The 54,860-nt window shown below is 64.2% G+C and carries 55 protein-coding genes and 1 tRNA gene; 23 read left to right on the top strand and 33 right to left on the bottom strand.

Going from position 1 to position 54,860, the window contains the following annotated elements; translation table 11 throughout:
• Nucleotides 1–202 precede the first annotated feature (202 nt).
• Nucleotides 203–847, top strand: coding sequence for a phosphatase PAP2 family protein (locus tag AC58D2_RS18550; protein ID WP_497392570.1), 645 nt, complete (start codon nt 203–205; stop codon nt 845–847).
• Here the strand turns inward: AC58D2_RS18550 and AC58D2_RS18545 are convergent.
• Nucleotides 793–1,263, bottom strand: coding sequence for a GFA family protein (locus AC58D2_RS18545; RefSeq protein WP_497392569.1), 471 nt, complete (start codon nt 1,261–1,263; stop codon nt 793–795). The two genes, AC58D2_RS18550 and AC58D2_RS18545, sit on opposite strands and share 55 nt — an antisense overlap.
• Nucleotides 1,264–1,400: 137 nt before the next feature.
• Between AC58D2_RS18545 and AC58D2_RS18540 the strand changes: the two genes are divergently transcribed.
• A complete protein-coding gene (locus AC58D2_RS18540) occupies nt 1,401–2,723 on the top strand; it encodes a Xaa-Pro dipeptidase (protein ID WP_497392568.1) in 1,323 nt (440 codons plus the stop codon).
• A 153-nt stretch (nt 2,724–2,876) separates the two neighbouring features.
• On the opposite strand, the gene AC58D2_RS18535 is transcribed toward AC58D2_RS18540, so the two are convergent.
• Complete coding sequence (locus AC58D2_RS18535; protein WP_497392567.1) at nt 2,877–3,656, bottom strand: tyrosine-protein phosphatase; 780 nt, start codon at nt 3,654–3,656, stop codon at nt 2,877–2,879.
• 2 nt (nt 3,657–3,658) lie between these two features.
• Nucleotides 3,659–4,462, bottom strand: coding sequence for a crotonase/enoyl-CoA hydratase family protein (locus tag AC58D2_RS18530; protein WP_497392566.1), 804 nt, complete (start codon nt 4,460–4,462; stop codon nt 3,659–3,661).
• Nucleotides 4,463–4,514: 52 nt separating this feature from the next.
• On the opposite strand from AC58D2_RS18530, the gene AC58D2_RS18525 reads away from it, so the two are divergent.
• Nucleotides 4,515–5,654 (top strand): acyl-CoA dehydrogenase family protein, encoded by a 1,140-nt coding sequence (locus AC58D2_RS18525; protein ID WP_497392565.1) that lies wholly within the window; start codon nt 4,515–4,517, stop codon nt 5,652–5,654.
• Nucleotides 5,651–6,370, top strand: coding sequence for an acyl-CoA dehydrogenase family protein (locus AC58D2_RS18520; RefSeq protein ID WP_497392564.1), 720 nt, complete (start codon nt 5,651–5,653; stop codon nt 6,368–6,370). Before AC58D2_RS18525 ends, AC58D2_RS18520 begins: the two co-directional genes overlap by 4 nt.
• 4 nt (nt 6,371–6,374) lie before the next feature.
• Here AC58D2_RS18520 and AC58D2_RS18515 read toward each other — a convergent pair whose 3' ends face one another.
• Nucleotides 6,375–7,505 carry a CaiB/BaiF CoA transferase family protein gene (locus AC58D2_RS18515; RefSeq protein WP_497392563.1) on the bottom strand — a complete coding sequence of 377 codons (1,131 nt, stop codon included), beginning with the start codon at nt 7,503–7,505 and terminating at the stop codon, nt 6,375–6,377.
• A 95-nt stretch (nt 7,506–7,600) separates the two neighbouring features.
• Here AC58D2_RS18515 and AC58D2_RS18510 point away from each other — a divergent pair, with 95 nt between their 5' ends.
• Nucleotides 7,601–9,010, top strand: coding sequence for an alkaline phosphatase PhoX (locus AC58D2_RS18510; RefSeq protein ID WP_497392562.1), 1,410 nt, complete (start codon nt 7,601–7,603; stop codon nt 9,008–9,010).
• A gap of 112 nt (nt 9,011–9,122) precedes the next feature.
• Here AC58D2_RS18510 and AC58D2_RS18505 read toward each other — a convergent pair whose 3' ends face one another.
• From AC58D2_RS18505 to AC58D2_RS18485, 5 genes are all read right to left on the bottom strand, one after another.
• Complete coding sequence (locus tag AC58D2_RS18505; RefSeq protein WP_497392561.1) at nt 9,123–10,373, bottom strand: acetyl-CoA C-acetyltransferase; 1,251 nt, start codon at nt 10,371–10,373, stop codon at nt 9,123–9,125.
• A 91-nt stretch (nt 10,374–10,464) separates the two neighbouring features.
• Nucleotides 10,465–11,247, bottom strand: a complete 783-nt coding sequence (locus AC58D2_RS18500) for an SDR family NAD(P)-dependent oxidoreductase (RefSeq protein WP_497392560.1) — start codon at nt 11,245–11,247, stop codon at nt 10,465–10,467.
• 11 nt (nt 11,248–11,258) lie between these two features.
• Nucleotides 11,259–12,464 (bottom strand): acyl-CoA dehydrogenase family protein, encoded by a 1,206-nt coding sequence (locus AC58D2_RS18495; RefSeq protein ID WP_497392559.1) that lies wholly within the window; start codon nt 12,462–12,464, stop codon nt 11,259–11,261.
• The gene (locus AC58D2_RS18490) at nt 12,461–13,555 is read right to left on the bottom strand and encodes an acyl-CoA dehydrogenase family protein (RefSeq protein WP_497392558.1); all 1,095 of its coding nucleotides are present in this window, start codon (nt 13,553–13,555) and stop codon (nt 12,461–12,463) included. Before AC58D2_RS18490 ends, AC58D2_RS18495 begins: the two co-directional genes overlap by 4 nt.
• Nucleotides 13,556–13,652: 97 nt before the next feature.
• A complete protein-coding gene (locus AC58D2_RS18485; RefSeq protein ID WP_497392557.1) occupies nt 13,653–14,837 on the bottom strand; it encodes an acyl-CoA dehydrogenase family protein in 1,185 nt (394 codons plus the stop codon).
• A gap of 123 nt (nt 14,838–14,960) precedes the next feature.
• On the opposite strand from AC58D2_RS18485, the gene AC58D2_RS18480 reads away from it, so the two are divergent.
• Nucleotides 14,961–15,941, top strand: a complete 981-nt coding sequence (locus AC58D2_RS18480; RefSeq protein ID WP_497392556.1) for an NAD(P)H-dependent flavin oxidoreductase — start codon at nt 14,961–14,963, stop codon at nt 15,939–15,941.
• Nucleotides 15,942–16,149: 208 nt separating this feature from the next.
• On the opposite strand, the gene AC58D2_RS18475 is transcribed toward AC58D2_RS18480, so the two are convergent.
• A complete protein-coding gene (locus AC58D2_RS18475; protein WP_497392555.1) occupies nt 16,150–16,848 on the bottom strand; it encodes a hypothetical protein in 699 nt (232 codons plus the stop codon).
• 570 nt (nt 16,849–17,418) lie between these two features.
• Here AC58D2_RS18475 and AC58D2_RS18470 point away from each other — a divergent pair.
• Nucleotides 17,419–18,645, top strand: a complete 1,227-nt coding sequence (locus AC58D2_RS18470; protein ID WP_497392554.1) for an alpha/beta fold hydrolase — start codon at nt 17,419–17,421, stop codon at nt 18,643–18,645.
• 16 nt (nt 18,646–18,661) lie between these two features.
• Here AC58D2_RS18470 and AC58D2_RS18465 read toward each other — a convergent pair whose 3' ends face one another.
• Genes AC58D2_RS18465 through AC58D2_RS18450 form a run of 4 tightly spaced genes read right to left on the bottom strand, consistent with a single transcriptional unit; the run spans nt 18,662 to nt 22,441 of the window.
• On the bottom strand, nt 18,662–19,534 hold the full coding sequence (locus AC58D2_RS18465; RefSeq protein ID WP_497392553.1) for a Rossmann-like and DUF2520 domain-containing protein: 873 nt from the start codon (nt 19,532–19,534) through the stop codon (nt 18,662–18,664).
• 37 nt (nt 19,535–19,571) lie between these two features.
• Nucleotides 19,572–19,682 carry a cytochrome bd-I oxidase subunit CydX gene (gene cydX / locus AC58D2_RS18460; protein ID WP_497392552.1) on the bottom strand — a complete coding sequence of 37 codons (111 nt, stop codon included), beginning with the start codon at nt 19,680–19,682 and terminating at the stop codon, nt 19,572–19,574.
• 14 nt (nt 19,683–19,696) lie between these two features.
• Nucleotides 19,697–20,845, bottom strand: coding sequence for a cytochrome d ubiquinol oxidase subunit II (gene cydB / locus AC58D2_RS18455; protein ID WP_497392551.1), 1,149 nt, complete (start codon nt 20,843–20,845; stop codon nt 19,697–19,699).
• A 12-nt stretch (nt 20,846–20,857) separates the two neighbouring features.
• Nucleotides 20,858–22,441: a cytochrome ubiquinol oxidase subunit I gene (locus tag AC58D2_RS18450; RefSeq protein WP_497392550.1), complete on the bottom strand. Its 1,584-nt coding sequence runs from the start codon at nt 22,439–22,441 to the stop codon at nt 20,858–20,860.
• Between the two features lie 90 nt (nt 22,442–22,531).
• Here AC58D2_RS18450 and AC58D2_RS18445 point away from each other — a divergent pair, with 90 nt between their 5' ends.
• Together AC58D2_RS18445 and AC58D2_RS18440 are read left to right on the top strand one after the other, a co-directional pair.
• Nucleotides 22,532–24,151, top strand: a complete 1,620-nt coding sequence (locus tag AC58D2_RS18445; RefSeq protein ID WP_497392549.1) for an ATP-binding cassette domain-containing protein — start codon at nt 22,532–22,534, stop codon at nt 24,149–24,151.
• Entirely contained in the window at nt 24,148–25,728 is a 1,581-nt protein-coding gene (locus AC58D2_RS18440; protein ID WP_497392548.1) for an ATP-binding cassette domain-containing protein, read from the top strand. The genes AC58D2_RS18445 and AC58D2_RS18440 overlap by 4 nt, the downstream gene beginning before the upstream one ends.
• On the opposite strand, the gene AC58D2_RS18435 is transcribed toward AC58D2_RS18440, so the two are convergent.
• From AC58D2_RS18435 to AC58D2_RS18405, 7 genes are all read right to left on the bottom strand, one after another.
• A complete protein-coding gene (locus AC58D2_RS18435) occupies nt 25,725–26,075 on the bottom strand; it encodes a metalloregulator ArsR/SmtB family transcription factor (protein ID WP_497392547.1) in 351 nt (116 codons plus the stop codon). The genes AC58D2_RS18440 and AC58D2_RS18435 overlap by 4 nt on opposite strands.
• Nucleotides 26,072–26,740, bottom strand: coding sequence for a peroxiredoxin (locus AC58D2_RS18430; RefSeq protein WP_497392546.1), 669 nt, complete (start codon nt 26,738–26,740; stop codon nt 26,072–26,074). Before AC58D2_RS18430 ends, AC58D2_RS18435 begins: the two co-directional genes overlap by 4 nt.
• 61 nt (nt 26,741–26,801) lie before the next feature.
• Nucleotides 26,802–27,602: a sulfite exporter TauE/SafE family protein gene (locus AC58D2_RS18425; protein WP_497392545.1), complete on the bottom strand. Its 801-nt coding sequence runs from the start codon at nt 27,600–27,602 to the stop codon at nt 26,802–26,804.
• 14 nt (nt 27,603–27,616) lie between these two features.
• Entirely contained in the window at nt 27,617–28,540 is a 924-nt protein-coding gene (locus AC58D2_RS18420; RefSeq protein WP_497392544.1) for an MBL fold metallo-hydrolase, read from the bottom strand.
• Between the two features lie 87 nt (nt 28,541–28,627).
• Nucleotides 28,628–29,890 carry a TolC family protein gene (locus tag AC58D2_RS18415; RefSeq protein WP_497392543.1) on the bottom strand — a complete coding sequence of 421 codons (1,263 nt, stop codon included), beginning with the start codon at nt 29,888–29,890 and terminating at the stop codon, nt 28,628–28,630.
• The gene (locus AC58D2_RS18410) at nt 29,887–30,090 is read right to left on the bottom strand and encodes a YgaP family membrane protein (protein WP_497392542.1); all 204 of its coding nucleotides are present in this window, start codon (nt 30,088–30,090) and stop codon (nt 29,887–29,889) included. Before AC58D2_RS18410 ends, AC58D2_RS18415 begins: the two co-directional genes overlap by 4 nt.
• Before the next feature lie 14 nt (nt 30,091–30,104).
• Nucleotides 30,105–31,382 carry an NAD(P)/FAD-dependent oxidoreductase gene (locus AC58D2_RS18405; protein WP_497392541.1) on the bottom strand — a complete coding sequence of 426 codons (1,278 nt, stop codon included), beginning with the start codon at nt 31,380–31,382 and terminating at the stop codon, nt 30,105–30,107.
• 143 nt (nt 31,383–31,525) lie between these two features.
• On the opposite strand from AC58D2_RS18405, the gene AC58D2_RS18400 reads away from it, so the two are divergent.
• From AC58D2_RS18400 to AC58D2_RS18375, 6 genes are all read left to right on the top strand, one after another.
• The gene (locus tag AC58D2_RS18400) at nt 31,526–31,861 is read left to right on the top strand and encodes a rhodanese-like domain-containing protein (RefSeq protein WP_497392540.1); all 336 of its coding nucleotides are present in this window, start codon (nt 31,526–31,528) and stop codon (nt 31,859–31,861) included.
• Nucleotides 31,862–31,866: 5 nt separating this feature from the next.
• Nucleotides 31,867–32,916 carry an efflux RND transporter periplasmic adaptor subunit gene (locus AC58D2_RS18395; RefSeq protein ID WP_497392539.1) on the top strand — a complete coding sequence of 350 codons (1,050 nt, stop codon included), beginning with the start codon at nt 31,867–31,869 and terminating at the stop codon, nt 32,914–32,916.
• Nucleotides 32,913–36,131 (top strand): efflux RND transporter permease subunit, encoded by a 3,219-nt coding sequence (locus tag AC58D2_RS18390; protein WP_497392538.1) that lies wholly within the window; start codon nt 32,913–32,915, stop codon nt 36,129–36,131. Before AC58D2_RS18395 ends, AC58D2_RS18390 begins: the two co-directional genes overlap by 4 nt.
• Nucleotides 36,128–36,433, top strand: a complete 306-nt coding sequence (locus AC58D2_RS18385) for an ArsR/SmtB family transcription factor (protein ID WP_497392537.1) — start codon at nt 36,128–36,130, stop codon at nt 36,431–36,433. The genes AC58D2_RS18390 and AC58D2_RS18385 overlap by 4 nt, the downstream gene beginning before the upstream one ends.
• Before the next feature lie 240 nt (nt 36,434–36,673).
• A complete protein-coding gene (locus tag AC58D2_RS18380; RefSeq protein ID WP_497392536.1) occupies nt 36,674–37,912 on the top strand; it encodes a tyrosine-type recombinase/integrase in 1,239 nt (412 codons plus the stop codon).
• A 106-nt stretch (nt 37,913–38,018) separates the two neighbouring features.
• On the top strand, nt 38,019–38,672 hold the full coding sequence (locus AC58D2_RS18375; RefSeq protein WP_497392535.1) for a hypothetical protein: 654 nt from the start codon (nt 38,019–38,021) through the stop codon (nt 38,670–38,672).
• Between the two features lie 102 nt (nt 38,673–38,774).
• Here AC58D2_RS18375 and AC58D2_RS18370 read toward each other — a convergent pair whose 3' ends face one another.
• The 7 genes from AC58D2_RS18370 to AC58D2_RS18340 all read right to left on the bottom strand — a co-directional run bounded on the left by AC58D2_RS18370 (nt 38,775) and on the right by AC58D2_RS18340 (nt 42,047).
• Complete coding sequence (locus AC58D2_RS18370) at nt 38,775–38,987, bottom strand: hypothetical protein (RefSeq protein ID WP_497392534.1); 213 nt, start codon at nt 38,985–38,987, stop codon at nt 38,775–38,777.
• Nucleotides 38,984–39,256 carry a hypothetical protein gene (locus AC58D2_RS18365; protein WP_497392533.1) on the bottom strand — a complete coding sequence of 91 codons (273 nt, stop codon included), beginning with the start codon at nt 39,254–39,256 and terminating at the stop codon, nt 38,984–38,986. Before AC58D2_RS18365 ends, AC58D2_RS18370 begins: the two co-directional genes overlap by 4 nt.
• Nucleotides 39,249–39,518 carry a hypothetical protein gene (locus AC58D2_RS18360; protein WP_497392532.1) on the bottom strand — a complete coding sequence of 90 codons (270 nt, stop codon included), beginning with the start codon at nt 39,516–39,518 and terminating at the stop codon, nt 39,249–39,251. Before AC58D2_RS18360 ends, AC58D2_RS18365 begins: the two co-directional genes overlap by 8 nt.
• 11 nt (nt 39,519–39,529) lie before the next feature.
• Nucleotides 39,530–40,243: a hypothetical protein gene (locus AC58D2_RS18355; RefSeq protein WP_497392531.1), complete on the bottom strand. Its 714-nt coding sequence runs from the start codon at nt 40,241–40,243 to the stop codon at nt 39,530–39,532.
• Nucleotides 40,244–40,249: 6 nt separating this feature from the next.
• Nucleotides 40,250–40,573: a hypothetical protein gene (locus AC58D2_RS18350; protein WP_497392530.1), complete on the bottom strand. Its 324-nt coding sequence runs from the start codon at nt 40,571–40,573 to the stop codon at nt 40,250–40,252.
• A gap of 46 nt (nt 40,574–40,619) precedes the next feature.
• The gene (locus AC58D2_RS18345) at nt 40,620–40,820 is read right to left on the bottom strand and encodes a hypothetical protein (RefSeq protein ID WP_497392529.1); all 201 of its coding nucleotides are present in this window, start codon (nt 40,818–40,820) and stop codon (nt 40,620–40,622) included.
• 135 nt (nt 40,821–40,955) lie between these two features.
• Nucleotides 40,956–42,047 carry a hypothetical protein gene (locus AC58D2_RS18340; protein WP_497392528.1) on the bottom strand — a complete coding sequence of 364 codons (1,092 nt, stop codon included), beginning with the start codon at nt 42,045–42,047 and terminating at the stop codon, nt 40,956–40,958.
• A gap of 431 nt (nt 42,048–42,478) precedes the next feature.
• Here AC58D2_RS18340 and AC58D2_RS18335 point away from each other — a divergent pair, with 431 nt between their 5' ends.
• The gene (locus AC58D2_RS18335; RefSeq protein WP_497392613.1) at nt 42,479–42,682 is read left to right on the top strand and encodes a helix-turn-helix domain-containing protein; all 204 of its coding nucleotides are present in this window, start codon (nt 42,479–42,481) and stop codon (nt 42,680–42,682) included.
• A 94-nt stretch (nt 42,683–42,776) separates the two neighbouring features.
• Here AC58D2_RS18335 and AC58D2_RS18330 read toward each other — a convergent pair whose 3' ends face one another.
• A complete protein-coding gene (locus AC58D2_RS18330; protein ID WP_497392527.1) occupies nt 42,777–43,715 on the bottom strand; it encodes a hypothetical protein in 939 nt (312 codons plus the stop codon).
• 725 nt (nt 43,716–44,440) lie between these two features.
• On the opposite strand from AC58D2_RS18330, the gene AC58D2_RS18325 reads away from it, so the two are divergent.
• Nucleotides 44,441–45,013, top strand: coding sequence for a hypothetical protein (locus tag AC58D2_RS18325; RefSeq protein ID WP_497392526.1), 573 nt, complete (start codon nt 44,441–44,443; stop codon nt 45,011–45,013).
• A gap of 117 nt (nt 45,014–45,130) precedes the next feature.
• Here AC58D2_RS18325 and AC58D2_RS18320 read toward each other — a convergent pair.
• Nucleotides 45,131–45,206 (bottom strand) — tRNA-Lys (locus AC58D2_RS18320).
• 45 nt (nt 45,207–45,251) lie between these two features.
• Entirely contained in the window at nt 45,252–45,773 is a 522-nt protein-coding gene (folK, locus tag AC58D2_RS18315) for a 2-amino-4-hydroxy-6-hydroxymethyldihydropteridine diphosphokinase (protein ID WP_497392525.1), read from the bottom strand.
• Nucleotides 45,774–45,796: 23 nt separating this feature from the next.
• Here folK and AC58D2_RS18310 point away from each other — a divergent pair, with 23 nt between their 5' ends.
• Nucleotides 45,797–46,486: a uracil-DNA glycosylase gene (locus AC58D2_RS18310; RefSeq protein ID WP_497392524.1), complete on the top strand. Its 690-nt coding sequence runs from the start codon at nt 45,797–45,799 to the stop codon at nt 46,484–46,486.
• Here AC58D2_RS18310 and AC58D2_RS18305 read toward each other — a convergent pair.
• Together AC58D2_RS18305 and AC58D2_RS18300 are read right to left on the bottom strand one after the other, a co-directional pair.
• A complete protein-coding gene (locus tag AC58D2_RS18305) occupies nt 46,447–46,923 on the bottom strand; it encodes an RNA pyrophosphohydrolase (RefSeq protein WP_497392523.1) in 477 nt (158 codons plus the stop codon). The two genes, AC58D2_RS18310 and AC58D2_RS18305, sit on opposite strands and share 40 nt — an antisense overlap.
• Nucleotides 46,920–47,861 carry an alpha/beta hydrolase gene (locus AC58D2_RS18300; protein WP_497392522.1) on the bottom strand — a complete coding sequence of 314 codons (942 nt, stop codon included), beginning with the start codon at nt 47,859–47,861 and terminating at the stop codon, nt 46,920–46,922. Before AC58D2_RS18300 ends, AC58D2_RS18305 begins: the two co-directional genes overlap by 4 nt.
• Nucleotides 47,862–48,060: 199 nt before the next feature.
• Between AC58D2_RS18300 and AC58D2_RS18295 the strand changes: the two genes are divergently transcribed.
• From AC58D2_RS18295 to AC58D2_RS18275, 5 genes are read left to right on the top strand one after another with little or no spacing between them, the layout of a single operon-like run.
• A complete protein-coding gene (locus tag AC58D2_RS18295) occupies nt 48,061–49,923 on the top strand; it encodes a 2-oxoacid:acceptor oxidoreductase subunit alpha (protein WP_497392521.1) in 1,863 nt (620 codons plus the stop codon).
• Nucleotides 49,920–50,954, top strand: coding sequence for a 2-oxoacid:ferredoxin oxidoreductase subunit beta (locus tag AC58D2_RS18290; RefSeq protein WP_497392520.1), 1,035 nt, complete (start codon nt 49,920–49,922; stop codon nt 50,952–50,954). The genes AC58D2_RS18295 and AC58D2_RS18290 overlap by 4 nt, the downstream gene beginning before the upstream one ends.
• A 40-nt stretch (nt 50,955–50,994) precedes the next feature.
• A complete protein-coding gene (locus tag AC58D2_RS18285; protein ID WP_497392519.1) occupies nt 50,995–51,945 on the top strand; it encodes a metal-dependent hydrolase in 951 nt (316 codons plus the stop codon).
• Nucleotides 51,942–53,327, top strand: coding sequence for a cryptochrome/photolyase family protein (locus AC58D2_RS18280; protein WP_497392518.1), 1,386 nt, complete (start codon nt 51,942–51,944; stop codon nt 53,325–53,327). Before AC58D2_RS18285 ends, AC58D2_RS18280 begins: the two co-directional genes overlap by 4 nt.
• A 36-nt stretch (nt 53,328–53,363) precedes the next feature.
• Complete coding sequence (locus AC58D2_RS18275; RefSeq protein WP_497392517.1) at nt 53,364–54,644, top strand: class I SAM-dependent methyltransferase; 1,281 nt, start codon at nt 53,364–53,366, stop codon at nt 54,642–54,644.
• The last annotated feature ends 216 nt before the right edge of the window (nt 54,645–54,860 follow it).

Here is a 54,860-nt window from a genome sequence, read left to right as displayed (position 1 = left end):
ATATCGGTTCGCACAAAGGCACGAAGCCTCAAAGAAAGGAAACCCTGACCCGTTCGTGCTGAGCTTGTCGAAGCACTGTCCTTTCTTATGCCGTCAAAAGGAAGAACGGCCCTTCGACAAGCTCGGGGCGAACGGTTTGGATGCGTCTTCGTGGCCTCGTGTCTTTGTTCGAACCCCATATCCCGATCGGAGGATTCGGCCCATGACCTGTCGCACACGCCTTGTCGCCGCTGCCCTCCTCGTCCTCGCCTCGCTCTGGCTCGGTTTCGGCGTCCGCGCGGGGTTCGCGTCGGATGCCGATACGAACCTGTCGCTCCTGCTCGCCTTGCGGTCCGGCGAAACCGGCAAGGCGCTGATCGTCTTCATGCAGGGGATCAGCTGGCTCGGCGGCGGGGTTCCGCGGTGGGCGCTCGCCTTGGTCCTCGCCGCGTGGCTCTGGCGCGCCGCCGGGCGGCGGCCCGCGCTGCTGCTCGTCGGCACGGCGGTTGTCGCCAACCTCGCGTCCAGCCTGCTCAAGACCGTCTTTGACCGCCCGCGCCCTAACCTGATCCCGCATCTCGACCATGTATCGAGCTGGTCCTATCCCAGCGGCCATGCGACCAGCGTCGCCGCGATCGCGCTGGGATTCGCCCTGTTGGCGCCACCGGCCTGGCGCCGCGCGGCGGGATGGGCGGCGGCGGCCGCGATTCTACTGACCGCCCTGTCGCGGGTGATGCTCGGCGTCCACTGGCCGAGCGACGTGCTCGGTGGTATCCTGCTCGGCGCGGGCACGGCGCTGGCGATCGCCGGATGTCAGCGGCGCGGCCGTGCGCCCCGCTCGGCGAATTCGGCGATCAGCGAACCATAATCTTCCATGGCCGGGAATTCGGCAAAACCATGCCTGGCGCCGGTTTTCGCCCACGGCAGCGCTTCGCTCGTATAGCTTTCGATATAGGGTTCGAACCAGTCGAAGTCGTCCAGCATCGACGGGCGGACGTTGACGAAGCCCAGGGCGGGCTCGATCTCGGTGAAGACCCAGCTCTTGCAGCGGTCGCAATGGCGATGATGGATCTGTTCGCCGTGCAGCCCGCCGGTGACCGGCTCGCCCTTCGTCACGCGAAAGCCGTCCTCGGGGATTGCCATCGACAGCGAAAAGGCGCTCGCGCTCATTTTCTGACAGCCGGTACAATGACACGCCATCGTGATCATCGGGGGCTTGTCTATTTCGAATCGCAGCGCGCCGCAGCGACACCCGCCTGTCCACGGGAGGTTCCAGTCATCCATCGGCCATTCTCCTCCAGACTCACGTCGCCTGCCTTGTAGCGCGCCGCACCCCGTGACGAAACCGGCCGTGTTTTCGCTGTCCTGCGCCTCCGGAATTTGCCATCAGGTCGAAGGGCAATCGAAAGGGGGCGCGCGTCATGCAATCCAGAGAAAAGTTCGGTAGTTTTCTGCGCGGAATCGCAATCGGCACAGCGGCACTTCTGGCCGCCGGAGCAGCGTCGGCAGACGAGCCTGCCGCAGCGCAGACGACGGTGATCACGGCCGCGCATATGCTCGATGTGCAGAGCGGCAAGACGGTCGACTATCCGGCGATCTTCGTTGGAGCCGACGGCCGCATCACCGGCATTGCCGACGCGCGCACGGTGCGCTGGGGCGCCGATGTTCATCATGTCGACCTTGGCGATCGGACCTTGCTTCCCGGATTGATCGACATGCACGTCCACCTGACCTCGCTCGCCGAAGTCGGCGGGTATCAGGCGCTTCGCTATACCGACAGTTTCTGGACCGTCGTCGGCGTCGCCAACGCCCGGAAGACTCTCGACGCGGGCTTCACCACCGTTCGCAACGTCGGATCGGCCGATTTCGAGGATGTCGGGCTCAAGCAGGCGATCGAGGGCGGCTATGTGCCGGGGCCGCGGATCATCCCCGCGGGCTGGGCGATCGGCGCAACCGGCGGACATTGCGACAATGGCGGTCTGCCGCCGTCGATGGACCGCAAGGAGCCGTCGGTGATCGACAGCCCCGAAGAGGCACGGGCGAAGGTGCGCTGGTTGCACAAATATGGCGCGCGGGTGATCAAGATCTGCGCGACCGGCGGGGTTTTCTCACTCGGCGACAGCGTCGGTGCCCAGCAATTGACGCTCGATGAGATGAAGGCGATCGCGGACGAGGCGCATATGCTGGGGCTCAAGGTCGCGGCGCACGCGCACGGCGACGACGGCATCAGGACCGCGATCCTCGCCGGGATCGACACGATCGAGCATTGCAGCCTCGCGAGCGATGCGGCGATCAAGCTCGCGGTCGAACACGGGACCTGGTTCGACATGGATATCTACAATGACGATTATATCCTCGCGACGGGGACCGCGAACGGCACCGAGCAGGAAAGCCTCGACAAGGAAAAGGCGATCGGCCTCGCGCAGCGCCAGACCTTTCGGCGCGCCGTAAAGGCGGGGGTCAAGCTGCTGTTCGGGACCGACGCCGGCGTCTACCCGCACGGCGACAATGGCAAGCAGTTCGCCAAGATGGTCGAATGGGGCATGACCCCGCTCCAGGCGATCCGTGCCGCGACGGTCAGCGGCGCCGAGGCGCTCGACATGACCGGCGACATCGGCGCAATCGCGGTGGGGCGCTACGCCGACATCATCGCCGTCGACGGCGACCCGCTGGCCGACGTGACCCGGCTTCAGCATGTCACCGCGGTGGTGAAGGGCGGGGTGCTGGTGAAGGACGCGAACTAGGGTCGGGCTCTGGCGCCTGATCGTCTTCGATGGCGCGCCTGTGAAGGTCGGTGTGTCCCCGCGAAGGCGGGGACCCATCTCCTACCGATGCAAGACGGAACCGTCGGACGATGGGCTCCGGCTTTCGCGGGACCACACGGGATCATTCAGTTTCTAGACCACCAACCGGTCGATCAGCGCCTCGTGCATCGCGGGCGTGAAATTCAGAACCGCCTCGGCATAGCCGGCTATGTCGCCGTGGTCGCGGCGTACCGTGGCCAGCGCGGCGTCGAGATAGATCGGGTTCACCGACATCAGCGCGCGAATCGCGTCGTCCTTGATCTCGGCGCCATAGCGGCCGCGGATATGGGCGGCGCCCTGTTCGATGCGTTTCTCGATCTTGCCCGCGGTGTTGGTGAGCAGATAATCGTGCATCAGGTCATCCTCGTGGACGCCTAGCAGGCGGTGGACGATCGCGACGGCAAAACCGGTGCGGTCCTTGCCCGCGACGCAGTGGACCAGGCTGGGCGCGTCATATTCGGCAAGCGCCGCCAGATAGAGCCGCAGCGTTGCGACCAGCGCCGGGCGATAGGGCATGCCCGCATAGGTATCGACCATCCGCGCCCGCGCGGTTTCGACATCGATCGCGCCGCCCGCGGCCTGCAGGTGCGGAGCCAGCCCCGCGGTAATTCCGCCTGCGAACAAGACCCGTCCGGCAAAATTCTCGCTCCTGCGGCACGGATGGATTTCGCGCTCATCGTCGCCGCGCAGGTCGATGATCGTCTCGATCCCCAGCGCGTCGATCGCGGCGAGATCGTCGTCGGCCGCCTCGACATGGTGCGCCGACCGCCACAACATGCCGTCGCGCAGCCGCCCGCCGCCTTCCACCGCATATCCGCCATAGTCGCGGAAATTATGGACGCCCGACAGGGGCAGGACACGATCGGCGGCCATCGTCATTCTCCCGTAAAGACCGGCGGACGCTTTTCGACGAAGGCATTGATCGCCTCGCGGTTGTCCGCGGTTTCGTGAACGATCGCCTGATAGGCGGCGCTGAGTTCCAGGATGTCGCTCATCCGGCTGTGCTGCGCCTCGCGCAGCAGCCGCTTGGTCAGGCGCAGCGCGCGCGGCGGGTTGCATGTGATGCGTTCGGCGATGGCGATCGCGCGGTCGAGGAGTTGATCGTCGGGAACGACCTCGGTGACAAGGCCATAATCCTTCGCCGTCTGCGCATCGAAGCGGTCGCCGGTCAGGAACAGTTCGGCGGCGCGGGGATAGCCGAGCACGCGCTGCAGAAGCCAGGCGCCCCCGTCGCCGGGAACGATCCCGACCTTGATGAAACTGCACGCGAATTTGGCGCTTTCGGCCGCAATGCGAATATCGCAGGTGCAGGCGAGGTCGCAGCCGAGCCCGATCGCATGGCCGTTGACCGCGGCGATCATCGGAATCTCGCAGTCCATCAGCGCCCGGATCACCGCCTGAACGCCGCGGCGATAATTGGCGCGGGTCGAATCGGGCTGGTCGAGCACGCCGATACCCTTGCGCTCCTGCATCGATTTCAGATTGCCCCCGGCGCTGAATGCCTTGCCGCTGCCGGTCAGGATGATCGCGCTGACGCCGCGGTCCTCGCCAAGCGTGCGCAGCGTATCGATGACGTCGTCGCAGTCGGCATGGGTACCGATCGCATTCATGCTCTCGGGCTTCGCCATCGTCAGGATCGCGATCTTGTCCCGCCGCTCGACACTCAGAAAGTCACCCATCGTCCAAATCATCCTTTTCAGTTTCGAAAAGCTATTGCATGGCTGGCGCGACATGCAAGGCTTTGCACTCTATCCCTTCGACCCGCCGGGCGATATCCCGGCGCTGCGCGACGATCTGCGCCGTTGGCTGTCCGATTACCAGCCGCAAGGCGACATCGTCCGCCGTGCCAATTGCTGGGCCAGTTTCGACGCCGATTTCAGCCGTGCGCTGGGGCAGGCCGGCTATATCGGTATGACGCTGCCGGCGCGCTATGGCGGCGGCGACCGGCATCCGCTCGAACGCTATGTCGTGATCGAGGAACTGCTCGCGGCGGGCGCGCCCGTCGGGGCGCACTGGATCGCCGACCGGCAGACCGGACCGCTGATCCTGCGCTATGGCAGCGAGGCGCAGCGCGAACGCTATCTGCCGGGTATCGCGCGCGGCGAGCTGTACGCCTGCATCGGCCTGTCCGAACCCGGCGCGGGGTCCGATCTCGCCGCGGTGCGAACCACCGCGCGCGAAACGCCCGACGGTTGGCGGATCAATGGCCAGAAGATATGGACCACGGGCGCGCATCTGTCGCACATCATGCTGGCGCTGGTCCGGACCGAAGAGGGGAGCGAGCGAAACGCGGGGCTCAGCCAGCTTCTGATCGATCTCGATACGCCTGGGGTCACGGTCCGCCCGATCATCGACATGGCGGGGCACCATGATTTCAACGAAGTGTTCTTTGACGATGTGCTCGTCCCGCACGGTGCCCTCGTCGGCGAGCGCGGGCAGGGGTGGAGGCAGGTGACGGCCGAACTGGGGCTCGAACGCTCGGGCCCCGAACGCTATCTGTCGAGCCATGCGCTTCTGGTCGCCCTGGTCGATGCGGCTGGCCCCGACCCCGATCCGGCGGTCGCGGAGCTGATCGGCGAACTCACGTCCGAGATGTGGACACTGCGCCAGCTGTCGATGTCGACCGCGGCAAAGCTCGCTGCGGGGGAGGATCCGATGGTCGAGGCGTCGGTGGTGAAGGAACTCGGCAATGGATTCGAACAGGATATGCCGCGCCGCGTTCAGGCGATCGTGGCATGCGGGTGGGACGACGATAACGACCTCGCGCGTTTGCTCCGCGCGCTGCTTATCGCCTCGCCCAGTTTTTCGCTGCGCGGCGGGACGCGCGAAGTGATCCGGGGCATCATCGCCCGGGGGCTGGGTCTGCGATGAGCGGTGCGCGCGAAATGCTGTGCGATACGGCGCGCGCCGTGTTTGCCGAGGCGGCCGAGACGGCGATGGCACCGGTCGAGGCGGCGGGGTTCGACCTGCTGCTGGTCGGCGAAGCGAACGGCGGCTTTGGCGGCGATTGGGGCGACGTCAACGCGGTGCTTCGCATCGCGGGCGTGATGGTGCCCGACCTGCCCGTCGCCGCGCATATCCTGTCGGGTCTGGGCGGAGCGCCCGAAGCGTTGCACGCCGCGGCGACGGTCGGACTGATGGCGGGCGCGATGGGGCGGGCGCTTGCGCTGTCGATCGATCATGTGAACACGCGCCAGCAGTTCGGCCGCCCGCTCGGCAAGTTCCAGGCCGTCCAGCAGTCGTTGGCGGTGCTGGCGTGCGAGGTTGCGGCGGTCGACGCGGCGGCGGCGGCGATGGCGGCTCGGCTCGATGCCACCGGGATCGATGCCGAAGCCGCCGACTTCGAAATTGCGGCCGCGAAGCTGCGCGCCAATCGCGCCGTGGGCGTCGTGACGGCGCTGGCGCACCAGGTGCACGGCGCGATCGGCTTCACCGCCGAATATGATCTCCACCGCGCGACGGTGCCGTTGATGCGCTGGCGATCGGAGCACGGCAACGACAGCTTTTGGGCGGCGAAGCTGGGCCGCCAGGTTGCCGGCGCGGGCGGTCGCGGCCTGTGGGAAAGCCTGACCGCCCGCGCCGTCTGACCGGTCAGCGCACCGCGCCGCCGTCGCGCAGTGCCGCTAGCTTCGCCGCGTCGTAGCCAAGGCCTGCCAGAATCGTCTCGGCGTCGGCGCCGACCGCGGGAGGCTGCCGCGGGGTGTCGTTGACCGTCGCCGAATAGCGCGGAGCCGGGGCGGGCTGGACCGCCCCGCCGACTTCGACGAAGGTCTGGCGCTCGACATTATGCGGATGCTGCGGCGCCTCCGCGAGCGAGAGCACCGGCGCGAAGCAGACGTCGGTCATTTCCATGAGCGCGCACCATTCGTCGCGGGTCTTCGTCGCGAACAATGTCGTGAGCTTGTCCTTGAGCGGCCCCCATTGCGCCGGATCGAGCTGTGCGTCGAAATCCGGGTCGGCGTCGAGGCCGGTCTTTTCGCGCAGCAGCGCATAGAATTGCGGTTCGATCGACCCGATCGAGATGAACTTGCCGTCGGCGCAGGCATAGGTGTCATAGAAATGTGCGCCGCCATCGAGCATGTTGACCCCGGCCTCGTCCTTCAGCCGGCCCATCGCCCGGAACCCCCAGGTCATGCCGGCAAGCAGCGCCGAGCCGTCGGTCATCGCGCAGTCGATCACCTGACCCTCGCCGCTCCTGGCTGCGTGGAGCAGCGCGCTGGCCATTCCAAAGGCGAGCATCATCCCGCCGCCGCCGAAATCGCCGACATAATTGACCGGCGGAACCGGCTTTTCCCCCGCACGTCCGATGCCGTGCAGCACGCCCGACAGCGAGATATAATTGATGTCGTGCCCGGCGGCCTGTGCATAGGGGCCGAACTGGCCCCAGCCGGTCATGCGGCCATAGACGAGCCGGGGATTGTCGGCGAGCAGCACGTCGGGACCGAGCCCGAGCCGCTCCATCACGCCGGGACGATAGCCCTCGATGATCCCGTCGGCGCTCTTGCACAGGTCGCGCGCGACCTGCACCGCATCGGGATTCTTCATGTCGAGCGCGATCGAGGTGCGGCCGCGCGAGAGCGGGTCGCGCGGGTCCATGAACCCGCCGGGGCGATCGATGCGGATCACCTCGGCGCCGTGGTCGGCGAGCATCATGCCGCAGAACGGGCCGGGGCCGATCCCGGCGAATTCGATGATCCTGATGCCCTTGAGCGGTCCCGTCATATCCTGTCTCCCTTGCTGGCCGTGCGGCCCGGTGAATGTTGCACTTTCGTGCCGGTGAACTTCAAAATGCCTTCGAACTGTCAAACTGCCGCAGCGTGACTGTCACCCGGCGGCTCTATGCGCGCGGCAGGCAATCGCTGCCCGGAGCCCGCCCGCCGATGACCCATGCGATCGACCGCCGCCGCTTTGCACAGGGCCTGGTTGCGAGCGCCTTCGCCGGGCTCGCGCTGCACAGTCGCGAGGTGTCGGCGCATATGCTCGCCGAAGAGAGCCGCTACGGCGCGGTGCTGGCCGATCCCGCCGAGCTGCTCGACCTGCCGCCGGGTTTTTCCTACCGCATCCTGTCGCAGTTCGGCGAGACGATGGACGACGGGTACCGCGTTCCCAACAGCGCCGACGGCATGGGTTGCACCATGCTTCCCGACGGCCGGCTGTGCCTGATGCGCAACCATGAACTCGATCCCGACGCCGGCGAAGACGGACCTTTCGGCAGCGACGACGCCTGTCCCGACGCGTTCGACCGCTGTCGGAACGCGGCGCTGCCCGGCGGCGTATCGGCGTTGATCCTCGACCCCGACACGCTGGCGCTCGAGGCCCAATATCTCGCGCTTGCCGGCACGATCCGCAACTGTTCGGGCGGGATGACCCCGTGGGGCAGCTGGCTGAGCTGCGAGGAAGATGTCTCGCGCGGCGGAGGAAAGCTCGAACAGGATCATGGCTGGGTGTTCGAGGTGCCGGTCGCGTCCGGCGGGCTCGTTCAGGCCGAGCCGCTGCGTGCGATGGGGCGCTTCAACCATGAAGCCGCGGTGTGCGACCCGCGTTCGGGTGCGATCTACATGACCGAGGATCGGCACGAGAGCCTGTTCTATCGCTTCCTGCCGACCGAACCGGGTGCGCTTCGCAAGGGCGGGCGGTTGCAGGCACTGGCCTTTGCCTCGGGGCTCGACGACACGCGCAACTGGTCGCGGCCCAAGCTGGCGGCGGGGGACTGGCACGCGGTGCGCTGGATCGACCTTGACGAGGTCGAGAGCCCGCGCGACGACCTTCGCAAGCGCGGCGCGCGCGCCGGCGCCGCCGTGTTCGCGCGCGGCGAAGGGATCCACGGCGGCGACAGCGAGATCTATTTCACCTGCACGTCGGGCGGGCCCGCGCGGCGCGGACAGATCATGCGCTATCGTCCCTCGCCGGCCGAAGGGCGGGAGGGTGAGACCGTCGCGCCCGGTCGCTTGCAGCTCTTCCTCGAATCGACCGACCCCGACCATTTCAGCTTCGGCGACAATCTGACCGTTGCGCCGAACGGCGATTTGATCGTGTGCGAGGATCGTCGCGGGTCGCGTCCCGACAACTGGCTGCGCGGCGTCACGCCGGACGGCAGCGTCTATCCCTTCGCCCGCGTGGCGGCGCAGACCAAATGCGCCGGGGTTTGCTTCGCGCCGGACGGCAAGACGTTGTTTCTCAACCTCTACAGCCCGGCGCGAACGATCGCGATCCGCGGTCCCTTTTAACCAGTTCCCCCTCCCGTTTGCGGGAGGGGTTTGGGGAGGGCATGTCGGTTGAAGCGCGCGCCGAACAGGCCCACCCCCGACCCCTCCCGCCGGCGGGAGGGGAGAATATGAATCAGACACGCTCGATGATGATCGCCGGCGCCATGCCGCCCGCGGCGCACATGGTGACGAGGCCGTAGCGGCCGCCCGAACGCTCGAGCTCGTCGAGCGCGGTGCCGATCAGGATCGAGCCGGTCGCGCCGATCGGGTGGCCGAGCGCCATCGCACCGCCGTTGATGTTGACCTTGTCGCGGGGCAGGTCGAGGTCGCGGATGAACTTCTCGGCGACGACCGAAAAGGCTTCGTTGATTTCCCAGACGTCGATATCGTCCTTGGTCAGCCCGGCCTTTTCGAGCACCTTCTTCGCCGCCGGCACCGGGGCGTTGAGCATCAGGGTCGGATCGTCGCCGATATTGGCATAGGCAACGACGCGCGCGCGGGGTTTCAGGCCATGCTTGTCGGCATAATCCTTCGACGTCAGCAGCACCGCGGCGGCGCCGTCGACCACCCCCGATGAATTGCCGGCATGGTGGAAATGCTGGATCTCGAGGTCGGGATAGCGGCGGTTGATCTGCTTCCTGAAGGTGAAGCCGTCGCCCATGTCGAAATCGGCGAGGCCGGCAAAGCTGGGCTTCAGCGCGGCGAGGCCCTCGGCAGTGGTTTCGGGACGCGGAAATTCCTCGCGGTCGAGCGCGACGCTGCCGTCGGGGTTGAGGACCGGGACGACCGATTTGTCGAAGCGGCCTTCCTTGATCGCCCGGTCGGCGCGCTGCTGGCTGACGAGCGCGAGCGCGTCGAGCGCCTCGCGGCTGATGCCTTCGATTGTCGCGATCGCGTCGCCGCAGATGCCCTGGTGCGATTGCGGGTGCAGTTCGTCGAGCGCTTCGTGGCCCGATCCCATCAGGCGCGGCGGCAGCCCGGCGTTCGCCTGCTCGGCGGCATAGGCGCTCGTGTAGCTCATCATCTCGGTCCCGCCGGCGATGACGCAGTCTTCCATGCCGCTCATCACGCTCGCTGCGGCGAAATTGACCGAGCTGATGCCGCCGCCGCAGAAGCGGTCGAGCGTCGTTCCCGACGCCTTGGTGTCATAGCCCGCCGACAGCGCCGCCATGCGGCCGAGGTCGCCGCCCTGCTTGCCGTTCTGCGATGAGGTCGACCAGACGATGTCGTCGACCGTCGCGGTGTCGAGATGATTGCGGTCGCGGATCGCGGCCAGCACCGTCGCGGCGAGATGCTGCGGGTGGAGGTGCGACAGCGCACCCTTGCCGGGCTTGCCGATCCCGCGGGGCGTACGGACGGCGTCGATGATATAGGCTTCGGCCATGATGGGTTCCTTTTCAGAAAGAAGAAATGACGGATTTTAGGGGTTTTGAACTTTGCTCCGCCCACGAACGGCGGAGCGGGAGGGCCATGATCTAACGGGGCGCCATGCGGATCGCGCCGTCGAGGCGGACGGCCTGGCCGTTGAAATAGGTATTGCGGACCATCTCCATCGCGAGGCTCGCATATTCTTCGGCCTTGCCGAGCCGCTTGGGGAAGGGGACCGAGGCCTCCAGGCTTTCCTTGACCTTCGGGTTCATATTGCCGAGCAGCGGCGTGCCGAAGACGCCCGGCATGATCGAATTGACGCGGATGCCGAGGTCCATCAGGTCGCGCGCCATCGGCAGCACGAGCCCGTTCACGCCGGCTTTCGCCGAGCCATAGATGACCTGGCCGATCTGGGCGTCCTGCGCCGCGACCGAGGCGGTGAAGACGATCGCGCCGCGCTCGCCATCTTCCATCTCGGGAAGCGTCGCCATGCCTTCGGCGGCGATCGAGCCGATGCGGTAGCTCGCGGTCAATATGCCCGCGACGCCATATTCATAATCTTCGGTCGGGGTGCGGCGGTATTTGCCGGTTTCCTTGTCGAAGGCGAGCGTCTTGCCGCGGCGCGAGGTCATCGCGCAATGGACCGCGATCCGTTCCTGACCATGCGCCGCGCGCGCCTTGGCAAAGCCGTCCACGACCGATTGTTCGTCGGTGATATCGACATGGACGAACAGTCCGCCGATCGACTTCGCCACCTCTTCGCCGAGGGCGTCGTTGATGTCGAAAATGGCGACCTTCACCCCGGCGGCGGCGAGTGCTTCGGCGGTCGCGCGGCCGAGGCCGGAAGCGCCGCCGGTCACGACGGCGGCGGTGGTGGAATCGATCTTCATGGGGAAGCTCCTCAGGCGGGAATCTGGTTGAAGGGGATGCCCTTGTCGGGGCGGTGATCCTGCGGCAGGCCGAGGATGCGTTCGGCGATGGTGTTGAGCAGCGTTTCGTCCGATCCGCCCGCGATGCGGCCCGTCGGCGCATTGATCCAGCTCGACGCCCAGTCATCCTTTGGCGAGGCATGTTCGTCGAAGGCGAAGGCGGCATTGCCCTGAAGGTCGAGCGCGAGCTCGGACAGCTTCTGGCGCGAGCGCACCGCGACGAGCTTGTTGAGCGAACCCTCCGCCCCCGGCGTCATGCCTGCCTGCATCATCAGCCGCGCGCGCCGATTGATCGAGTCGAGACCGGCGCGCATCGCGTGGTTGCGCGCGATCTGCTGGCGGATACGACCGTCCTCGATCGCCGGCTTGCCATTGAGTTGCACGTCCTTGGCCAGTTCGATGAACAGGTCGAGGTGCGGGCCGAAGCCGGCGCTGTCGGTCGCGACATAGCGTTCGATCATCAATGTTGCGATCGCGACCCCGAAGCCGCCGCCGACCGGCGACATGCGATGGTCGTCACTGATCTTGACATCGTCGAAGAAGACCTCGTTAACGTGGCTGTCGCCGCCGGCGAGCTTGATCGGGCGGACGGTGACTCCCGGCGCCTTCATGTCGACCCAGAAATAGGTCAGGCCCTTGTGCTTCGCGACCGTCGGGTCGGTGCGCACGACGATGACGCCGTAGTCGGAATATTGCGCCCAGCTCGTCCAGACTTTCTGCCCGTTGATCTTCCAGCCGTTGCCGTCGGTCTCGGCGCGCGTGCGCAGCCCGGCAAGGTCGGTGCCGCCCGAGGGTTCGGAAAAGAGCTGGCACCAGATTTCCTCGCCCTGCAACGCCTTGAGCACGCGCTCGCGCACGAATTCGCGGTCGCTGCCGAACTGCATCAGCACCGGGATCGGCATGCCGAGCGAGATGCCGAAATAGACGTTCGGAAAGCCGTGCTTCATCTCCTCGCCCTCGAAGGTGATCTTTTCGAGGTGGCCGAGGCCCTGGCCGCCGAGGTCGGTCGGCCAGTTGATGCCGGCATATCCCGCATCGAACTTGGCCTTCTGATAGCGGCGGCCGAGCGCAAGATCGTCTTCGACCGACAGGCCCTTGCGCGCGGCCTTGCCGAACGTGGGCACCATCGATTCGCACCAGGCGGCGGCTTTCGCGCGATAGGCTTCCAGATCGGTCATGCGGCTTCTCCTGACAGGCGGTCGACGAGGACATCTTCCCAGAACAGGCTGCTGCCCTGTTCGATCGCGAGACTGCGCGCGCGCCGCATATGGAGGTGCAGGCCGATCTCCCACGTCACGCCGATGCCGCCGTGGATCTGGACGCAGTCACGCGCCGCCGTGTCATAGGCGTCGGTCGCCGACAGGCGGGCGGCGGCGGCGGCGGTGATGAAGTCGCTCTGACCTTCGCGCGCCGCCGCGTGGATACAGTTCGCGCGTGCCAGCTCGACGAGGCCATAGAGTTCGGCGATGCGGTGCTTGATCGACTGAAAGGCGCCGATCGGCTGGCCGAACGCCTTGCGCGTCACCGCATAATCGCGCGCGATCTCCATCAGCGCCTCGGCGCCGCCGGTCTGTTCGTGCGCCGTGACGACCGCCTGCAGCGCGATGATGTGCAGCGCCGCCTCGCGGGCTGCGCTGCCGACGACCAGCGTCTCGGCGGGGGTGCCGTCGAAATGCAGGTCGGCGATGCAGCGGCTGTTGTCAAAACTCGGCACTGCGACCCGTTCGACCTTGTCGAGCTCGACGATGGCAAGGGCCGGCATGCCCGGTCCGTTGGCGAGTACCACCGCGACGTCGGCGGCCAGGCCCCCCGTGACGCCGATCTTCCGCCCGTCCAGACGATCGCCGGTCAGCGTCACGCCGGGATGCTGCGGCAGGGCGTCGGCGCCGCAGGCGAACGCGACCGCGCCGATCGTCTCACCGCTTGCCAGCCCGGGCAGCCACCGGCTCCTTTGCGCATCGGTGCCATAGAGTTCGATCGCCTTCGCGGCACCAAAGCCCGACGTCAGAAAAGGCGCACCGCTCAGCGTGCGGCCCGCCTGATGCGCGATCAGGCCCAGTTCGACCAGGCCAAGCGCAAGCCCGCCATAGGCTTCGGGAAGGGCGAGGGCGGTCCAGCCCTGTTCCTTGGCCGTGGTCCAGAATCCGTGATGATATTCGCCGGTCGCCTCGAGCAACGGAAGCAGATCATCCTTGTCCATCCGCGCCTCCAGGACGCGCCGCGACTCGGTCGCGATCGCCTCCTGGCCTTCGTCGTACAAAATCGACATGCGATTCCTCACCCTTGATAATTTCGCTCCATCATCCCGACGTTAACGTAAACGTCAAGTGACTTTGACGCTACGGATCGAGCGAGCGGATCGCGGCTCAGGCCTGCGCACCCTTCCAGTCGCGCTTGATCTTCTTGGCGAGGCTCCATTTATGGACCTCGGTCGGGCCGTCGTAGATGCGGAAGGCACGAACTTCGCGGAACACCTGTTCGACGATCGTCTTGTCGGTGACGCCGGTGCCGCCCATCACCTGGACGCAGCGGTCGGCGATGCGCATCAGCGCTTCGGACACCGCGACCTTCGCCATCGAGCTTTCGGCGGTGCCGAGCGATCCGGTGTCGAGCACGCCCGCGCACCAGTCGATCATCAGCTCGGCCTGTTTGATGTCGATCAGATTGTCGGCCAGCATGAACCCGACGCCTTCGTGATCGACCAGCGGCTTGCCGAACGCATGGCGGCGGTTCGCATAGTCGGTCGCGATCTCGTTCGCGCGGATGCATGCCCCCAGCCAGCGCATGCAGTGCGACAGGCGGGCGGGGGACAGGCGGACCTGCGCATATTTGAAGCCTTCGCCGGCTTCGCCGAGCATCTGGTCGGCGGGAACGCGAAGGTTATCGATCACTACGGTCGCATGGCCGCCCGGCATCGAACTGTCGATCGTGTTCGGGACATGCTCGATGCGGATCGCAGGGTTGGGCAGGTCGACCAGAAACATGCACGCGCCGCCGCCCTGGGCGACGTCCTCGGCCTTGGCCATGACGATGCCGACGCCGGCCCCTTCGGCGCCGGTGATGAAGCATTTGCGGCCGTTGACGACCCAGTGGTTGCCGTCGAGGTGGCAGGTCGTCCGCATCATCGACGGGTCCGATCCCGCGCCGCCGTCTTCGGCGGGTTCGGTCATGAAAAAGGCCGATCGCGTCCGGCCCGCGACCAGCGGATCGAGGAAGCGCGCCTTGAGGTCGGCGCTCCCGACCTTGCCGAGCAGGTACATATTGCCCTCGTCGGGCGCCATCGTGTTGCATGCCAGCGGACCGAGCGGGGAGAGGCCGCTCGCGATCAGGACGATCGCCGTCTCGCGCTGGTTGAGGTGGCTGCCGTCGTCCAGGATATGCGGGGTCAGCACCCCGGCAGCCCGCGCGCGCTCGCGCATCTCCATCACCAGTTCGTCGGTCGGCGCGCCATGATGGTCGCGGCGCGCGTCGCTTTCATAGGGAACGACCTGTTCGCGGACGAAAGCCTCGACCCGGTCGGCGATGGAACGGGCGCGGTCGGAGATGGTCATGCGATTCCCTTCGTTACCTAACTATCGCACCGACTCAACCCGACGTTGACGTAAGCGTCAAGTTAATTCATGGGCAATGGCGACGCTGCCGTAAGGGCAAGGATAGCAGGGAAGGGACCGAGCATGGCATTCAGGACGCGGATCACACAGATGCTGGAGATCGAGCATCCGATCGTGCAGGGCGGGATGCAGAGCGTGGGCTATGCCGAGCTGGCGAGCGCGGTGTCGAACGCGGGCGGTCTCGGCATATTGACCGCGCTGACCCAGCCGAGCCCCGAGGCGCTGCGCGACGAGATCGAGCGCTGCCGCGGCATGACCGGCAAGCCCTTCGGCGTGAACATGACCGTCTTCCCGACGATCAACGCCCCCGATTACAAGGCTTATGCGCAGGCGATCATCGACGGCGGGGTGAAGATCGTCGAGACCGCGGGGACGCAGGCGGTGCGCGAGATCTGGGAGATGTTGAAGCCCCACGGCGTCACCATCCTGCACAAATGCACCGCGGTGCGCCACGCGCTCTCGGCCGAGCGCGCGGGCTGCGACATCATCTCGATCGACGGCTTCGAATGCGCGGGCCATCCGGGCGAGGACGACATTCCGGGACTGATCCTGATCCCCGCCGCGGCCGACAAGGTGAAGATCCCGATGCTCGCGAGCGGCGGCTTCGGCGACGGGCGCGGCCTCGTCGCGGCGCTCTCCCTCGGCGCGGAGGGGATCAACATGGGCACGCGCTTTTGCGCCACGCAGGAAGCGCCGATCCACGACAATGTGAAACAGGCCTATATCGACAATGACGAGCGCGGCAGCTTCCTGATCTTCCGCAATTTCAAGAACACCGCACGCGTCGGCAGGAGCGCGGTCAGCGAAGAAGTGGTGCGCCGCCTGTCGCAGCCCGATGCAAAGTTCGAGGATGTCCAGCCGCTCGTCGCGGGTGCCGCGGGGCGCGAACTGCTCGAAACGGGCGATCTGTCGAAGGGCGTCTTCTGGGCCGGTATGGTCCAGGGCCTGATCCACGACATCCCCACCTGCGGGCAACTCATCGACCGCATCATCGCCGACGCCGAAGCGATCATCGACGAGCGCCTCGCCGGGATGCGGGCGTAAGAGACAGGCGATACCATCCTTTGCGAGATGGCCGATTGTGACCGGACGTGGACCTTTACCTCATCGTCATCCCGGCGCAGGGCACCAATTTCCATTGCTCTCTACAGTACGATATCGCTTCTTATGTTACGCCGCCACGCCTCTCCCCAACGTGTATAGGGCAGCTTAGGGGTGGGAGGCGGACGGCAGATAACGATTGAAACGCGGTTCAGTATGGTTCCTCGAATGTCCGGCCCGAGAGAGCCAGTGCAAAATCGCCAAACTCCCGGACGGGCCCTTCTTGAGGTGACCAGCGATTAACAAAATGGTAGCCGTTGCGATCGACGCCTTCTACGATCCATCGGCTACCGTCGAGCCCGCCATTGCAATCGGTAGCTCGCTGTTCGAGGACTTTTGTCGCGGATAAAATAGCGTCGAGCTTTGCTATTTCGATAGCCGAAAGCGGGCGCGTCGCTTCCCGTTCGACGATGCCGGGCTCATAACCACCCGCGCCGGACAGTTGTTTGGCAACCAATTGAGCCTCTTGGCCGGAACGTTCTATGCGAACGATCACCGGATGATGAAAACTAGGCAACCAGGTAAAGCGCAGAGTCGACGTTCCGGACGTGGCGGGAGCACGAGATCGCTCGTACAGCGAAGGCTCACCAGCGGCGTCCCAATGGCGGGGGTACCAGTCGTTTTCGACTTTACTGATCGTGGCGAAGCACTCCGGATAGCCTTTGAAGTCGCAGACCTGTGCCGGCTTTCCGAAGGAGTCGGGGAAATACCTCTTGCCTGCCCCCGAAAGTTTGATTGCCACATTATTGCCCGGCAGTACGACACAGCGGCGATCAATTGCTGGCGTCGCGTCATTTCCGGAACCGCAGCTTGCCAAGACGAATGCGAGGACGATCGAAGCTGCTCTCATGCTTCGATTTCTATAGATGAAAAATCCCGCTTCAAGCTCTATTGCGGGAGAGAGAAGCGAACGCCCGCTTCCCACCCCAAAGCGGACATCCGCCGCAAAAACCGCTGTCCTACATGGCTCCGCTGTGCCAGCCTTCGTTTCGGCTCTCTCGGCAGGGGGATAAAGGCGATCACGATTTACGGATACGAACGCGACCCATCGGCGGCTCCACAAGGCTGAACTTTACTGAACTTTGCAACGCCGCCGCCGTCCCGGCTCGCGATAACCGAAGACGGCAAGGACAACAGGCACCCCAAAGCCGCCTTGCCCGTCGAACGCCATGATTACTGAAAGAAATGCCCCGCCGGTTTCCCGGCGGGGCAGTAGGGGGAGGTGGTGTCGGGGACCGGCCCGTTGCGGGCTGGACCGATCCCGATGCAGGCCAACCACCGAAAGACCTGCTGACATTGCGATAGGCGGCGTCCGCCACATCGGCGTTGATTTGAATCAACGATCCGAAAAATTGGCGCGCGGGGTGGAACTCGGCGGCAAAGCGCGGCATGGACTTGGGTCTATGAAGGGCAGCAACGCATGAGCATCGTCGAATATCGCGGATTCGCGGGCGCTCGCCTCGAAGCCGAGGTCGTCGGTTCCGAAAATGACCCGGCGGTGCTGCTCGTGCACGGTGCGGGCCAGACCCGCGGCGTCTGGGCCGGGGTCGCCAACGCGCTCGAACAGGCCGGGCGGCGCGTGATCAGCCTGGATCTGCGCGGTCATGGCGGCAGCGAATGGCCCGACGACGGGCGCTATGATTTTGACGCGATGGTCGAGGATCTGCGCGCGGTGCTTGCACAGATGGGCACCCGCCCCGTCGTCGTCGCCGCGACGCTGGGGGGCTGGATTGCGAGCGCCGCGCTCGAGCGCGATGCCGCGTTGCTGGCGTCGGGGCTGGTCCTCGTCGACGTTCCGCTCGATCTCGATCCCGCCGCGTCCCGCGGTATCGGTGCGCGGCTACGCGAGGCGGCGGCGCTCGCACCGGGGCAGGCCGAATGGGATACGCGCTTGCTCGATGCCTTCGACCGCGGCGCGATGGCCGATCGGCTCGCCGGCACGCCCGCCCCGATCGCGCTGCCGACGCTCTATGTTCGCGGGGCCCGGTCGGACCTCGTTTCGGGTGACCGGGCGGCCGCATTCGTCGCCGGGCTTCCCGATGGCGAACTGGCGGAGGTCGAGGACATGTCGCTCGTCGTCACCGACGATCGCAGCGACGCGCTCGGCGGCTGGCTGATCGATTTCCTCGAACGCCGCGCCCCGCGCGAGTCGCCCGAATATCGCGAAGGTTCGGATGCGCGCACCTTCCGCGACGCGCTTGGCTGCTTTGCGACCGGAGTCACGGTCGTTACCGCGATGTGCCCCGACGGCACCCCGATCGGGCTCACCGCGAACAGCTTTACCTCGGTCTCGCTCGACCCGCCGCTGTTGCTCGTCTGCATCGCGAACGGCGCCGGCAGCGCGCCGATTCTGCGCGATGCCGATCGTTTCGCGGTCAACGTCCTCCAGATCGGCCAGCAACCCACCTCGAACCGTTTTGCCGGCAAGGGCGAGGATCGGTTCGCCGCGACGCCCTGGGCGGTCGGAGAATTCGGGACCCCGGTGCTCACCGGCTCGCTTTCGAGCTTCGAATGCGCGCGCGAGGCGCTTCACGATGGCGGCGACCACTTCATCCTCGTCGGGCGGGTGCTGAAGGCGATCTTCGAGCCTCGCCGCGATCCTCTGCTCTATTTTCGCGGCAAATACCGCAAACTCCACTTCGCCTGATCGCGTACCGACGCAATCATCGTTCGCCGTCGCGGACCAGCGCGGAAAGCGCGGGCGGCGGGTGCCGGCCCGATCGATCGAGCCCATCCAGCGTCGCCTGCGCCATGGCGCGATAGGCTGGAGCGCGGTCGGGACAAAAATCGTGCAGCCCCGCAAGGTGCGCGCGGACCGTATCGATATCGCCGCGAAGCAGCGGCCCCGACAGCGCCTCGAATCCGTTGGCCAGGCTGTTTTCCAGTGCGGCCCGAACCAGCGGAGCGACCAGCGCCCGCGATTCGTCGACCTGCGCGGCGTCCAGCATGGCGAACGCGTCGGCGAGCAGGGTGACCAGATGGTTCGAAGCGTGGCACAGCGCCGCGTGATAGAGCGGGCGATGCGCCTCGGCGATTTCGGTCGCGCGACCGCCGACAAGGCGCACGATGCCGTGTGCCTGCTCGGTCGCTTCGGCGCTCGATCCGGTGATCGCGAACCAGGCGTCACGCATCCGCGCGGCCTCGCGCGCCGGATCGCCGGTAAAGGTCATCGCCGGGTGGATGGCGGCGGTCCGGGCCCCGATCGTGCGAAGCGGAGCGAGGATTTCGGCGCCGCTGCGTCCGCTGACATGCGCGACGAAGGCCGGTCCGCCGCTCTCGATGCCGCAGGCCAGGTCGTGCGCGACGCGCGCGATCGCGTCGTCGGAGACGGCGAGGAGCACAAGGTCGCAGCCGGCGCCAATCGCCGCCATCGTCTCGACGCGTCGGGCCTTGCCGATCGCGGCGACGGCCGCATCGGCGCGCTCTGCCGACCGGCCCCACACCGACAGCGGCTCCTGCGAATGGGGCGCGAGGGCCAGTCCAAGCGCCTTCGCGGCCCGTCCCGACCCCAGAATTCCGATGCGTCGATACGTCATGGCACCGCCGGCGCCCGGCCAATTTTGCGCGCCGGGATCAGAGCGTCGCGTCCTCGTCGGGGGGCGAGTGGAATTCGTGCCACAGGCCGTTCAATATGCCGACGCCGACGGCAAGGCCAAGGCCCAGAACCCAGGTAAAATACCACATGGCGATACCTCCGGTCAGTAAAAGTCGGGGTTGGTTCGCACGTCGTCCATGGTGACGCGGCCGAACAGCACCTTGATCACCCACGCCGTGTAGGCGAGAACGATGGGCAGGAAAATCAGTGTCACGACAAGCATGATCCACAGCGTCAGATGGCTCGACGAGGCGTTCCACACGGTCAGGCTCGAATGCGGGTCGATCGAGCTCGGCAGGATGAACGGAAACATCGACAGGCCGACCGTCGCGATGATGCCGAACACCGCCAGCCCCGACCCGGCGAACAGCAGCGCCTGCTTGCGCCCGGCAATCGCGACATAGGCCAGGATGGGGCCGATGAAGCCGAGTAGCGGCGCCAGCAGCATCCAGGGATGGCGACCGTAATTGTCCAGCCAGGCACCGGCGGCGGGGACGCTTGTTGCCCAGCGCGGGTTCGACGGACCCGCGGGATCGAGCGCGCCCTCGATCCGGTAGCCGAGCGCGGTCGTCGCGACCATCACGCCGCCCAGCGCGAATAACAGGATCACGGCGATCGCGGCATAACGGCCCCAACGGCGCGCCCGATCCATCACCGGTCCCTCCTCTACCTTGAGAGCGAGCCAGCCCGCGCCGTGTAGCGCGATCATCGCGACCGAAAGCAGGCCGGTGAGCAGGGTGAAGGGGGTGAAGAGCCCGAGCAGCGACCCTTCGTAAAAGGCACGCAAGTCCCCGTCGAGGCGGAACGGTGCGCCCGCCAGCACGTTGCCGACCGCGACGCCGAAAACCAGGGCGGGCACGAAACCGCCGACGAACAACGCCCAGTCCCAGCGGGTCCGCCAGGCGGCATCGTCGCGCTTCGACCGATATTTGAAACCCACCGGCCGCAATATCAGCGCGGCGAGAACCAGGAATATCGCAAGGTAAAAGCCCGAAAAGCTGATTGCATAGACGAATGGCCACGCGGCAAAGATCGCGCCGCCGCCCAGGATCAGCCAGACCTGATGCCCCTCCCATGTCGGTGCGATACTGTTGATCACCAGCCGCCGCTCGGCATCGTCCTTGGCGATAAAGGGCAGCAGCGCAGCGACGCCGAGGTCGTAGCCGTCGGTGAGGGCAAAGCCGATCAGGAGCACGCCAAGCAGCAGCCACCAGATCAGGCGGAGCGTTTCATAATCGAAGGGAATCGCCATGACCTGTCCTCCTTATTCGGCCGGCAGCGGGGCATAGCCCGCGCCGGGATGGGGCTCGACGCCCGACGCGAGGTCGCGGCCCCGCTTCGATTCGGGGCCCTTGCGTATCGCGGCGAGCATCAGTCGCACTTCGATGACCGCCAGCCCGCCATAGAGCAGCGTGAAGGCCGCGATCGTGGTCCAGAGTTGGGGTACGGTCAGGCTCGACGCGCCCAGGAAGGTCGGCAGGACCCCTTCGATCGCCCACGGTTGGCGGCCATATTCGGCCAGCGCCCAGCCCATTTCGGCGGCAAGCCACGGCAGGGGGATGATCAGCACGGCGGCGCGCAGGAACCATTTGACGTCGAACCGCCTGACCGTGGCGAAATAGAAGGCGAGCGCGAAGAAGCCGATGAAGAAGAAGCCGAGCCCCGCCATCAGGCGGAACAGCCAGAAGGTGACGGGTACGTTGGGCACCGTATCCCAGGCGGCCTTCATCACCTGTTCCTCGCTGGCGGTGCGCGGATCGGCGACATAGCGTTTCAGCAGCATCGCATAGCCCAGGTCGGCACGATGTTCCTCGAACGTCGCACGCGCCGCCGCGTCGGTGCGATCGGCCTTCAGCTCTTCCAGCGCGCCATAGGCGCGCTTGCCGCTCTCGATCCGCTCCTGTGCGTGGAGGACGAGCTCGTTGATACCCTGAACCTGGCCGGTCAGGCTGCGCGTCGAAATAAGCCCCAGGACATAGGGGATCTTGATCTCGTACCGGGTGGTGCGATCCTTGACCGACGGAAACCCGATCAGCGTCAGGCCGGCCGGCGCCTTTTCGGTGTGCCACATGGCCTCGATCGCGGCGAGCTTCATCTTCTGGTTGTCGGTGAGCGCATAGCCCGATTCATCGCCCAGCACGACGACCGACAGCGACGAGGCGAGCCCGAAGGCGGCGGCGACGGTCAGCGACCGCCGGGCGAGCGCGGTGAAGCGCCCGCGGAGCAGGTACCAGGCCGATATGCCGAGCACAAAGACCGACGCGGTGACATAGCCCGCGCTGACGGTGTGGACGAATTTCGCCTGTGCGACGGGGTTGAACAACACCGAATAGAAATCGGCGACCTCCATCCGCATCGTTTCGGGGTTGAACCGCGATCCCACCGGATTCTGCATCCAGCCGTTCGCGATCAGGATCCACAGCGCCGACAGGTTCGACCCGAGCGCGACGAGAAAGGTGACCAGCAGGTGCGCCTGCTTCGACAGCTTGTCCCACCCAAAGAACATCAGCCCGACGAAGGTCGCCTCCAGGAAAAAGGCCATCAGCCCCTCAATGGCCAGCGGGGCGCCGAATATGTCGCCGACATAGTGCGAATAATAGGACCAGTTCATCCCGAATTCGAACTCCATCGTCAGGCCGGTCGCGACCCCCAGCACGAAGTTGATTCCGAACAATCGGCCCCAGAAGCGCGTGATCGTGCGCCAGATCTCGCGCCCGGTGATGACATAGATGCTCTCCATGATGACAAGCAGGAAAGAGAGCCCCAGGGTGAGCGGGACGAAGAGGAAATGATACATCGCCGTCAGGGCGAATTGCAGGCGGGAAAGCTCGACGACGGCGAGGTCCATGGCGTCACTCCTGAACGGCGACTCGGGTGGCGGTTCCGCGCTTGCGGAGCCGTCAATTAATGAATATGAGAATGTGTGAATATAACAAAAATGTCAACTGGTCAGAATGTCCCATCCGAACACCCGACGTTCGATCGCGGCGCACTTGCCGCATGGCTGGGCGACACGGTTGCGGCGGTGCTTTTCGCCTTCGCGTTGACGCGCTTGCTGGCGCCGCTCGTCGCCGGTGAGGTCGCGCGCACCGGTGCGATAGGCTGGGCGCTGCTGCTTGTCGTGGCGGCCGTGTCGCGCGGCGCGGCGCAGGGCGGCGCGATGATTGCCGGGATACGGCGCGGGATCGCGGTCGCCGGCGCGATGCGGGCGCGCATCGCGCCGACCTTGATGGTCGCCGCCACTGGACGCGGCCGGCTCGTCGGCGAAGACGCCGAACTTGCGGTCGGGGGCATCGACCGGATCGAGCCCTATGTGGCCCGATATCTGCCGCTGCGCCGAGCGGCCATGCTGTCGCCGATGCTGATCGCGCTCGCGGCGCTCCCGGCCAGTTGGGTTGCGGCGACGATCCTCGTCGCGACGCTTGTCCCGTTTGCACTCGGAATGGCCCTGGCGGGCGGGGCCGCGCGCACCGCGAGCGACGCGCAGCTCGGCGCCCTGTCGCGGCTCGGCGGGCTGTTCGTCGATCGCGTCCGCGCGCTCCCGCTCGTCCTTTCCTATGGCGCCGAGGACCGCGTGATCCGCCACATCGGCGCGGCGGCTCAGGATCTCGCGGCGCGGACGCTGGGGGTGTTGCGCATCGCCTTCGTGTCGAGCGCGATCCTCGAATTTTTCAGCGCGCTCGCGGTCGCGCTGGTCGCGGTCTATTGCGGGTTCGCCTTGCTGGGCCTGCTGCCCTTCGATCCGCCCGAACAGCTCGATTTCGCGCGCGCCTTTTTCGTTCTCGCGCTCGCACCGGAATTTTACGTCGGAATGCGCCGCCTCGCGGCCGCCTATCACGACAAGCAGCAGGGCGAGGCGGCGATCGCCGCGCTGGCGGTTGCCGACGGGATCGCAGCGCCGGCGACGCCGCTCCCCGTCGCGCCGCGCCGCCTCGACTCGCTCGCGCTCGTCGACCTCGTCGTCCGGCATCCGCAGGGTGCCGCGATCGGGCCGGTGACCGCCAGCTGGCCGGGCGCCGGGCTTCAGGTCGTGACCGGACCGAGCGGATCGGGGAAGAGCAGCCTGCTGCGCGCGCTGATCGGCCAGGTGCCGGTTGCGGCGGGCACGCTGCGCGTCGATGGTCGAGCCGCCGGGCCGTCCGCGCTCGCGGGGCGCTGCGGCTGGGCGGGGCAGCGGCCGCTGTTGCTGCCCGGCACGCTGCGCGCCAATCTGCTCGCCGAACGCTGGGGCGTTGGCGAGGACGAGATGCTCGCGCTGCTCGATGCGCTGGGGCTGCGACGGCTGTTGTCGGCGCACGGCGGCGGGCTCGACTGGGCGGTCGACGAACGCGGTAGCGGGCTGTCGGGTGGCGAACGGCGGCGTATCGGCCTCGTCCGCGCCCTGCTCGCGCCGCGCCCGCTTCTGCTGCTCGACGAACCGACCGCCGACCTCGACGCCGAGAGTGCGGAGGCGGTCGCCGCAAGGCTGCGCGCCGCCGCCGCGACGCGCTTGCTGATCGTCGCGACCCACGACCCGCGGCTGGTGGCTGTGGCCGACAGCGTGACGGACCTCGCATGATTGACGCGCTTCTGCACGCCGCGCGCAGCGGACAGCGCCGCGCGGTCGCTCTCGGCATGGCGTCTGCGGCGCTCGCGGCGCTCGCGGCGGTGGCGCTGCTCGCGGTCTCGGGCTGGTTCCTGACCGGGGCGGCGCTCGCCGGGCTTGGCGGCGCGGCGGCGGTCAAGGCGTTCAACTACCTGATTCCCAGCGCAGCGATTCGCGGCCTGGCGATCGTGCGCACCCTGGCGCGCTACGGCGAACGGCTGTTCAGCCACCAGGCGATGCTGTTTGCGCTCGCCGACGTGCGGACGCGCCTGTTCGCGCGGCTCATCGCCACCCCGCCGTCGGCAGCCCTGCGCCGCGAGCGGGGCGACGTCGCGGCACGCCTCGGCGAGGATGTGCAGACGCTCGAAGAGGCGCTGCTGCGGACGACCCTGATCCCCTCGGGCGCCGCGACCGCGCTCGGCGCCGCCGGTCTCGCCGCGCTCGCCGGCCCGGGCGCAGCCCTTGCGCTGCTCGCCGCCGCCGCCGCGAGCTGGAGCGCCGCGCGCACGATCGGCGCGCGGCGCGTCGCCCCCGCGCTCGCCGAAGAAAGCCAGGCGCTCGGCGCGCTCAAGGAGCGCTATGTCGAACTCGCGGCGGGGGGAGACGACCTGCTCGTCTATGGCCTCGCCGACGATGTCCGCGCGGCGCTTGCCGCGGCCGAGGCTCCCCTGCATCGTGCGCGCACCCGCCTCGTTCGGGCCGACGCCGTGATCGGGATCGTGCATTGGGGCCTCAGCGGCCTCGCGGTCGCCGCGATTGTGCTGCTGTCGTCGGCCAGTGCGCCGCGGATCGCGCTCGCCGCGCTCGCCGCAGCGGCGGCGATGGAGAGCGTCGGCGCGCTCGTCCGCCTTGATCTCCAGCATTGGAAAAGTCGCGGGGCGCGCGCCCGGCTCGACGCGATGCTCCCCGACCAGGCCGCACCGACCGGCGCTGCGACACCCGCCGGCGAGGCAATCGAGGTCGTGTTGCGCGGCGAGCGCCATCGCCTTGATCCCGGTGCGCGCGTGGTGCTGGTCGGGCCGTCGGGATGCGGAAAGACGCGGCTGCTCGAAACGCTCGCCGGCCTGCGGGACGACGCGCCCGAACCGCTTGTCGTCGGGGGAGCCGCCGCCGCCGGCATTCCGCTTGCTGCACGCCGCGAACTGTTCGCGCTCGCGGCGCAGGATGCGGCAATGATGGCGGGGAGCGTCGTTGACAATCTGGCGCTTGCGCGTCCCGGAATCGACCGCGCGGCGATGCAGGCGGCACTCGCGATCGCGTGCGTCGACGATGTCGTGGCGGCGCTGCCGGAGGGGCTGGATTGCTGGCTCGGCGATGACGGCGCGCGCCTCTCGGGCGGGCAGCGCAAACGGCTGTCGATTGCGCGCGCGCTCCTCGCCAGGCGCCCGTGGCTGCTCCTCGACGAGCCGAGCGAGGGGCTGGATGCCGCGACCGAAGCGCGGCTGGTCGCTTCGCTCGACCGGTGGTTGCTGGCAACGGGCACCGGGCTGATCCTCGTCAGCCATCGCCCGGCGATGCGTCGCCTCGCGACGCGGAGGCTGGACCTCTAGCGCAAGATGCGCGCGAAATGCGCTGCGCTGGCGCTCCCGCCGCCCACAGGGCCCGACGGCGGGTGGTCGCCCAGGCGGTCGGCAAGCGCCCGGATCGGCATCAGCGCCTCGGGACGCAAGCGATAGAATATCTGCTTTGCCTCGCGCCGCGTTTCGACGACTCCGGCCTTGCGCAGCACACCGAGTTGCTGACTGAGCAGCGGCTGGCCGACCCCGGTGACGCTTTCGATGTGCCCGACGGCCAATTCCTGTTCGCGGATCGCGAAAACGAGCTTCAGCCGCACCGGATGGGCCAGGACCCGGAGCAGCGCGACGAGCCCGTCGTCGGTGTCGGCATCCGCGCTCATGGCGACTCGTCCCCGGCCGCCGCATCGGTCGCAAGGCGGTAGAACCAGCCGGCTCCGCCCGTCGCCGCCAACGCGTCGTCGGCGACCATTGCCGGCGGCAACAGGATATCGTCGCCGGGGGTCCAGTCGGCGGGGGTCATTGCTGATCCGTCGTGGGTGCGCTGGAGCGCCGCAACCGTGCGCAGCAATTCCGATACCGACCGCCCGACCGACAGCGGATAGACGCTCGTCGCGCGGATCACGCCATCGGGGTCGATGAAAAAGGCGGCGCGCACCGACGCCGCGCTGCGCGATGCGGCGTCGACCATGCCAAAGGCGCGCGCGATTTCGAGCGAGCTGTCCTCGACGAGCGGAAAGGGGATTGCGATGCCGAGTTCGTCTTGGATCGCGCGGAGCCAGCCGAGATGCGAAAACAGGCTGTCGACCGAATGGGCGAGCAGGTCGCATCCGATCGCCGCGAAACGTCCGGCCGCGCGCGCGATCGCGATGAATTCGCTCGTGCACACCGGAGTAAAGTCGCCAGGGTGCGAAAAGAAGAGGAGCCAGCGTCCGCGATAGTCGCTCAGTCGAACCTCGCCCGCGGTGCTGCGCGCGATGAAATCGGGCGCGACGTCGCCTATGCGAAGCGGGCGGGGATCGGGTCGGGGGATGTCGCTGTCGGGCATGGGCGTCCTTTGCCCATCAATTATATATAATTCATTATATCGTGTAAATGATGGGGTGCGCTCAGCCGATCGCCGCTCCGGCGCTCTGGAACAGCATATAGGCGGCGACCGCGAGCACGAGCAGCGCGAACAGCGTGTTGAGCCGTCCCGTGCGGGTCGACAACCGCTGCGCACCTTTCAGGCCGAGCCAGCTGCCCAGCGCGCCCCCCGCGATAAACAGTCCGGCGAGCTGCCAGTCGACCAGCCCGGACCACGCATAGTTGGCGGCGGTGGTCAGCCCGAACGCGGTGACTGCGACGAGCGAGGTGCCCACCGCGTTGATCATCGGCATCCCGGTCGCCGCGACGATTCCGGGGACGATCAGGAAGCCGCCGCCAATACCGAAAAAACCGCTGAAAGCCCCGCTTCCGAGCCCAAAGGCGATCAGGCGCGGCGCATTTTCGCGGCTGATCCTTACCGCGGGATCGCCCGTTTGCCCACGTCGTCGCAACATGATGATCGCGATCGCGACCATCAGCAGGGCAAAAAGGAACAGCAGCTTGTCGCCATCGAAATTCTTGCCGAGCGTCGACCCCGCCAGTGCTCCGGCGATGCCGGCGCCCGCGAAGGTCAGTCCGCACGGCCACCGGACATGTCCGGCGCGCGCATGGTTGGTAAGGCCGACCGCGGCGTTGGCGGCAACCGCGAGCGCCGCGGTCCCGATCGCGACATACGGCTGCGGTACGCCGACCAGATAGACGATCAGCGGCACCGCAAGAATCGATCCGCCGCCGCCGACCAGGCCCAGCGTGAAACCGACGACGACCCCCGACAGCGCGCCGAGGATCATCTGTGCCAAGTCGAGGATGGCGGGATCGGGCATCGCGATCTCGCCGTCTACAGGATGTCGAGCGGCAGTTTCAGGTAGCGTGTGCCGTTGCTTTCGGGCTCGGGCAGTCGGCCGCCGCGCATATTGACCTGGATCGACGGCAGGATCAGCCTCGGCATCGACAGCGTCCCGTCGCGCGCTTCGCGCATCGCGACGAACGAGTCCTCGTCGACGCCGTCGTGGACATGGACGTTTGCCGTGCGCTCGGCGGCGACGGTCGTTTCCCAGGCATAGGTATCGCGGCCCGACGCCTTGTAATCGTGGCACAGGAAAACGCGCGTCTCTCCGGGAAGCGACAGCAGCCGCCGGATCGATCGATAGAGGGTCCGCGCATCGCCGCCGGGAAAATCGGCGCGGGCCGTGCCGTAATCGGGCATGAACAGTGTGTCGCCGGTGAACAGCGCATCGCCGATGATCCAGACCATACAGGCCGGGGTGTGGCCCGGCGTGTGAAGCACGATGCCGTCGATCTCGCCCAGCCGAAAGGTTTCGCCGTCCGCCATCAGGCGGTCGAACTGCGATCCGTCGCGGGCGAAACGGTCGTCTTCGTTGAAAATGTCGCCGAAAACGCGCTGCACGGTAACGATGTGGCGTCCAATGACGATCTGGCCGCCCAGCCGCTCTTGCAGATAGGGCGCGGCCGACAGATGGTCCGCATGGGCATGGGTTTCGATCTGCCATTCGACGGTCAGGTCTTCGCGGGTGACATATTCGACGATCGCGTCGGCCGAGGCATGGCTCGTGCGGCCGGACGGCTGATCGAAATCGAGCACCGAATCGATAATAGCCGCGCGGCGCGTCGCGGGATCGTGGACGACGTGGGTCGCGGTAAACGTCGCTTCGTCGAAAAAGGTCCGCACGATGGGGCGCTTGCCGGTCGCGCGCGCCGTCTCGATCATCGTCGCGGCGGTGTCGCGGGAAAGATCGGTCATGGCAGTCGCTCCTTTCATAGTATTAGTAATGTCTAATATAGGATGATGTCCGGCGATTTCCAGCGGCCGTCGGGGGCGGTCCGTCCGTCAGTCGAGCCCGCACAGCATGCGCAGTCGCCACGCGGCGACCTGTACCGCGGAGCGCGCGCCGGCCAGCCGGGCGGTCGCGGCGATCGCGTCGCGTTCTGCATCGAGTTCGGCGAGCGGCGGCTTGGCACCCGATCGGACCTCGAGCCGGGTGCCGCGCAGCGCTTCGCGCGCCGCCGTATCGCCATCTGTCGCGGCGTCGAACCCCCGCCTGGCGGTTTCCAGCCCGCTCCACGCCTCGATCACTGCTTGCGTTACATCGTCGCGGGCCTGCCGCTGTCGCGCTTCGCTCGCCGCCAGCGTTGCGCGCGCCTCGCGGACGCGCGCGCTCCCCGCGCCGCTGTCGAAAAAGGTCCAGCGGCCGCGCAGGCCGACCGTGACGCTGTCGGCGCGATAATCGGGAAAGAACTGGTCGCGGACGCGGGCGCCTTCGGCGAAGACGCCGACGGTCGGGCGGTTGGAGGCCTTGGCGGCGCGCACGCCCGCCCGGGCGCCGTCGACACCGGCCTTCGCCTGCGCCAACGATATGTTCACCGCCACCGCGCTTTCGATCGCGTCGCCCAGCGACGCGGGTACGGCGGGCGGCGGCGGCAGCGGGGCAAGCGGCCCCGGCGCCTTTCCGGTCAGCCGCTCGAAGCGCGCTTCGGCCGCCGCCAGCCGTCCCTCGGCCTCGACCAGTCCCGCCTGTCCCTCGGCGCGGCGCGCCTGCGCCTGCGCGATGTCGCTGCTCGTGGCATCGCCGACATCGAACCGCAGCCTGGCATGCCGCACGATTTCGTCGAGCGACGCGACCAGCGTCCGGTAACTCGCAACCATGTCGCGCGCGGCGAGCAGGTCGGCATAGGTCGATACGGTAGCCAGCGTCAGGTTCTGGCGCGTCATCGCGGTGCCCAGTTTCGCCGCGCGATCCCCCGCGGCTGCCTGGTCGATCGCTGATGCGATCCGGCCGCCGGCATAGAGCGGATATTCGCCGACGACCTGTAGCGCGCTTGGCGTCACGTCGTCTGCGGTCAGGCCGAAATAGCCGCCGGGATCGAGCCGGCCATAGCCGATGCTCCCCTCGACGCGCGCCGTCGGTCCGGCCGCGGCGCGCGCCTGCGCGAGCCGTGCATCGGCGGCGTCGGCTTCGGCCTCCGCGGCGACGAGTGTCGGCGAATGCGCACGGGCATCGGCGATCGCGGTCGCCAGATCCTGCGCCGCGGTGCCGACGGGACACGCGATCGCCGAAAGCCCGGCGACGATCAGGAACGTGGCGCGCGTCACCGAAAGGCGCTGCCTTCTCGTACGCCCAGACGTTTGAAGATCGTCGCGGCGGGGCAGAATCCGGTGAAGCTCGCCTGGATCATGTTGACCCCGGCAAAGGCGGCAAGCGCGATCCACCAGGGGTGGACCAACCAGGCGAGCGCGATCCCCAGCAGCACGACGAAGCCGGCAAAGCGCAATACGGCACGATCGAGGTTCATGGCTTATCCTTTCGTCAGAAACGCAGCTTCTTGATCCCCAGCGCGTGCATCGCGAGCTTTTCGTAAAAGGGCTCGCTCTCGCCCTTGCGGACCTTGCGCAGGAAATATTTCTCGAACCCCACCTTGGCCAGGTGGACCCACTTGCCCGACGACGACCAGTTCAGGTTGCGTGGGGGGATTTGCGGCTGCGCCACGAAGGCGACGCCGCCATCGCCGAAGTCGGCCAGGCACACCGCATTCCACGTCGCTTCGTGCCGCGGAGGCTGGCCCGCGAGTTCCAGCTTCAGATTCTGAGCGATCGCGGTGACCATCGATTCGATCATGAATCCCGTCTTGGGAACGCCGACGGGTACCGGGGTCGGCCCGACGGGCGGGATCGCTACGCAAACGCCGAGCGAATAGACGTTGGGAAAGGCCGGATTGCGCTGATGCTTGTCGGCCAGGATGAAGCCGCGCGGATTGGCGAGCCCCTCTATCCCATGGACCGCCGCAACGCCACGAAAGGCGGGAAGCAGCATCGAATAGCCGAAGGGCAGGTCGTACTTGGCCTTGACGCTGCCGTCCTCGGCGACCTCTTCGACATGCGCCATGCCGGCCTCGAAGCTGGTGACGCGCGCGTTGGTGATCCATTTGATGTGGCGGTTGCGCAGCTCGCTTTCGAGCAGGCTCTTGGTGTCGCCGACCCCGTCGAGGCCCAGATGGCCGATATAGGGCTCTGCGGTGACGAAGGTCATCGGTACCCTGTCGCGGATCTTTCGCCGTTTCAGCTCGGTGTCGAGGATCAGGGCGAATTCATAGGCGGGACCATAGCAGGAGGCACCTTGCGCCGCGCCGACGACGATCGGGCCCGGGTCGTCGCAAAAGCGGTCGAACGCATCGGCGGCGGCGGCGGCGTGCGGGGTCGAACAGATCGACACCGTGTTCGCTTCGGGCCCGAAGCCCTCGATCTCGTCGAACGCCAGGTCGGGGCCGGTGGCAATGACCAGATAGGCGTAATCCACGAACGATCCGTCGTTCAGTTCGACCCGGTTCGCCTCGGGATGGACGCGCTTCGCGCCGACCGCGGTGAAGGCGATGCCCTTGCGCTTCATCACGGGCGGCAGGTGGACGCTGATCGCTTCGGGTTCGCGCCAGCGCACGGCGACCCAGGGGTTCGACGGAACGAACCAGTAATTTTCCTGGTCCGATATCACCATGACGTCCGCCTTGTCCCTGACCGCTTCGCGAATCTCATAGGCGGCGATCGTGCCGCCGAGGCCGGCTCCCAAAACGACGATCCGCGGTAATGACATGCTCTCTCTCCTTGCTCCGGGGCGCGGGTCGGCACGCCCGGCACGATTCCCGTTGACCGTAATATTAGATATACGTAATATTAGCAATATCTGATTTTATCGGATTCCGCCATCAAGGGCGGGACCAACCGAGGAGTGTCGTCATGCTGAGCCTGTTTCGCGGTCCCCGATATAAGGAATTGTCCGCACCCGCCCTAGCCGACCTCCTCGCCGCGGGTGGCGCAATCGTGGTCGATGTGCGCGAAGTTGATGAATTTCGCAGCGGCCACATCGCCGACGCGATCTCGATGCCGCTCTCGCGTTTCCAGCCGAGCCAATTGCCCGCCGACCGCAAGCAGGTGATCCTCACTTGCGCCGCCGGCCGCCGCTCGGCGCTGGCGCTGGCGAAGGCGGCGGCGGCGCGTCCCGATATCGATACGCATCTCTGCGGCGGGATGAGTGCGTGGCGGGCGGCGGGCTTTCCGGTCGTCGTCGGGTGAGCGCGATGACGTCCCGGTCGGCATTCGCCGCGGTGCTCGCGATTGTGTCGTTGACGTTGTCGGCATGCGGAAGCGATGTCCCCACCACCGAACGCACCGTCCGCGAGCCGTCCGGCGAGATGCTCCTCCTGCGGCCGTCGACCGTGACCGACTGGAAGGATGTTGCCGCGACGATCACGAGCGTCGACATGGCCGATGCCCGGGCACGCATTCCCGGCATCCTCGAGAGTCTGAGCGTGCGCGAAGGCGACATCGTCCGCAAAGGGCAGATTGTGGGGCGAGTCGTCGATAGTCGGCTCGGTTACGAGGGCGCCGCCTATGGAGCCCAAGCCGCGGCGGCGCAGGCGCAAGCGGCCCAGGCCAAAGCCGACCTCGCCCGCGTCGAGTATCTCTTCGCCAACGGCGTCTATTCCCAGGCCAGGCTCGACCAGGCGAAAGCCGCCGCCGAAGCCGCGCGGGCGCAGGTGAACGCCGCAAGAGCTCAGCAATCGGCGGTCGGCGCGGTCGCGGGGCAGGGAGCGATCGTCGCGCCGTCCGCGGGCCGCGTCCTCATCGCTCCGGTTCCGGCCGGTTCGGCGGTTGCGCCGGGTACGTCGGTTGCAACGATCACCTCGGGTCCGATGGTCTTGCGGCTCGACCTTCCGGAGACCCTGGCGGACAGGGTGCGGGTCGGCAACCTGGTCGTCGCCACAGGGCTTGCCCACGACGCTCAGGCGCCGCCACTGCGCGCCGCCGTTGGCCGCATCTACCCATCGGTAACTGCGGGCCAAATGTCTGCCGACGTCCCGATGCCGGGTCTGTCGAGCGTCATGGTCGGTCGCCGGGTCACCGCGCGCGTCGCGATCGGTGAACGCCGCGCGCTCGTCGTTCCGCGTCGTTTCGTCGAAACGCGCTATGGCCTCGACTATGTGACGATTCGCGTTGGCAAGGGCGCCACCGCTCGTGTTCCGGTCCAGATTGCCCCATCCGATGACCCGTCCCGCGTGGAAATATTGTCCGGTGCGGAGCCGGGCGATACGCTGGTTGCGCACAATGGCGGGGCTGCCGGCCGATGACACTCGGACTATCGGGGCGGCTGACACGCGCGACGATCCAAAGCCCGTTGACGCCGCTGATGCTGTTGGCGGCGATCCTCGTCGGCCTTTTGGCGATCATGACGATTCCGCGCGAGGAAGAGCCGCAGATCAGCGTGCCGATGGTCGACCTGATGGTCGCCGCGCCCGGCCTGTCCGCGAGCGATGCGGTCGAACTGGTCGGCAAGCCCCTCGAGACGATCGTGAAGAGCGTCGACGGCGTCGAACATGTCTATACCCAGGCCGAAGACGATGCGGTGATGGTCACTGCGCGCTTTCTGGTCGGGTCCGATCCTAACGACGCCGCCATCCGCATCAACGAGCGGCTCTCGGCGAACATGGACAAGCTGCCGCAGGGCATCCAGCCGCCGCAGGTGACGGTCCGCGGGATCAGCGATGTGCCGATCGTGGTGCTGACGCTATCGCCCAAGGCCGGCGCGCGCGGCGACTGGAACGAGCAGGCGCTGCGGTCGCTCGCTTCCCGGTTGCGGACCGAGGTTGCGAAGGCTGGCGATGTCGGCCTGACCTTCATCACCGGCGGGCAGGAGGAACAGCTTCGCGTCGTTCCCGATCCGGCGAAGCTCGCCGCGCATGGTGTGTCGCTCGGCGCGCTGATGGATGCGGTGGGGCAGGCTAACCGCAGCTTCCCGCTCGGCACAGTGCGCGAAGGCGGGGCGGCGACCGCCGTCGTGGCCGGACGGACGTTACGCAGCGCCGAGCAACTGGCGACGATCACGGTGCGCGCCGCCAACGGCAATCCCGTCTATCTGCGCGATGTCGCGGCGGTCGCGCAGGGGTCGAGTGAAGATCAGGCGCGCGCTTGGCGCTGGGCCAGGGGCGCGGGGGATCGCTGGTCGATGGCGCCCGCGGTCAGCCTGGCGATCGCGAAGCGTTCGGGCGCCAATGCCGTCAATGTCTCGGACGCTGTCGTCGCGCGCGTCGAGGCGCTGCGCGGCAGCCTGATCCCGCCGGGCGTCGAGGTCGCGGTGACGCGCAATTATGGCGAAAGTGCCAATGAAAAGGCGAACGAGCTGATCTTCCACCTTGGCCTCGCCACGGTGTCGATCGTCATTCTGATCGGCTTCGCGATCGGCTGGCGCGAGGCGGGGGTGACGGCGGTGGTCATCCCGACCACGATCCTGCTCACCATGTTCGCGTCGAACATCATGGGCTTCACCATCAACCGCGTCAGCCTGTTCGCGCTGATCTTTTCGATCGGCATCCTGGTCGATGACGCGATCGTGATGATCGAAAATATCGCGCGTCACTGGGCGATGACGGGTGCGCGCAGCCGGATCGACGCGACGGTCGATGCAGTCGCCGAGGTCGGCAATCCGACGATCATCGCGACGTTGACCGTCGTCGCGGCGCTGCTTCCGATGCTCTTCGTGTCGGGACTGATGGGTCCCTATATGGCGCCGATCCCGATCAACGCCTCGGCGGCGATGCTCTTTTCCTTCTTCGTCGCGGTGATCATCGCGCCGTGGCTGATGGTGCGCTTTGCGCGCGGTGCGCTGGCGCAGGGCGCGCACGACCATGCGGGCGGCGGCAAGCTTGGCGCGCTCTATGGCCGCGTCGCCATCCGCGTGATCCGCGATCGCAAGAGCGCGCGCAATTTCCTGATCGCCGTCGGCGCTGCGACGCTCGTCGCCTGCTCGATGTTCTATTTCAAGGCGGTGACGGTGAAGCTGCTGCCGTTCGACAACAAGTCGGAAGTGCAGCTTGTCCTCGACATGCCGGAGGGCACGTCGCTCGAGACGACGGGGCGCACGCTCGACGCCGCCGCGGCGGTGGTGCGGCAGATTCCCGAGGCGCGGTCGATGGAGGCCTATGCCGGCACCTCGGCGCCGTTCAATTTCAACGGCCTGGTGCGGCATTATTTCCTGCGCAATAGGCCCGAGATGGGCGATCTGATGGTGACGCTGGCGCCCAAGGGCGAGCGCGACCGGTCGAGCCACGCCATTGCGCTCGATCTGCGCCAGCGGCTGAAGAAAGCGCTGCTGCTGCCCGCCGGTGGGTCGATCAAGGTCGTCGAAACCCCGCCGGGACCGCCGGTGCTCGCGACGCTGCTCGCCGAAATATACGGCCCCGACGAAGCGACGCGGCGCAAGACCGCTGCGCAGGTCGAGGCGCTGTTCCGCACCGTCCCCTATGTGGTGGATGTCGACAACAGCTTCGGCGTCCCGCGCCCCCGCCTGCGGCTGATACCCGATCGGGCGCGGATGGACGCCTATGGCATTTCGGAGCGCCAGCTTTTCGATAGTATCGGCGCGTTGCTGGGCGGGCAGACCGTCGGCTATGCGCCGCGCGGCGACGGGCGCGACCCTTTGCCGATCCGCATCGCGCTCGATCAGTCGCAGCGCAGCTGGAGCGCCGACCTTGCTGCGACGCCGGTTGCAGCGATGGGACCGGGCGGACGACTGGTCCAGCTCGGCGAGATCGTCGACGCGCGCGAGGAGGCGGGATCGCCCGCGCTGTTCCGCCGCAACGGCCGCGCCGCCGATATGGTGACCGCCGAACTGGCGGGAGAATATGAGGCCCCCATCTATGGCATCTTCGCGGTCGACGATGCGATCGAGGCGTTCGACTGGAAGGCGCACGGGATGGAAAAGCCGGTGGTCCGCTTCAACGGTCAGCCCGACGATGAACAGGTGCCGACCCTGCTGTGGGACGGCGAGTGGGAGATCACCTGGGTGACCTTCCGCGACATGGGCGCCGCCTTCATGGTCGCATTGCTCGGCATCTATGTCCTCGTCGTCGGGCAGTTCCGCAATTTCAAGATTCCGCTCGTGATCCTGACGCCGATCCCGCTGACGCTTGTGGGTATCGTGCTGGGGCATATGCTGTTCGGCGCGCCCTTTACCGCGACTTCGATGATCGGCTTCATTGCGCTGGCGGGGATTATCGTGCGCAATTCGATCCTGCTCGTCGACTTCATCAACCATGCGAAGAGCGAAGGCAAACCACTGCGCGATACGCTGCTGGAGGCGGGGATGATCCGCTTCAAGCCAATCGTGCTGACGGCCGCCGCGGCGATGATCGGCGCAGCCACGATCCTGACCGACCCGATATTTCAGGGGCTTGCGATATCGTTGCTGTTCGGACTGGCGTCCTCGACTCTCCTGACTGTGCTCGTTATTCCCGCGATCTACATCGTCCTGCGGGACGATGATCGCGAAGGAACGCTCTCTCCATGACAAAGCCCACCGACCTCACGATCCTGAAGCGCGATGCGCATGAAATGGCCGAGTATCTGAAACTTCTCGCGCATCCCGAGCGGTTGCTGATGTTGTGCCAGATGGACGAGCGCGAAGTGTCGGTCGGAGAACTGACGCGGATAAGCGGGCTGTCCCAATCCGCCGTCTCGCAACATCTGGCTCGGCTTCGCGAGCAAGGTATCGTTTCTTTGCGCGGCGAAGCGCAGACTCGATACTACAGCCTGACTGACCCGAAGATGCAGCGTATCATCGACGCGCTTTGCGAAGCTTGCCACACCTAGAGTTTTTCGAATTTATGGTGAGCCCTGCTGGGTTCGAACCAGCGACCTACTGATTAAAAGTCAGCGTTTAGTGCTTTCCTATCAGCTCCTACCGAGTGTACGAGTTCCACATATACACCTGAACTCATACGATAAAATCTCGAAACTTGCCGACGAAATTCCGTCTGAATCCCATCGAATGCTCTGCATCGTGGTTGCTCTGTGGTTGCTGCGAGGTGCTTTTGTCGCTAATGATAGCGCATGGTGAAAATGACGAAACGGGAGCTTGATGCTCTAAAATCGGACGATGGTCGACCAGCCTTCTTGTGGGATGGTTCACTGGCGGGCTTCGGTGCGAAGGCACTTCCGAGTGGCAAAAAAGTGTTCCTCGTGAAGTATCGGACCAATGGTGGCGGGCGCAATGCACCGCAACGATGGTTAACACTTGGAGCCTACGGGACACTCAGCTTGGATGAAGCCCGTCGTCTGGCCCGCCAAGCTCTCGCCGCCGTCGCTGAAGGTAAAGATCCTCAGGCCATCAAGCTAGGGGAACGGGAAGCGCCGACTTTCGCCGATGTATGGGCTCGCTTCGAGGCCGATATTCTGCCGTCCCGGAAGCCGACCACCGCGAAGGAATATCGCAGCCAATGGGAAAATCTGATCAAATCAAAATTTGGCAAGCAACGCGTCGAAGCGATAACGGCGAGCGAGATCGACCGCTTTCACAAATCGCTCCGGAGGTCGCCATATAGGGCCAATCGGATACTCGCATTGTTACGGCGTTTGATGTCGCTCGCAGAAGCATGGGGAATGCGTACGGCGGGTACAAATCCTTGCTCGCGGGTAGAGCCATTCAAAGAACGGGCGCGTGAGCGATATTTGGACGCCGGGGAACTCAAGTCCATCGGCACAGCCATAGATGCGCTTATCGCGGAAAAGGCAATTTCTGCCACTGCCGGGAATGCGGTAGAGCTATTGGCTTTGAGCGGCGCACGGCTCAGCGAGATACTCAACGCCGAGTGGGAGTGGATTGATACCGATCGGGGGACGATGCTTCTTCCTGATAGCAAGACCGGCGCCAAGGCTATCTATCTCAGCGTTGCCGCAATCGAGGTTTTGGAACGGCAGAAGGCCATATCCAAGGATAGCGATTATGTCTTTCCGTCGCCTCGTGGCGATAAGCCTTACGTGAACCTCCGCAAAGCTTGGGTTCAGATTTGTGATCGTGCAAAGCTTCCGGGCGTTCGCTTGCATGATTTACGGCACACAGTCGCCAGCGTGGCTGTAGGGCAGGGTGCTTCTCTGCCGCTTATCGGGAAGCTGCTCGGCCATACCCAGGCGCAAACGACTATGCGCTATGCCCACATCGATATCGATCCCGCAATGAAGGCGGCGAATCAGGTAGGAGCGGCGATCGGTGAAGCCATGCGACCGAAGTCAAAGTCACTGAAGGGTGTGAAATCAAAACACCGTTCAAAAAGCGCGGCAACCGTTGGTTAGCCGTTGATTATTGACGAAATGGAGCCACGAGCTTGATCGATTTCAGACACGTGCTATGCTAATAGCATGAAAATAGGTGATTTTTCTTTCATGTTTCATCCCTTTCATGGCGTTAGCTAAGCGGCATTTCGAATCGAACACCCGCCTCGCAAAATCCACCTCTCCAAACGATGGAATCCGACGAGGCTTCGTGCATCGCCAGCCGCTTATTGAGATCGGGGCGCGGCACCGAATCGAACCCTTGGCCCAAGGCGAGCTCGACTCCCTCTGCGGCTTGTACGCGGTGATCAACGGATTGCGGCTTGCGAGTCATCCGAGCGCACCGTTAGCGAAAGCGCAAAGTAAGAAGCTGTTTTCTCACGGCATTACATATCTCCATCGGAAGAAGGGCCTGGAGGAGGCGGTTACAGAGGGCCTCTATATTCGTCGCCGATTGGCGCTCGCTCGACATCTGGCGGGCATCGCCAGTTCACCTCAGCGACGATTCGTGGTCGAGCGTGCCGATCCCAATCTCGATAGCATCGACGATATATTTAGATGGATTGCCGACAGCGTCTTCGACGGTTGGCCGGTTCTGATATCTTTGATGGGCGGACTTAACCACCTGAGCGTCGTGTCCGGCGTCACGAGCAATCAACTTCTTCTTTTTGACTCCTCGGGGCTAAGCTACGTTCGGAAGTCAAGCTGCAGTATGCGCGACGGGCCTCATCAAATAGCGCCGAATGGCCTAATTAGGATCGCTGTTCAACTCTCATGTTGATAGTCTACTCAGCTCCCGAAAGTGGGTCGTTCCGCTTAGTAAACGGCCCTTCCGTAAGCTGTCTTCCGCCAATGAAGTCAGCACCGACGCGAGAATGCGAGTCTAGTCGCCCAAATTGTGGGCGCAAGAAACCTTGGCTTGGATGAAAATTTGATCATCCGTCCGCTTGTCATAGCGATTGATGTTCCTCTGCGAGATGTCCATTTCGGTCGTCGCTCGCACACAGCTTTGATAGCGCGAATTGTGAATGATTAGGTAGGTGATGATAAGGGCCGTGACAGCCGCAATAAGTGCCACCTTAACTGAATTGCTCATGGAATACCCCTGTCGTCGCCCTTCGCTAGCTCCACCATAGCCGGTAAGATATCGTTCGCGAATAATTCCGGGATCATAAGCAGCGCCACGACCGCGCCCGCAATCGGTATATATGGATCAATCTCGAAACTGAATACCAGAGAGGCGAGAAATAGGATAATAGTGCCGATAAATAGGGATATAAAGAAAAAGATGGCAAGTGTCGCACCGCCGAATATCAGCGCAGCCATCCCGCCCTTCCATGCTTGCCAGTCGATCCACTTATTCATGGCCGTCTCCGCCATCGTCCCTATTCGCGGTTTCTACCATCATCGGCAGGAGAGTTGATTTGAATATTGGCGGGAATATCCAGAGCCAGACAATGACAGCCGCAATGGTCGAAAACGGCTGGGGCTCTATCTCCACGAAAGATTCAGCAATGCCCCACAGGATTATGCCGAAGACATAGGACATGCCAGCATATAGGCCGATAGAGATAGCGGCGAATAACAACGCATTGGCGCCGCCCTTCCATACCTGCCACTTCGTCATAACGCTCGCCCCTAAAGCGCCTTCACAACATACAGGCCGCTCTTGTCGCACTTAACCACGGCCTTGCCGTCACCAAGCCACACCGCTGTATAACCTTGGCCTTTGCAGCCCTTCACGTCACCAAGGTCAACCACCATGGGTAAGCCGTTCTCCATCTGGTATACGATCATCTTGGAGACGATGAAGATCGAGATTGCGGTGATAAGCGCAATTAAAATTCGGACCTTGTTCCTCTGCTTTTCATCACTCAGTGATAATGTAATTTTCCCATTCAACATTATTATAGGAGAAATCTGCATAATGAAAAGTATGCAAATCCACGAAAAGAAGAAGAGAACCGCAAGGGCGCCAATTGGCAGATTATAAATATCTTCGCCTTGATTGGTTCCTGTTAGCGAAACCAATATTGATGCGACCATCACGACTGTGATCAGTCCAGCAAAGGAAATCACGGCTGCGGTCAGGACGCGTAACCAGAGCGATTTCTGGTAAAAAATTAGGGCAAAAACTCCTTGGAGTGGGAACGCCATAAGCGATCCGCAACCGAACAAAATTAGCAGCTTTAGGCTGTCGCGCAGAATGTCGGAAAGTGACGCAACGGCAAGGTAATTGAGATTGAAAAAGCCAAACAGCATTGAATAGAGCGTGGCGCTGATCACCACCCCTACACCTGTGAAGATCGATAGAATCTCAACGATCCGAGTGAGCGACAACCACTCTTTCATGACGGCCTACCGTGCGTCGTTCATTGCATCAGCGGCAGCAGCAGACGCTTCGGCGGCGGCATCAGCAGCGGCGGCAGCGTCACGCTGAATGTCCTCAGACGATACGGGATAGCTCTCATAGCTGTAGTCGCGGACTGGCCTACCTTGTTCGTATAGCCAGAAGGCGAAACCAAAGGCAGCGATGATGGCAACGGTGCAAGCAAAGCTAGCCGAGCCAGTCAGCTTCTTCCCGCCGTGCTCGTCTGTCTCCATGAAGCTGCTGTTGCCGATGATCGACACACCGAAGCAAAAGAGCATCGTGCAAAGAAGCCAACCAATAATCTGAATCATGATCCATCCCCCTTGGATCAATGCTAGCGTCGGAAGATCGTCCCGCCTAGTGGCTGATGCCAGTGTCCCTCTCGACGATCAGAGGACGCACACGATCTTCGAAGCCAGCGTTGCCCCGAACATTGGCCAGCGTCGCGGACATACGATCATAGTGACCAATCGCCCGTTCGATTGAGGACGTGAAGACCGCGTGTTGATCGCCATCGGCATCCTCGCCACCGATCATGAAAATGATTTCGTCGTCCACCGATCATTTCTCCCATGTCGTTGCGCTGATGGTCGCTCGACGGTCTGTCAACTCGAGACAGGCCCACAATTGGAGAGGTTCCAGGACCGTGGAAGACCATCATGGATCGCCGCCGCTATGCCTGTCAGTGTCTATTCAATGCTCACCTGTTGGATAGTAGCAACCGAGTTGCCCGGTGACGACGCCATTGTGAGCCGGATAACCCCAAGTGCCGCCATTGTGTCGACATGGTTCTGCATATTTTCGAGTCTGTTCGGCTTCGGCAGCCTTGATCTGGTCAATTGGAAGTCCCTGCTGACGGAGATATGCTTCCACCTGTGCATTGTATGCACCTTCTGCCTGTGTAAGTGCTTCAATGATATTCTTTGATTGACCCGTTGCGGCCTGTCCCTTCGCCGCCCAGTCTTGCTCGAAAGTTCGGCCATTGACAACCCATGCGCGATTGAATGCGTTGTCTGCAATTTCGCTCGCTTTTTCATCAGGCCAATTGTGCGTGGCGACGTAAATTTGAGAGCCATCGTCGTTGCCCCATATTTTGTAGCGCATTCCACGAATTTCCATCGGAATATGTTTGCCGTCGAATGTGTTGGCCGTGTAAGCAACATCCGCCGAGCAGATCACGCTCTGAAAGGGGATTGAGGAAACCGCTTTCGAGTTTGAAATACTCCATCCCGTGGCAGGAAGCCAAGTTGGTGTTTCCTTGTCAGTCAAACCCGTGCCTCGGACCTGCTTAGTAGTTTTTGCCCAATCGATAATTACAGTTGATATATTATTTGAGGTAATAGATGAGCAAAACTCATTGGGTTCCCACGTCATATTCTCTGTTTCCTTTGGGCGTCCGATAATTACCCCTAATTCTGCAGCAAGATTGGGATCTTTTTCTGCCTTTTCTTCTAGCATGGCACGATAAGACTTGCCATCAACGAAGAGCTTTTCCCAAATAGCCAAAATTGACGTTCTTTGATCCAAGCCCGACATGGGTAGCGATACAGGATCCAATTGAGATTGACCGTTGGATTCCGAGTACCGGAAGCTCAGATTCAGCAAGGCCAGGCGCCGAACAGGGTAGGATGAAGCGGTGATGTTGGTGAAGCTGATGTTGCAAATAATCTCTGATTTTGTTGCTTGCAGTACCCTTCCTTCCGCAGTCCAACCCACCGCTACAACCTGCTCTACTGCCTCCTGTTGGTAGCGCTCGCCCCAGTCACGGGTCAGGCTCGCAGCCATTTCCGCAATATTCCGCCGATTGCAGAATTGTGGGTCTATAGCCTCGCTCTGCGGTGCCGGCGCGGCATGGGCGCTTTGCGAATGCGCTGACGCCACAAGCGCAGCTACGACAGTTGAGAATGTATAGAATGCTCGTTTCGCTTTGCGGAGACCGATCTCGCGGTCATGATTGATCGCGCCTAACGATGCGCTACACATTGGTATGCTAGTCATATGCGTCCTGCTCGCGTTTAAGGTCGTTGGCCGTTGTCGGGCGGACTGGTCAGCTCGACCGAGTGGTTTGTTGGATTGCTAGTGCGTTCGCACCTCCTCGGGAGCCAATTCCTAACAGCAAAAAAAGGGTTGTAAAAGCCGTGGCCTGACTTCGGCGCTTTTGAAATCTGTTCTGGGTGACCAGAAAGGCTCGAACCGCAGACGATGATCGCCGATTGATGGCGCTGGGGCGCGCGATACGCGCTATGAGAAAGGAGCGGGGCACTTCACAGGAGGAGTTAGCGCATCTTTCGAATATCGATCGGTCACATATGGGGCGCATCGAGCGCGGCGAACGGAACGTGACGGCTCTCAATCTGTTCCGTCTCGCTGATGCCCTTAAGGTTCCGCCGTCGGTAATTTTCCTTGCCGCTGGGTTATAATGGGCGTGGATGCGGGAGCTGAACCAGCAGGTGAGCCATCGTGGGAGGGCGGCCAGGGCATCAACCGAGCCGCCCACCACTCAAACGCTGACGGTCAGTTTATTCGATATGGTTGGTAGCAATGTCGGCGATAATACGCGGAAGGAAGGTCTTTCCATGCTTCCGCTACGTCGAACTCTGGTTCTGACTCGACCAGCGCTTCACGCTTTTCAGACCACGCTTGCAGTGCCCGAGCCCACCCTTGACGGAGATATTTTCCGTCGCCGACGCCAAAAACCAGATCGGGTATTGTGAAATAGGAAAGGCCTTCCATGATGCGAAGGGCAAGGCTGGCCGGATAGGTGGAGACATGGTTTTCAAATCGAATTTTTCCGCCGCGCTTGATGCATCTGCGTTTCCCATAGTCTGGAAGATCCCACATATAACAACCCCAGCCGGGAATATCGCCATCTTCGAATACGGGAGGGTTGACCTGCACAGCCTTGGCATCGAAGTGGTTCTTCCAAGCTCGCGAACCGTTGGTCTTCTTCGTTGCAGCCACTAATGTCTCGTCTGACGTTTGTCCCCAGCCGATCCCGTGAGCGTGCATCATCAGCGTATTCATTCGGGGGAAGGGGTAATCGGTCAAAGCCTGAATTTCGATCTTCGCCAAGGCATGGAGGCTCATCGTACGGATCTGATTATACGTTTTAGCCTTCAAGGCCTTCAAGCGCAGATGCGGGCACTGATCTCCGGTTAGCCCCGTGTCACATGCCCAGGTGCAGAGGTATCTTCGAACGTCGGCGGGAATATTGTGCCGCATGAAGTCGTCTACGACGCGATAGAAAAGTTCCATGGATTGGACGCTGGCGGTGATATCGGACGCGGGCAGACCCGCGCAATGGCCATCGATCCCAAGAAGCGCCTTTAGCCGCCTTTTGCGAATGTGGGGAATTTTCAGCGGGCGAAGGGTATCTTCCATCATCGCCTCGAAGCGAAAACCTCGGCGGATTGATTTGAAGAGTCGTATCTGTGGATAGTTGTTGAGCAGCATTTTATAAAAACTCCTGAGAGCGAACCCAGCTGAATCTGGGAACCAAAATATCCGGTGGGGAAAGAGTGGGGTGCTTGGCTCCGATTGCGCCATGCAATATCTGTACACATAGCGCGGCCAGCCGAGCCGACCTCGCCATGTGCCAAATGTTCCCGGTAGGTTGCGCCAGTTACTGCCAGCAGTAAGGCTGGTCGGGATCCCTCAGGCTGCGCTCATATGCCAAGATGTCCCGGATGTAATATCTCACGGATCGCCCAATCGGGACTGGTTGCGGACCTTCTTTCTTGTACCTCATAGCCTGAACCGTCTTCACGGCGAGGCCGAGCCGAGCTGCCAACCATCTCTCGTCAAAATATCGTTGCTTTGGCTCTTTGCCTGTCCCTGTCTTGGTCACACGTGCGAGCGCCTTGCGAACCTTCCGACAATCGGGGTTGTTGCAGGATATGCTCGGTCGTTCGCTTTTCAGTTTCTTCGTCATAATTCACACTTTCTCAAATCGCGACCGGGAGTGGCCGCTCTAGAAATTGGATTCGCCGCACCGTTTGCGGGCTCACCCATTTCTCAAATTTATCGGTTGGGCGTTTTTCGAGCACGTTCCAGACGAAACTCGATATAAAACTCATATTTATCAATGATATGCAGATGCGTAGTTGTAAAACGAGACACTTATATGTCATTGTGTGCAATGACACCTTGCGGCGAAGTGTTAGCTTTTGGGATGAAAAATGCGCAACTCGACTTCAGAACAATCCGAGCTTCAACCGATTGCTTTCGGGCGAGGCATGGCCTCGCCTGTGATCGACGAAATGCTACAGCGAGAAGCGAAAAGGATATTCGACGGTTTTGTAAGTCGCAAAGCGCCATTGGCTAGTGAGTCGCCTCAGGGCGACGTTCCGTCTTCTTGGGGTGAGAGCGCGGAAGATTGGATGCTCGCCGAAGTCTATATCTTGGTTAGGCAGCTTAGGAGAAGCCGGAAGACAAGAGCGATCGACCGTTTGATCGCCAAGGTGCCCCTAGGAAAAAAGGGACGGGGTGATATGTCAAAGCACCCCTTCAAGCAGATGCTTTTTTTGATGTTCGGGGAAATGATGGTACCTGGAACAAGAAGCCCACTGTCCCGCCAAAGACGAATGCTTCTGGGCGATGCCTTGGAATATGCTGACGTCCATGACGTCCCTGCGGCCTACGTCAATGGTTTCATCAAGCAGGCTGAACTGACGCAATGCCGTGCTAAGCTGGAAAAATTATACGAAGAGCCGCGATCAGAACGGACAGACATAATCGCCATCATCGGGTAACGAGGCCGTGCGGAATTCCTATGGAATTCCATAGGGTGCTACTTTGCGTGGTTGCTATGTGGTTGCTTCCGGATCAGCATTCTCTTGCTGATATTTAGCTAAAGCATTGGTTTTAAATGGTGAGCCCTGCTGGGTTCGAACCAGCGACCTACTGATTAAAAGTCAGTTGCTCTACCGACTGAGCTAAGGGCCCATCGCGGGCCGCTCGATGGCGCCCCGGCGAAAGTGAGCCGTCGCCCTAGAGCGCCGGGGCGGCGCGGTCAACCGGCTTTGCCGACGCGATGCGTGCCGCGTGCTGGCGAACGGTCAAGGTGCTGAGAGGGTGGCGCCAGTCGGGGGCGACCGCCGTCAGCGGATTGAGGACGAAGGCGCGAGTCGTCATCGCGGGATGCGGTATCGTGAGCCGGGCATCGGCCCACGCGCCGCCCGACCACAGCAATATGTCGAGATCGAGCGTTCGCGCGCCCCACCGCCGCCCGGTTCGGCGACCGAAAGCGGCCTCGATCGCTTTCAGTCGTGCGAGCATGGCGGGTGGGCTGAGCGGCGAAGCCACGAGAGCGACGGCATTGGCGAACCGCCGCCGCGACGGCCCCACCGGCGCGCTGGCGATGATCGGACTTGCGTCGACCGGCTCGATATCATCGCTTTCGAGGGCGGCGAGGGCCGCCATAAGGACCCGGCGCGGATCGCCGAAACGCGGGTGCCGCCGGTTCGAACCAAGTCCGATCGCGTACAAAGGAAGCGGTGTTGCATCGCCCATGTTTCCGCGCCTATCGCAGCCGCGTGACAATATCCAGCCCGCTTCCCGCCACCGAACCTCCTCGCGATTGCCAGCGCTGTTCGCGCCTCGTCGCGCTGCGAGAGGAATGCCGCGTGCAGCATCCAGACTGGTGGAATGCGCCGGTCCATGCGTTTGGCGACCCCAACGCATGGCTCGCCTTCGTGGGTCTTGCACCGGGCAAGCATGGCGCCAACCGGACCGGACGGCCTTTTACCGGCGATTATGCGGGCGACCTGCTCTTCGCAACGCTTGCCGAATTCGCGCTGAGCAAGGGACGCTATGACAGCCGCGTCGACGACGGTTTGACCCTTGACGGCGCGATCATCGTCAACAGCGTCAAATGCCTCCCGCCGCAGAACAAGCCGCTGCCGAGCGAAATCGCGGCGTGCCGGCCCTTTTTCGAGGCACAGATCGCCGCCCTGCCCAATGTTCAGGTGATGATCGCGCTTGGCCGCATCGCCCATGATGCGGCCGTGAGAGCCGCTGGCGAACGCCTTGCAGCCTATCGTTTCGCGCATGGCGCCGTTCACCGGCTTCCGGACGGACGCATGCTGGTCGATAGCTATCATTGCTCGCGCTACAACACGAACACGGGGCGGCTGACGCCCGAAATGTTCGCCGATGTGTTTCGTACCGCGCTGGCCCTGCGCGATCAGACGAGCGGACCGAACTCCTCGACCAGCCCGCGATAGAGCGCCCGCTTGAACGGGACGATGAGCTTTTCCAGTTCGTCGAGGTCGGCCCAGCGCCACGCCCGGAACTCCTGGTGGGCGGTGTGGATGTCGACGTCGGCGTCATCGCCCATGAAGCGCATCAGGAACCATTGCTGGCGTTGGCCGCGATATTTGCCGCCCCACATCTTGCCGACCAGATGGTCGGGCAGGTCGTAGAAATATTCCTCGCGGCTGCGCGCAATGATATCGACCAGCCCGCCGTGCACGCCGGTTTCCTCGCCAAGCTCTCGTATCGCCGCGTCTTCGGCGTCCTCGCCCGGATCGATCCCGCCTTGCGGCATCTGCCAGGCCTCGCTGGTGGTATCGAGCCGCTGGCCCACGAAAATGCGGCCATGCCGGTTGGCGAGCATCACCCCTGCGCAGGGGCGATAGGGAAGTTGGCTGTGATCGGTCATGCGGTCGCTTCGGTAATGATCGCTTTCAGCACCGTCAAATTGCCCCTGATGTCCTGTGCGGCGCTGGGGATACCCTGCGCGAGGCAGATATAGCCGTGGATCGTTCCCTTCGCTTCGCGATAGGTGGTCGGTACGCCCGCCTCGATCAGCTTGGCGGCATAGGCGCGGCCCTGATCGCGGAGCGGATCGAGGCTCGCGGTGACGAGCAGCGTCGGCGGCAGCCCTTCGGCCGAAACGTCGATCGGCGCGGCGCGATAGTCGTCGGGATCGGCGGCATATTGGTCGCCGAACCACTGCATCCCGCCCTCTGTGAGCAGATAGCCGTCCTTGAAATCGCGATAGCTCTGCCAGTCGTAATGCGTCGTGACCGCGGGATAGATCGGGTGGATCGCGACGACCGGTTTCGATGCCGGCTTGTCGCGCAGGGTCAGCGCGGTCGCGATGGTCAGATTACCGCCCGCGCTGTCCCCCGACAGGACAAGGCCCGTGCAGGGGATGTTGTCGGCGACCCAGCGCGTCGCCGCTTCGCAATCCTCGGGCGCGGCGGGGAAGGGATGTTCGGGCGCCAGGCGATAGTCGACTGCGATCACCGGCATGTCGAGCTGCCGTGCCGCCTCGGCGCAATAGGGATCATGCGTTTCGAGGTCGCCGATCACCCAGCCGCCGCCATGATAGAAGACCATGACCGGCCCGGCTTCGCGATCGGGGCGACTGTCATAGATACGGATCGGAATGTCGCCTGCCGGTCCAGGGATCGTGCGATCCTCGACCTGCGCGATGTCGCCGCGCGGGACGTCGGCGAGTTGACCCATCGCGCGCATCATCTCGCGCGCGGCGGGGGGCGGCAGCTCTTCCATCTTCGGACCTTCCTGCGCGTTGAGGAAGGCGAGAAAGCCGGCCACGTCGGGGCGAACAAAAGGGGGCGTGCCGTCGGTCATCCTGGATCATCCCTTGCAAGTTGTGCGTTGTTCTTGTCGGCGCAGCTATTCGGCATCGCCGCGGTATAATCAATCGCAAATCGAAACCGATCCTCCGTTTCGCTTTGCGGCGCACAATTTTTTCTGAATTGCGGCTTGCCCCCGACAGGCCTAGGCCCATGTCACAGGTTCGCAAAGATTACGTAAGGCAGAATATAGAATGGCGACAGCGGTAGAGGACAAGGCGAAGACGTCTGAAGTCCCCGTTTCCGACGCAGTGGTGGTGCGGTTTGCCGGCGACAGCGGCGACGGGATGCAGTTGACCGGCGGACAGTTCACGCTGTCCACCGCGCTCGCGGGGAACGACCTCGCGACCTTTCCCGATTTCCCGGCCGAAATCCGCGCTCCGCAAGGCACCTTGTTCGGCGTTTCGGCGTTCCAGATCAATTTCGGATCGAGCGAGATCAACACCGCCGGCGACGCGCCCGACGTGCTCGTCGCGATGAACCCAGCCGCGCTCAAGACCAACGTGCCGTCGCTCAAGACCGGGGGCCTGATCATCGCCGACGAAGGCGAGTTCAACGACCGCAATCTCGCCAAGGCGAAATATGAGTCGAACCCGCTCGAGGACGGCAGCCTCGCCAAGTGGCAGCTCTTGAAGCTCAACATCAGCCAGGCGACGCTCGACGCGGTGAAGCCCTTCGGGCTCGGCAACAAGGAAGCGCTGCGCTGCAAGAATATGTGGACGCTGGGGCTCGCGCTTTGGATGTTCGACCGCGACCGCCAGCCGCTGATCGACTGGCTGAAGGCCAAATTCGCCAAGGCGCCCGAGCTTGCCGACGCGAATATCGCGGCGCTCAACGCGGGGCACGCTTATGGCGAGACCGCCGAACTCGCAGGCCCGCTCAAGCAGCATCATGTGCCCGCCGCGCCTGCCGAACCCGGCCTGTATCGCACGCTCACCGGCGCCGAGGCGATCGCACTCGGCCTCGTCGCGGGCGCGCAGCTTGCGGAATTGCCGATGTTCTTCGGGGGCTATCCGATCACGCCCGCGTCGGCGATCCTGCACCATCTGTCGCGGCTCAAGGAATATGACGTCACGACCTTCCAGGCCGAAGACGAAATCGCCGCGATCTGCGCCGCGATCGGGGCGAGCTATGGCGGTTCGCTCGGCGTGACCAGCTCGTCGGGACCGGGCATCGCGCTCAAGGGCGAGGCGATGGGACTCGCGATCATGACCGAGCTGCCGCTCGTTATCGTCAATTCGCAGCGCGGCGGACCCTCGACCGGCCTGCCGACCAAGACCGAACAGTCGGACCTTTATCAGGCGGTGTACGGCCGCAACGGCGATGCGCCGATGCCCGTGGTCGCGGCGCGCTCGCCGGCCGATGCGTTCGAGTGCGCGATCGAGGCGTGCCGCATCGCGGTGCAATATATGACGCCGGTGATGCTGCTCACCGACGGCTATATCGCCAACGCCGCCGAGCCGTGGCACGTGCCCGACCTGACCGCCTATGAACGCTTCCCGGTCCAGTTCCTGACCGAAGTGCCCGAGGGCGGCTTCAAGCCCTATGGCCGCGACGAAAAGCTCGCGCGCCCGTGGGTCAAGCCCGGGACGCCGGGCCTCCTCCATCGCATCGGCGGCATCGAGAAGGAGGTCGACACCGGGCACATCAACTATGCGCCGGCAAACCACCAGGCGATGACCGACATCCGCAAGGCGAAGGTCGATGGCGTCAAGGTGCCGGATCAGACGGTCGAACTCGGCGCCGAGGGCGGCAAGCTCGCAATCGTCGGCTGGGGTTCGACCTTCGGTCCGATCCACCAAGCGGTGCGGAGGAAACGCGCAGAAGGCAAGGACGTCGCCCACGTCCATATCCGCCACATCTGGCCGCTGCCCGCGAACCTTGGCGCGCTTTTGAAGAGCTATGACAAGGTGATCGTCCCCGAAATGAACACCGGGCAATTGAAGACGGTGCTGCGCGACCAATATCTGGTCGACGCCAAGCCGCTCAACAAAGTGTCGGGCCAGCCCTTCACCATCGCCGAAATCGAAGCCGCCATCGAGGAGGCGCTCCAATGAACGAGATGACCACCATCGCCAAGACGACGCTCAAGGACTGGGAAAGCGACCAGGAGGTCCGCTGGTGCCCCGGTTGCGGCGACTATGCGATCCTGAAGGCGGTGCAGCGGACGATGCCCGACATCGGTACCGCGCCCGAGAATACGGTGTTCATCAGCGGCATCGGCTGCTCGTCACGCTTTCCCTATTATATGGAAACCTATGGCTTCCATACGATCCACGGGCGTGCGCCGGCATTCGCGACGGGGCTGAAGCTCGCCAACCCCGATCTCGACATCTGGATCGTCACCGGCGACGGCGACGGTCTGTCGATCGGCGGCAATCACACGATGCACCTGTTGCGCCGCAATCTCGATTGCCAGATCATGCTGTTCAACAACGAGATCTATGGTCTTACGAAAGGGCAATATTCGCCGACGAGCCGTGTCGGGACGACAAGCCCCTCGACACCGTTCGGCTCGGTCGACCGTCCGGCGCAGCCCTGCGCGTTCGCGCTCGGTGCGGGCGCCCGTTTCGTCGCGCGCGGCTTCGACGTGTCGAAGGAACTGCCGAACGTGCTGAAAGCCGCGCATGCGCACAAGGGCGCGGCCTTCATCGAGATTTTCCAGAACTGCATCGTCTATAACAAGGATGTGTTTCAGGACTTTGCCGCGCCCAAGGGCGCCGAGGATCGCCAGCTCTGGCTCCAGGACGGTGAACCGATGCTGTTCGCCAAGGGTACGAAGGGTATCGCGCTCGACCGCGAGGCGCTGACGCTCAAGGTCGTGGATGTTGTCGACGGCGACTGGCACGCGGCCGGCGTGATCGTGCACGACGTCACCAACCGGAGCGTCGCGCACATGCTCGTCGAAATGCCGTTCGGTGCCTTTCCGATGGCGCTTGGCGTCCTTTACGACGATCCGCGCCCGAGCTTCGAAGCCGATGTCGTGCGTCAGAACGCCGCGGCGCGCGAAGGCAAGACCGCCGACCTGCAGGGCCTCCTCAAAAAAGGGCAGACCTGGACGGTCAAGGAAGGTGGGCCGGAGCTCTGACGTCTTGCGAGCCGGCCTTTGCTCGGCTCTATAGGCGGCGATGGATAATCTGACCCACAGCCTCGTCGGCGCGGTGCTTGGCCAGATGGGGCTCAAGCGCAGGACCGGCCTTGCGATGCCGACGCTGATCCTCGCGGCGAATCTTCCCGACATCGATGCGGGCTGTGCGATCTATGGCGTCGAGTCGCTGGCGATGCGGCGGGGGCTGACGCATGGACCTATCGCTTTGCTCGTCCTGCCCCTGCTGCTGTGGACCGCGATGCTCGTCTTCGATGCGTGGCAAGCACGACGGGGGAAGAGGCCGAGCGGCCGCTTGCCGGTCCATAAGGGTTGGCTGCTCGCACTGGCCTATATCGGCTGCCTCAGCCATCCGGCGCTCGACTGGCTCAACACATACGGAGTCCGCCTGCTCGAACCCTTCAGCCATCGCTGGTTCTATGGCGATACGCTGTTCATCATCGACCTGTGGATATGGATCGCGCTCGGGGTATCAGTGTGGGTGTCGCTGCGCCGGGAACGCCGCGGCATCGCACATTCGACGCGGCCCGCATGGATCGGCTTCACCGCCGTCTGCGCCTATATTTTCGTCAACGGCGCGATTACCGGCCGCGCCGAAGCACAGGCCGCGGAATTGCTCCGCCGTTCCGGCCAGGGCGGGGCGCTCGTCGTCGCCAGCCCGCCGCCCGTCCGGTTCTGGAAACGCGATATTTTCTGGCGCGGCAACGGCTATTACGGCAGCGGCGCCTATTCGATAGGGAAGGGAGCAACGGTCGAACCCGGACGCCCGACCGGAATGGACGATATGCGGCTTCGGCTTTGGGCGCGCGCCGACCCGGCGGCGCGCGCCTTCCTGTTCTGGTCGCGAATGCCGGTGGCGACGCCCGACGGCGATGCGATCATGCTGGTCGACCAGCGCTTCACGCAACCTTTGACCCGCGGAAGCTTTATGGTTCGTGTGAAGGCGCCCGATCCGACAAGCCACTCCGAATGACCGCACCGCGCATCGTATGGCTGCGCCGCGATCTGCGCCTGTCCGACCAAGCGGCTTTTGCGGCGGCCGCGGCCGTGGGCCCGGTCATTCCGGTCTATATCCTCGACGATGAGACACCACGGCACCGCGCGATGGGCGGCGCTTCCCGCTGGTGGCTGCACCACAGCCTGAAGCGGCTGGACGCCAGCCTGCGCGAAAAAGGGTCGCGCCTCATCCTGCGTCGCGGCAAGTGCGACGAGCATCTGGCGAAGATCGCAGAGGAAAGCGGCGCGGTGCAGGTGCATTGCCTGCGTCATTACGAACCGTGGTGGCGCAATGCCGAGCGTGCCGTCGAAAAACGGCTCGAACTCGTGCGTCACGACGGGAATTATCTGGCACCGCCGGGATCGGTCACGACCGGGGCCGGGCATCCCTACAAGATCTACACACCGTTCTGGCGCGCTTTGAAAGAGCGGATGCCTCCCGCGCCGCCCACCAATCGTCCGCGCGAGATCGCGGCACCGCCCAAGTGGCCGGAGACGGATGCACTGGACGACTGGAATCTTTTGCCAAGGTGTCCCGATTGGGCCTCGGCTTTTGCGGACGATTGGGAGCCGGGCGAAGAAGGCGCACGCAAGCGCGTTGCGGCCTTCATCGATCAGGCGGCGGCCTATGACCGGCGCCGGAACCTGCCGTCCGAAGACGGAAGTTCGCGCCTCTCGCCGCATCTGCATTTCGGCGAGGTCTCGCCTGCCTATGTGTGGCACCGCGTCGCCGACGCGGGGGGAAGCGTCGATATATTCCTCTCCGAGGTCGGTTGGCGCGATTATGCGCAAAACGTCATTCTGCAATTTCCCGACTATGGCCGGCAAAACGCTCGCGACGCGTTCGACCGCTTTCCCTGGCGTAGCGGGGCGGAGGCCGACGCCGATGTCGAGGCCTGGCATCGCGGGCGCACGGGATACCCGATCGTCGACGCCGGTATGCGTCAATTATGCATGACGGGATGGATGCACAATCGCGTCCGGATGATCGCCGCGAGTTTCCTGATCAAGCATCTGCTGGTCGATTGGCGGCGCGGCGAGCAGTGGTTCTGGGATACGCTTGTCGATGCCGACTACGGCAACAACAGCGTTAACTGGCAATGGGTGGCGGGAACGGGCGTGGACAGCAACATGTTCCCGCGCATCATGGCCCCACTGGTTCAATCGGAAAAATTCGATGCCGCGGACTATATCCGTCATTGGGTTCCCGAACTGGCGGGATTGAGCGATGCGCGGATACACGATCCCGAGGCGCATGATTGTCTCCCAAAATCCTATCCCGAAAAGCGGATCGCCCATCGCGAGGCGCGCGAACGGGCGCTTGCGGGCTATGATGTCATGAAGTCACGCGACAAGTGATTGTCACGCCGCGGGCTTTGCGGCAGGAAGGGGGCTATGAACACGCATGTCAGCCCCAAACGCGGCAAGGCCCTGCTGCGCGCGGACCGGGCCTTTCGCTCGGGGGGCGGGCTGGCGTGGCTGATGGCGCGGGCACCCGCCGGCTTTTTTCACCGAATGCTCGACCGCATCGACTCGGGTCTCGAGTTCGGTACGCTTGAAGGGCATCTTCCGGACGGCAGCGTTCGCCTGCTCGGCGGGCGGGGCAAGGGACCGATCGCGCATGTCGATTTGCACAATTGGGCGGCACTCGTGCGCCTCGCATTGTCGGGGTCGGTCGGATGGTATCGCGCCTGGGAAAAAGGCGAATGGTCGTCGCCCGATCCCGTGCCGCTGTTCGATCTGTTCATGCGTAACGGAGAGGCGCTGGGTAACGCCGGCCGCGCGCGCGGACCGTGGCGCTGGGTGAACCGGATCGCCCACGCGCTCAATCGCAACGATCGCCGCGGCGCAAAGCGCAACATCCACGCTCACTATGATTTGGGCAATGATTTCTATCGTTTGTGGCTCGATGCCAAATTGAATTACTCGAGCGCCTTGTTCGCGGCGCCCGATCAATCGCTCGAGGATGCGCAGCAAGAAAAGGTCGACGCGATCCTCGATCGACTCGATTTGCGATCCGGAGGACGATTGCTCGAAATCGGCTGCGGCTGGGGTGCCCTGAGCGAGCGTGCGGTCGAACGCCATGATGTCATCTACACCGGGATCACGCTGTCTCCCGCGCAGGCGGAGGTCGCGGGCGAGCGATTGCGGGCGGTCGATCTGACCGGACGATCGACTATCGCGCTATGCGACTATCGCGACGTCAAGGGACCTTTCGACGCCATCGCGAGCGTCGAGATGGTCGAGGCCGTGGGACAGGCCTATTGGCCGGCTTACCTCGATGCGATCGCGCGTCTTTTGCGCCCCGGCGGCAAGGCCGCACTTCAGTATATATCGATGAACGACGCGCTGTTCGAACGCTATGCGGCCAGCAGCGACTTCATCCAGGCCTATATCTTTCCCGGCGGCTGCCTGATTTCGGAAAGCCGGTTCCGTATGCTCGCAGAAGCGCGCGGGCTGGCCTGGCGCAACGTGCGCCGCTTCGGCGGCGATTATGCCGAAACACTGCGTCAGTGGCGCGAGCGTTTCGATAACGTGGTCGCGGAGCGGCAGCTGCCGGCGGGGTTCGACGATCGCTTCGTGCGGCTCTGGCGCTATTATTTGCAATATTGCGAGGGGGGCTTTCGCGGCGGCGGCATCGACGTTGCGCAGGTCACGCTCGAAAAGACGGCCTGAAGCAACAGGGGGAGAGGATAGTGCGACGATTTTTGGCGGCGGCGCTTCTGTGCGCGGCAGCGGCGGGTGGTGCGAGCCCGACTTTCTCTCAGACTAGGCTTCGTGGACAAAGCTTGACTGTGGACTCGGACCTTGATTCAAGGCTGGCTTTTGGAGGCTGCCTTGGGCGAGCGGATTGGCGTTACAGACGAAGAATGGGAAGTGATCGGGCCGCTA

This window comes from Sphingopyxis sp. CR5 (assembly GCF_059693785.1).
The sequence above is the reverse complement of the archived record's forward strand: the minus strand, read 5'-3'. Positions and strand labels throughout refer to the sequence as shown.

Bases quoted from the DNA above. Each gene is read 5' to 3' on its own strand.
- AC58D2_RS18430 (WP_497392546.1), bottom strand. From the start codon at position 26,740: ATGCCCGACAGCGACATCCCCCGACCCGATCCCCGCCCGCTTCGCATA.
- AC58D2_RS18325 (WP_497392526.1), top strand. From the start codon at position 44,441: ATGCGCAACTCGACTTCAGAACAATCCGAGCTTCAACCGATTGCTTTC.
- AC58D2_RS18420 (WP_497392544.1), bottom strand. From the start codon at position 28,540: ATGACCGATCTTTCCCGCGACACCGCCGCGACGATGATCGAGACGGCG.
- AC58D2_RS18495 (WP_497392559.1), bottom strand. From the start codon at position 12,464: ATGACCGATCTGGAAGCCTATCGCGCGAAAGCCGCCGCCTGGTGCGAA.
- AC58D2_RS18435 (WP_497392547.1), bottom strand. From the start codon at position 26,075: ATGAGCGCGGATGCCGACACCGACGACGGGCTCGTCGCGCTGCTCCGG.
- AC58D2_RS18535 (WP_497392567.1), bottom strand. From the start codon at position 3,656: ATGGCCGCCGATCGTGTCCTGCCCCTGTCGGGCGTCCATAATTTCCGC.
- AC58D2_RS18450 (WP_497392550.1), bottom strand. From the start codon at position 22,441: ATGGACCTCGCCGTCGTCGAGCTTTCCCGCCTGCAATTCGCCCTGACG.
- AC58D2_RS18385 (WP_497392537.1), top strand. From the start codon at position 36,128: ATGACAAAGCCCACCGACCTCACGATCCTGAAGCGCGATGCGCATGAA.
- AC58D2_RS18485 (WP_497392557.1), bottom strand. From the start codon at position 14,837: ATGACCATCTCCGACCGCGCCCGTTCCATCGCCGACCGGGTCGAGGCT.
- AC58D2_RS18525 (WP_497392565.1), top strand. From the start codon at position 4,515: ATGCAAGGCTTTGCACTCTATCCCTTCGACCCGCCGGGCGATATCCCG.
- AC58D2_RS18490 (WP_497392558.1), bottom strand. From the start codon at position 13,555: ATGTCGATTTTGTACGACGAAGGCCAGGAGGCGATCGCGACCGAGTCG.
- AC58D2_RS18520 (WP_497392564.1), top strand. From the start codon at position 5,651: ATGAGCGGTGCGCGCGAAATGCTGTGCGATACGGCGCGCGCCGTGTTT.
- AC58D2_RS18375 (WP_497392535.1), top strand. From the start codon at position 38,019: ATGGCGTTAGCTAAGCGGCATTTCGAATCGAACACCCGCCTCGCAAAA.
- AC58D2_RS18440 (WP_497392548.1), top strand. From the start codon at position 24,148: ATGATTGACGCGCTTCTGCACGCCGCGCGCAGCGGACAGCGCCGCGCG.
- AC58D2_RS18365 (WP_497392533.1), bottom strand. From the start codon at position 39,256: ATGAATAAGTGGATCGACTGGCAAGCATGGAAGGGCGGGATGGCTGCG.
- AC58D2_RS18475 (WP_497392555.1), bottom strand. From the start codon at position 16,848: ATGAGAGCAGCTTCGATCGTCCTCGCATTCGTCTTGGCAAGCTGCGGT.
- AC58D2_RS18505 (WP_497392561.1), bottom strand. From the start codon at position 10,373: ATGGCCGAAGCCTATATCATCGACGCCGTCCGTACGCCCCGCGGGATC.
- AC58D2_RS18390 (WP_497392538.1), top strand. From the start codon at position 32,913: ATGACACTCGGACTATCGGGGCGGCTGACACGCGCGACGATCCAAAGC.
- AC58D2_RS18370 (WP_497392534.1), bottom strand. From the start codon at position 38,987: ATGAGCAATTCAGTTAAGGTGGCACTTATTGCGGCTGTCACGGCCCTT.
- AC58D2_RS18465 (WP_497392553.1), bottom strand. From the start codon at position 19,534: ATGACGTATCGACGCATCGGAATTCTGGGGTCGGGACGGGCCGCGAAG.
- AC58D2_RS18400 (WP_497392540.1), top strand. From the start codon at position 31,526: ATGCTGAGCCTGTTTCGCGGTCCCCGATATAAGGAATTGTCCGCACCC.
- AC58D2_RS18445 (WP_497392549.1), top strand. From the start codon at position 22,532: ATGTCAACTGGTCAGAATGTCCCATCCGAACACCCGACGTTCGATCGC.
- AC58D2_RS18425 (WP_497392545.1), bottom strand. From the start codon at position 27,602: ATGCCCGATCCCGCCATCCTCGACTTGGCACAGATGATCCTCGGCGCG.
- cydB (WP_497392551.1), bottom strand. From the start codon at position 20,845: ATGGCGATTCCCTTCGATTATGAAACGCTCCGCCTGATCTGGTGGCTG.
- AC58D2_RS18395 (WP_497392539.1), top strand. From the start codon at position 31,867: ATGACGTCCCGGTCGGCATTCGCCGCGGTGCTCGCGATTGTGTCGTTG.
- AC58D2_RS18285 (WP_497392519.1), top strand. From the start codon at position 50,995: ATGGATAATCTGACCCACAGCCTCGTCGGCGCGGTGCTTGGCCAGATG.
- AC58D2_RS18355 (WP_497392531.1), bottom strand. From the start codon at position 40,243: ATGAAAGAGTGGTTGTCGCTCACTCGGATCGTTGAGATTCTATCGATC.
- AC58D2_RS18405 (WP_497392541.1), bottom strand. From the start codon at position 31,382: ATGTCATTACCGCGGATCGTCGTTTTGGGAGCCGGCCTCGGCGGCACG.
- AC58D2_RS18340 (WP_497392528.1), bottom strand. From the start codon at position 42,047: ATGGCTGCGAGCCTGACCCGTGACTGGGGCGAGCGCTACCAACAGGAG.
- AC58D2_RS18300 (WP_497392522.1), bottom strand. From the start codon at position 47,861: ATGACCGACGGCACGCCCCCTTTTGTTCGCCCCGACGTGGCCGGCTTT.
- AC58D2_RS18470 (WP_497392554.1), top strand. From the start codon at position 17,419: ATGAGCATCGTCGAATATCGCGGATTCGCGGGCGCTCGCCTCGAAGCC.
- AC58D2_RS18330 (WP_497392527.1), bottom strand. From the start codon at position 43,715: ATGCTGCTCAACAACTATCCACAGATACGACTCTTCAAATCAATCCGC.
- AC58D2_RS18290 (WP_497392520.1), top strand. From the start codon at position 49,920: ATGAACGAGATGACCACCATCGCCAAGACGACGCTCAAGGACTGGGAA.
- AC58D2_RS18545 (WP_497392569.1), bottom strand. From the start codon at position 1,263: ATGGATGACTGGAACCTCCCGTGGACAGGCGGGTGTCGCTGCGGCGCG.
- AC58D2_RS18515 (WP_497392563.1), bottom strand. From the start codon at position 7,505: ATGACGGGACCGCTCAAGGGCATCAGGATCATCGAATTCGCCGGGATC.
- folK (WP_497392525.1), bottom strand. From the start codon at position 45,773: ATGGGCGATGCAACACCGCTTCCTTTGTACGCGATCGGACTTGGTTCG.
- AC58D2_RS18280 (WP_497392518.1), top strand. From the start codon at position 51,942: ATGACCGCACCGCGCATCGTATGGCTGCGCCGCGATCTGCGCCTGTCC.
- AC58D2_RS18550 (WP_497392570.1), top strand. From the start codon at position 203: ATGACCTGTCGCACACGCCTTGTCGCCGCTGCCCTCCTCGTCCTCGCC.
- cydX (WP_497392552.1), bottom strand. From the start codon at position 19,682: ATGTGGTATTTTACCTGGGTTCTGGGCCTTGGCCTTGCCGTCGGCGTC.
- AC58D2_RS18335 (WP_497392613.1), top strand. From the start codon at position 42,479: ATGGCGCTGGGGCGCGCGATACGCGCTATGAGAAAGGAGCGGGGCACT.
- AC58D2_RS18380 (WP_497392536.1), top strand. From the start codon at position 36,674: ATGGTGAAAATGACGAAACGGGAGCTTGATGCTCTAAAATCGGACGAT.
- AC58D2_RS18410 (WP_497392542.1), bottom strand. From the start codon at position 30,090: ATGAACCTCGATCGTGCCGTATTGCGCTTTGCCGGCTTCGTCGTGCTG.
- AC58D2_RS18480 (WP_497392556.1), top strand. From the start codon at position 14,961: ATGGCATTCAGGACGCGGATCACACAGATGCTGGAGATCGAGCATCCG.
- AC58D2_RS18500 (WP_497392560.1), bottom strand. From the start codon at position 11,247: ATGAAGATCGATTCCACCACCGCCGCCGTCGTGACCGGCGGCGCTTCC.
- AC58D2_RS18295 (WP_497392521.1), top strand. From the start codon at position 48,061: ATGGCGACAGCGGTAGAGGACAAGGCGAAGACGTCTGAAGTCCCCGTT.
- AC58D2_RS18305 (WP_497392523.1), bottom strand. From the start codon at position 46,923: ATGACCGATCACAGCCAACTTCCCTATCGCCCCTGCGCAGGGGTGATG.
- AC58D2_RS18275 (WP_497392517.1), top strand. From the start codon at position 53,364: ATGAACACGCATGTCAGCCCCAAACGCGGCAAGGCCCTGCTGCGCGCG.
- AC58D2_RS18530 (WP_497392566.1), bottom strand. From the start codon at position 4,462: ATGGGTGACTTTCTGAGTGTCGAGCGGCGGGACAAGATCGCGATCCTG.
- AC58D2_RS18360 (WP_497392532.1), bottom strand. From the start codon at position 39,518: ATGACGAAGTGGCAGGTATGGAAGGGCGGCGCCAATGCGTTGTTATTC.
- AC58D2_RS18350 (WP_497392530.1), bottom strand. From the start codon at position 40,573: ATGATTCAGATTATTGGTTGGCTTCTTTGCACGATGCTCTTTTGCTTC.
- AC58D2_RS18540 (WP_497392568.1), top strand. From the start codon at position 1,401: ATGCAATCCAGAGAAAAGTTCGGTAGTTTTCTGCGCGGAATCGCAATC.